Source organism: Nocardia alba NBRC 108234, from assembly GCF_001612665.1.
GTDB classification, from domain to species: domain Bacteria; phylum Actinomycetota; class Actinomycetes; order Mycobacteriales; family Mycobacteriaceae; genus Nocardia; species Nocardia alba.
This window is the reverse complement of the sequence record NZ_BDAX01000023.1, coordinates 1-57,178: the sequence shown is the minus strand read 5'-3', so window position 1 is coordinate 57,178 and position 57,178 is coordinate 1. Positions and strand designations below refer to the sequence as shown.

At 67.6% G+C, this 57,178-nt stretch carries 55 protein-coding genes, 1 tRNA gene and 1 pseudogene (1 of these 57 cut by a window edge); 33 read left to right on the top strand and 24 right to left on the bottom strand.

Annotated features, from left to right (window positions below):
• Positions 1-27, bottom strand: partial view of a prephenate dehydratase gene (pheA, locus tag NA12_RS24005; protein WP_067455605.1) — the beginning only. The gene continues 888 nt to the left of window position 1, outside the view; 27 of the gene's 915 nt are visible here — the first part of the coding sequence; it begins with the start codon at positions 25-27; the stop codon falls past the left edge of the window.
• Positions 28-139: 112 nt separating this feature from the next.
• Positions 140-562, bottom strand: a complete 423-nt coding sequence (locus tag NA12_RS24000) for a hypothetical protein (protein ID WP_067455603.1) — start codon at positions 560-562, stop codon at positions 140-142.
• Positions 563-664: 102 nt separating this feature from the next.
• Here NA12_RS24000 and NA12_RS23995 point away from each other — a divergent pair, with 102 nt between their 5' ends.
• The 5 genes from NA12_RS23995 (at position 665) to NA12_RS23975 (ending at position 5,046) form a co-directional block, all read left to right on the top strand.
• Positions 665-1,426, top strand: a complete 762-nt coding sequence (locus NA12_RS23995) for a DUF2470 domain-containing protein (protein ID WP_067455601.1) — start codon at positions 665-667, stop codon at positions 1,424-1,426.
• Between the two features lie 58 nt (positions 1,427-1,484).
• Positions 1,485-2,261 (top strand): CPBP family intramembrane glutamic endopeptidase, encoded by a 777-nt coding sequence (locus tag NA12_RS23990; RefSeq protein WP_067455598.1) that lies wholly within the window; start codon positions 1,485-1,487, stop codon positions 2,259-2,261.
• Between the two features lie 158 nt (positions 2,262-2,419).
• Positions 2,420-3,820 (top strand): LCP family protein, encoded by a 1,401-nt coding sequence (locus NA12_RS23985; protein WP_132369797.1) that lies wholly within the window; start codon positions 2,420-2,422, stop codon positions 3,818-3,820.
• Positions 3,821-3,829: 9 nt separating this feature from the next.
• Complete coding sequence (locus NA12_RS23980; protein WP_067455595.1) at positions 3,830-4,360, top strand: ferritin; 531 nt, start codon at positions 3,830-3,832, stop codon at positions 4,358-4,360.
• A gap of 137 nt (positions 4,361-4,497) precedes the next feature.
• Positions 4,498-5,046: a ferritin gene (locus NA12_RS23975; protein ID WP_067455972.1), complete on the top strand. Its 549-nt coding sequence runs from the start codon at positions 4,498-4,500 to the stop codon at positions 5,044-5,046.
• A 238-nt stretch (positions 5,047-5,284) separates the two neighbouring features.
• On the opposite strand, the gene NA12_RS23970 is transcribed toward NA12_RS23975, so the two are convergent.
• The 4 genes from NA12_RS23970 to NA12_RS23955 all read right to left on the bottom strand — a co-directional run bounded on the left by NA12_RS23970 (position 5,285) and on the right by NA12_RS23955 (position 8,461).
• The gene (locus NA12_RS23970) at positions 5,285-6,205 is read right to left on the bottom strand and encodes a DUF5926 family protein (protein ID WP_067455594.1); all 921 of its coding nucleotides are present in this window, start codon (positions 6,203-6,205) and stop codon (positions 5,285-5,287) included.
• A gap of 62 nt (positions 6,206-6,267) precedes the next feature.
• Entirely contained in the window at positions 6,268-7,035 is a 768-nt protein-coding gene (locus NA12_RS23965; protein WP_067455593.1) for a glycerophosphodiester phosphodiesterase, read from the bottom strand.
• Positions 7,032-7,991 carry a DUF4328 domain-containing protein gene (locus tag NA12_RS23960; protein ID WP_084473056.1) on the bottom strand — a complete coding sequence of 320 codons (960 nt, stop codon included), beginning with the start codon at positions 7,989-7,991 and terminating at the stop codon, positions 7,032-7,034. Before NA12_RS23960 ends, NA12_RS23965 begins: the two co-directional genes overlap by 4 nt.
• A gap of 110 nt (positions 7,992-8,101) precedes the next feature.
• A complete protein-coding gene (locus tag NA12_RS23955; RefSeq protein WP_084473055.1) occupies positions 8,102-8,461 on the bottom strand; it encodes a rhodanese-like domain-containing protein in 360 nt (119 codons plus the stop codon).
• Between the two features lie 336 nt (positions 8,462-8,797).
• Here NA12_RS23955 and NA12_RS23950 point away from each other — a divergent pair, with 336 nt between their 5' ends.
• The 4 genes from NA12_RS23950 (at position 8,798) to NA12_RS23935 (ending at position 11,991) form a co-directional block, all read left to right on the top strand.
• Positions 8,798-9,409, top strand: a complete 612-nt coding sequence (locus NA12_RS23950; protein ID WP_067455588.1) for a hypothetical protein — start codon at positions 8,798-8,800, stop codon at positions 9,407-9,409.
• Positions 9,410-9,586: 177 nt separating this feature from the next.
• Entirely contained in the window at positions 9,587-10,210 is a 624-nt protein-coding gene (locus tag NA12_RS23945; protein ID WP_067455585.1) for a superoxide dismutase, read from the top strand.
• A 199-nt stretch (positions 10,211-10,409) separates the two neighbouring features.
• A complete protein-coding gene (locus NA12_RS23940; RefSeq protein WP_067455583.1) occupies positions 10,410-10,937 on the top strand; it encodes a peptidase in 528 nt (175 codons plus the stop codon).
• A 349-nt stretch (positions 10,938-11,286) separates the two neighbouring features.
• On the top strand, positions 11,287-11,991 hold the full coding sequence (locus NA12_RS23935) for a TMEM165/GDT1 family protein (RefSeq protein WP_067455966.1): 705 nt from the start codon (positions 11,287-11,289) through the stop codon (positions 11,989-11,991).
• Between the two features lie 13 nt (positions 11,992-12,004).
• On the opposite strand, the gene NA12_RS23930 is transcribed toward NA12_RS23935, so the two are convergent.
• The gene (locus NA12_RS23930; protein WP_067455580.1) at positions 12,005-12,643 is read right to left on the bottom strand and encodes a TetR/AcrR family transcriptional regulator; all 639 of its coding nucleotides are present in this window, start codon (positions 12,641-12,643) and stop codon (positions 12,005-12,007) included.
• Positions 12,640-13,518 carry an SDR family NAD(P)-dependent oxidoreductase gene (locus NA12_RS23925; RefSeq protein WP_067455577.1) on the bottom strand — a complete coding sequence of 293 codons (879 nt, stop codon included), beginning with the start codon at positions 13,516-13,518 and terminating at the stop codon, positions 12,640-12,642. Before NA12_RS23925 ends, NA12_RS23930 begins: the two co-directional genes overlap by 4 nt.
• A 304-nt stretch (positions 13,519-13,822) precedes the next feature.
• Between NA12_RS23925 and NA12_RS23920 the strand changes: the two genes are divergently transcribed.
• Positions 13,823-14,590 (top strand): SDR family NAD(P)-dependent oxidoreductase, encoded by a 768-nt coding sequence (locus NA12_RS23920; RefSeq protein WP_067455575.1) that lies wholly within the window; start codon positions 13,823-13,825, stop codon positions 14,588-14,590.
• Between the two features lie 57 nt (positions 14,591-14,647).
• On the opposite strand, the gene NA12_RS23915 is transcribed toward NA12_RS23920, so the two are convergent.
• The 4 genes from NA12_RS23915 to NA12_RS23900 form a co-directional block, all read right to left on the bottom strand.
• Positions 14,648-15,454 (bottom strand): class I SAM-dependent methyltransferase, encoded by an 807-nt coding sequence (locus NA12_RS23915; protein ID WP_067455572.1) that lies wholly within the window; start codon positions 15,452-15,454, stop codon positions 14,648-14,650.
• An 8-nt stretch (positions 15,455-15,462) separates the two neighbouring features.
• Positions 15,463-15,912 carry a GNAT family N-acetyltransferase gene (locus NA12_RS23910; protein ID WP_067455569.1) on the bottom strand — a complete coding sequence of 150 codons (450 nt, stop codon included), beginning with the start codon at positions 15,910-15,912 and terminating at the stop codon, positions 15,463-15,465.
• A gap of 194 nt (positions 15,913-16,106) precedes the next feature.
• Positions 16,107-18,068: a molecular chaperone HtpG gene (gene htpG / locus NA12_RS23905; protein ID WP_084473054.1), complete on the bottom strand. Its 1,962-nt coding sequence runs from the start codon at positions 18,066-18,068 to the stop codon at positions 16,107-16,109.
• Positions 18,069-18,080: 12 nt separating this feature from the next.
• Entirely contained in the window at positions 18,081-19,733 is a 1,653-nt protein-coding gene (locus NA12_RS23900; protein ID WP_067455963.1) for a TM0106 family RecB-like putative nuclease, read from the bottom strand.
• A gap of 170 nt (positions 19,734-19,903) precedes the next feature.
• Here NA12_RS23900 and NA12_RS23895 point away from each other — a divergent pair, with 170 nt between their 5' ends.
• The 7 genes from NA12_RS23895 (at position 19,904) to rraA (ending at position 24,369) form a co-directional block, all read left to right on the top strand.
• Positions 19,904-20,578 carry a DUF6474 family protein gene (locus NA12_RS23895; RefSeq protein ID WP_067455558.1) on the top strand — a complete coding sequence of 225 codons (675 nt, stop codon included), beginning with the start codon at positions 19,904-19,906 and terminating at the stop codon, positions 20,576-20,578.
• Between the two features lie 7 nt (positions 20,579-20,585).
• On the top strand, positions 20,586-21,110 hold the full coding sequence (locus NA12_RS23890; protein ID WP_067455555.1) for a hypothetical protein: 525 nt from the start codon (positions 20,586-20,588) through the stop codon (positions 21,108-21,110).
• A gap of 41 nt (positions 21,111-21,151) precedes the next feature.
• Positions 21,152-21,805, top strand: a complete 654-nt coding sequence (locus NA12_RS23885; protein ID WP_067455553.1) for a YcnI family copper-binding membrane protein — start codon at positions 21,152-21,154, stop codon at positions 21,803-21,805.
• 8 nt (positions 21,806-21,813) lie between these two features.
• Positions 21,814-22,329 (top strand): copper resistance CopC family protein, encoded by a 516-nt coding sequence (locus NA12_RS23880; protein ID WP_067455957.1) that lies wholly within the window; start codon positions 21,814-21,816, stop codon positions 22,327-22,329.
• A 6-nt stretch (positions 22,330-22,335) separates the two neighbouring features.
• Positions 22,336-23,280 carry a CopD family protein gene (locus tag NA12_RS23875; protein ID WP_067455550.1) on the top strand — a complete coding sequence of 315 codons (945 nt, stop codon included), beginning with the start codon at positions 22,336-22,338 and terminating at the stop codon, positions 23,278-23,280.
• 41 nt (positions 23,281-23,321) lie between these two features.
• Positions 23,322-23,780, top strand: a complete 459-nt coding sequence (locus tag NA12_RS23870; protein ID WP_067455547.1) for an SRPBCC family protein — start codon at positions 23,322-23,324, stop codon at positions 23,778-23,780.
• Positions 23,781-23,880: 100 nt separating this feature from the next.
• Entirely contained in the window at positions 23,881-24,369 is a 489-nt protein-coding gene (rraA, locus tag NA12_RS23865; RefSeq protein WP_056822505.1) for a ribonuclease E activity regulator RraA, read from the top strand.
• A 322-nt stretch (positions 24,370-24,691) separates the two neighbouring features.
• On the opposite strand, the gene NA12_RS23860 is transcribed toward rraA, so the two are convergent.
• Positions 24,692-24,913, bottom strand: a complete 222-nt coding sequence (locus tag NA12_RS23860; RefSeq protein WP_067455545.1) for an RNA-binding S4 domain-containing protein — start codon at positions 24,911-24,913, stop codon at positions 24,692-24,694.
• Between the two features lie 151 nt (positions 24,914-25,064).
• Between NA12_RS23860 and lysX the strand changes: the two genes are divergently transcribed.
• The 5 genes from lysX (at position 25,065) to NA12_RS23835 (ending at position 30,106) form a co-directional block, all read left to right on the top strand.
• Positions 25,065-28,343, top strand: coding sequence for a bifunctional lysylphosphatidylglycerol synthetase/lysine--tRNA ligase LysX (gene lysX, locus NA12_RS23855; RefSeq protein ID WP_067455954.1), 3,279 nt, complete (start codon positions 25,065-25,067; stop codon positions 28,341-28,343).
• Positions 28,344-28,506: 163 nt separating this feature from the next.
• Positions 28,507-28,743 (top strand): hypothetical protein, encoded by a 237-nt coding sequence (locus NA12_RS23850; RefSeq protein ID WP_067455542.1) that lies wholly within the window; start codon positions 28,507-28,509, stop codon positions 28,741-28,743.
• A 113-nt stretch (positions 28,744-28,856) separates the two neighbouring features.
• Positions 28,857-29,090, top strand: coding sequence for a DUF433 domain-containing protein (locus NA12_RS23845; protein WP_084473051.1), 234 nt, complete (start codon positions 28,857-28,859; stop codon positions 29,088-29,090).
• Positions 29,087-29,467, top strand: coding sequence for a DUF5615 family PIN-like protein (locus NA12_RS23840; protein ID WP_067455538.1), 381 nt, complete (start codon positions 29,087-29,089; stop codon positions 29,465-29,467). The genes NA12_RS23845 and NA12_RS23840 overlap by 4 nt, the downstream gene beginning before the upstream one ends.
• An 18-nt stretch (positions 29,468-29,485) precedes the next feature.
• Positions 29,486-30,106 (top strand): histidine phosphatase family protein, encoded by a 621-nt coding sequence (locus tag NA12_RS23835; RefSeq protein ID WP_067455537.1) that lies wholly within the window; start codon positions 29,486-29,488, stop codon positions 30,104-30,106.
• A 478-nt stretch (positions 30,107-30,584) separates the two neighbouring features.
• Here the strand turns inward: NA12_RS23835 and NA12_RS23830 are convergent, their stop codons facing one another.
• Positions 30,585-31,439, bottom strand: a complete 855-nt coding sequence (locus NA12_RS23830; RefSeq protein WP_243654787.1) for a cutinase family protein — start codon at positions 31,437-31,439, stop codon at positions 30,585-30,587.
• Between NA12_RS23830 and NA12_RS34720 the strand changes: the two genes are divergently transcribed.
• The gene (locus NA12_RS34720; RefSeq protein ID WP_243654847.1) at positions 31,363-31,536 is read left to right on the top strand and encodes a hypothetical protein; all 174 of its coding nucleotides are present in this window, start codon (positions 31,363-31,365) and stop codon (positions 31,534-31,536) included. The genes NA12_RS23830 and NA12_RS34720 overlap by 77 nt on opposite strands.
• Positions 31,537-31,707: 171 nt before the next feature.
• Here NA12_RS34720 and NA12_RS23825 read toward each other — a convergent pair whose 3' ends face one another.
• The 7 genes from NA12_RS23825 to gltB all read right to left on the bottom strand — a co-directional run bounded on the left by NA12_RS23825 (position 31,708) and on the right by gltB (position 41,196).
• Positions 31,708-32,079: a hypothetical protein gene (locus tag NA12_RS23825; protein ID WP_067455531.1), complete on the bottom strand. Its 372-nt coding sequence runs from the start codon at positions 32,077-32,079 to the stop codon at positions 31,708-31,710.
• Positions 32,080-32,089: 10 nt separating this feature from the next.
• The gene (locus NA12_RS23820; RefSeq protein WP_243654786.1) at positions 32,090-32,566 is read right to left on the bottom strand and encodes a roadblock/LC7 domain-containing protein; all 477 of its coding nucleotides are present in this window, start codon (positions 32,564-32,566) and stop codon (positions 32,090-32,092) included.
• A complete protein-coding gene (locus NA12_RS23815; protein ID WP_067455529.1) occupies positions 32,563-33,495 on the bottom strand; it encodes a MarR family transcriptional regulator in 933 nt (310 codons plus the stop codon). Before NA12_RS23815 ends, NA12_RS23820 begins: the two co-directional genes overlap by 4 nt.
• Positions 33,492-33,839, bottom strand: a complete 348-nt coding sequence (locus NA12_RS23810) for a hypothetical protein (RefSeq protein WP_067455527.1) — start codon at positions 33,837-33,839, stop codon at positions 33,492-33,494. Before NA12_RS23810 ends, NA12_RS23815 begins: the two co-directional genes overlap by 4 nt.
• A gap of 340 nt (positions 33,840-34,179) precedes the next feature.
• Positions 34,180-34,806, bottom strand: coding sequence for a tetratricopeptide repeat protein (locus NA12_RS23805; protein WP_067455526.1), 627 nt, complete (start codon positions 34,804-34,806; stop codon positions 34,180-34,182).
• A 257-nt stretch (positions 34,807-35,063) separates the two neighbouring features.
• Positions 35,064-36,536 (bottom strand): glutamate synthase subunit beta, encoded by a 1,473-nt coding sequence (locus NA12_RS23800; protein WP_067455521.1) that lies wholly within the window; start codon positions 36,534-36,536, stop codon positions 35,064-35,066.
• Complete coding sequence (gene gltB, locus NA12_RS23795) at positions 36,529-41,196, bottom strand: glutamate synthase large subunit (protein WP_067455519.1); 4,668 nt, start codon at positions 41,194-41,196, stop codon at positions 36,529-36,531. The genes NA12_RS23800 and gltB overlap by 8 nt, the downstream gene beginning before the upstream one ends.
• A 930-nt stretch (positions 41,197-42,126) precedes the next feature.
• Between gltB and NA12_RS23790 the strand changes: the two genes are divergently transcribed.
• The 6 genes from NA12_RS23790 to NA12_RS23765 all read left to right on the top strand — a co-directional run bounded on the left by NA12_RS23790 (position 42,127) and on the right by NA12_RS23765 (position 50,271).
• Entirely contained in the window at positions 42,127-43,926 is a 1,800-nt protein-coding gene (locus tag NA12_RS23790; RefSeq protein ID WP_067455517.1) for a DUF4407 domain-containing protein, read from the top strand.
• Between the two features lie 289 nt (positions 43,927-44,215).
• Complete coding sequence (locus tag NA12_RS23785; protein WP_067455514.1) at positions 44,216-45,838, top strand: adenylate/guanylate cyclase domain-containing protein; 1,623 nt, start codon at positions 44,216-44,218, stop codon at positions 45,836-45,838.
• 240 nt (positions 45,839-46,078) lie between these two features.
• The gene (locus tag NA12_RS23780; RefSeq protein WP_084473048.1) at positions 46,079-46,960 is read left to right on the top strand and encodes a hypothetical protein; all 882 of its coding nucleotides are present in this window, start codon (positions 46,079-46,081) and stop codon (positions 46,958-46,960) included.
• Positions 46,957-47,988 (top strand): DUF4129 domain-containing protein, encoded by a 1,032-nt coding sequence (locus NA12_RS23775; protein WP_067455511.1) that lies wholly within the window; start codon positions 46,957-46,959, stop codon positions 47,986-47,988. The genes NA12_RS23780 and NA12_RS23775 overlap by 4 nt, the downstream gene beginning before the upstream one ends.
• A complete protein-coding gene (locus tag NA12_RS23770; RefSeq protein ID WP_067455509.1) occupies positions 47,985-48,980 on the top strand; it encodes an AAA family ATPase in 996 nt (331 codons plus the stop codon). Before NA12_RS23775 ends, NA12_RS23770 begins: the two co-directional genes overlap by 4 nt.
• Before the next feature lie 4 nt (positions 48,981-48,984).
• Positions 48,985-50,271, top strand: a complete 1,287-nt coding sequence (locus NA12_RS23765; RefSeq protein ID WP_067455506.1) for a DUF58 domain-containing protein — start codon at positions 48,985-48,987, stop codon at positions 50,269-50,271.
• A gap of 178 nt (positions 50,272-50,449) precedes the next feature.
• On the opposite strand, the gene NA12_RS23760 is transcribed toward NA12_RS23765, so the two are convergent.
• Entirely contained in the window at positions 50,450-51,196 is a 747-nt protein-coding gene (locus NA12_RS23760; protein WP_067455503.1) for an RDD family protein, read from the bottom strand.
• 18 nt (positions 51,197-51,214) lie between these two features.
• Here NA12_RS23760 and NA12_RS23755 point away from each other — a divergent pair, with 18 nt between their 5' ends.
• Entirely contained in the window at positions 51,215-52,252 is a 1,038-nt protein-coding gene (locus NA12_RS23755; RefSeq protein ID WP_067455500.1) for a stage II sporulation protein M, read from the top strand.
• 800 nt (positions 52,253-53,052) lie between these two features.
• Here the strand turns inward: NA12_RS23755 and NA12_RS23750 are convergent.
• Positions 53,053-54,477, bottom strand: a complete 1,425-nt coding sequence (locus tag NA12_RS23750; protein WP_243654839.1) for a hypothetical protein — start codon at positions 54,475-54,477, stop codon at positions 53,053-53,055.
• A 118-nt stretch (positions 54,478-54,595) separates the two neighbouring features.
• Here NA12_RS23750 and NA12_RS23745 point away from each other — a divergent pair, with 118 nt between their 5' ends.
• A complete protein-coding gene (locus NA12_RS23745) occupies positions 54,596-55,132 on the top strand; it encodes a TetR/AcrR family transcriptional regulator (protein WP_067455497.1) in 537 nt (178 codons plus the stop codon).
• 51 nt (positions 55,133-55,183) lie between these two features.
• Here the strand turns inward: NA12_RS23745 and NA12_RS23740 are convergent.
• A tRNA-Leu gene (locus NA12_RS23740) sits at positions 55,184-55,266 on the bottom strand.
• 219 nt (positions 55,267-55,485) lie between these two features.
• On the opposite strand from NA12_RS23740, the gene NA12_RS23735 reads away from it, so the two are divergent.
• Together NA12_RS23735 and NA12_RS33840 are read left to right on the top strand one after the other, a co-directional pair.
• The gene (locus NA12_RS23735) at positions 55,486-56,892 is read left to right on the top strand and encodes an FHA domain-containing protein (RefSeq protein ID WP_067455495.1); all 1,407 of its coding nucleotides are present in this window, start codon (positions 55,486-55,488) and stop codon (positions 56,890-56,892) included.
• A gap of 168 nt (positions 56,893-57,060) precedes the next feature.
• Positions 57,061-57,178, top strand: a pseudogene (locus NA12_RS33840) (FHA domain-containing protein FhaB/FipA); the annotation flags it as partial.

The window sequence follows — 57,178 nt, the reverse complement described above, 5'->3', positions numbered from 1 at the left end:
CGGTCCGAAATACGCAATACGCGGCACACCGCCAACTTTAGCGGCTGGGTTTTTGGAGCGCTGGCGCGCTCGAGCGGGGCCCTTTGGGTAGAGACATACAGGGGTTACCCGGCCCGGACTGGGGCGGATGGGGGTGGGGTCAGTGGTCCAGGATTTGTAAGGCTTCGGTGATTGCTTGTTCGTTGGGGGTTTCGATGGACAGGAGGACGGTGCGGGTGGCCTCGATGGCGGCGGGCTTGAGCGCCTTCAGGAAGGGGAGGTCGGGGGTGGTGAGGGCGGTGGGGATGTCTTCGCCGCAGAGGGCCGCTACGGTGCCTGCCAGTACGGCGAGGGCGCGGGGGCCGCTGGTGGTGCGGGCGACGAAGCCGTGGTCGGCGTGGGCGATGCCGGCCAGGAAGGCGGTGAGGTCGGGGTCGGGGATATCCACGTCCACGGGGGTGGGGGAACTGCCGTCGGGGCGGACCAGGTCTGCCACGAGGCTGCGGCGGGCGGGGGCCGACAGGTTGAGCAGGACGGGTTCGGCGGGGGCGGGATGGTCGTCGCCGTGGTCGTCGTGCGTCATCTGTCCACCGTATCGGCTCGATTCATCGGAGTGTCCCCTTGCGCGGTCAGCGTTTGTAACTTAGCTTAGGTTTACCTAATCAAACGTTTCGCGGAGGTTGTCATGTCGAGCCCCACCACGATCCTCGCGCCGACCACCGCCGAACGGGTGCGAAGCGCGTGCGCTCATGCCGAGACCGCGGTGCTCGCGCTCCCAGGGATCGACCCGGTTCCCACCACGCTGCACCACCTGCGCCGTTGCGGCGACGCGGTGATCGCGGTACCCGGGTCCTCGCTCGCGGCCGCGCTGGCCGCCACCGCCAACGAGACCTCCGCGGTGCTCGAACTCACCGATCACGCACCCCTGCCGCTGCGGGAACCGGTCAGGGCACTGGTGTGGCTGCGCGGATGGGTGCGCCAGGTACCGGAGCAGGCGCAGCGCGCGCTCGCCATCGAAATCGCCAAGGACTACCCGCATCCGGGTCTGCTCGATGTCGGACACGGCGTCACACTGCTGCGGATCGTGGTGAACTCGGCGGTGCTGGCCGACACCGCGGGCGCCGAGTCCGTCGACCACGCCGACCTGCGCGCCGCCACGGCCGATCCGTTCTGCGACATGGAAAGCGCCTGGCTGCAACACATGTCAGAGGATCACGCCGATGTGGTGGCCCAGCTGGCCCGCCACCTGCCGACCCGGCTGCGGGGCGGGTTGGTGCATCCGCTGGCCATCGACCGGTACGGGCTGACGCTGCGGGTCGAGAGCAATGACGGCGACCATGATGTGCGGCTGCCGTTCCCGACACCCGCCGACGACATCCAGTCGTTGAGTCGCGCGGTTCGAGTGTTGGCGGGGTGCCCGTTTTTGAATGGGTTGCGGCGTATTTGAGGTTTGACCGAGGCCCGGCGGGGGTGCCGCGGGGTGTTGGCTGCTTAGACTGCGCGGCATGCTTGTCGAACCTCCCCAGGACCCACTGAGCGAGCGGGACAGGTTCGGGCTGCGGGTCGAGATCGTGGTCGTGCTGCTCGTGACCTTCGGGTTGAGTGGGATCAGTGCGGGTCTGTCGCTGCTCGATTCGGCGTTGTCGCCGGGTGGGGTCGGTGGGCGCACAGTGGCGTTGAACGCGTCGCGGTCGAACAACTCGTTCCTCGATCTGCTGTTCCAGCTCGTCGGGATAACCCGGCTGCTCGCGTGGGCAGCGTTGGGTCTGTACCTGTTGTGGCGCAGCGGGATCGGGCCGAAGCTGATCGGGCTGGCCCGGATTCGGCGCGGCGATGTCGTGGCGGGTGCGGTGCTGGCGGCGGTGATCGGGGTGCCGGGGCTGGCGCTGTATCTGGTCGCGCACGCGATGGGGGTGAGCGTCACCATCGTGCCGAGCTCGCTGTCGGAGCACTGGTGGCGGCTGCCGGTGCTGATCCTGTCGGCGTGTGCGAATTCCGTCGCCGAGGAAGTGCTGGTGGTGGGGTATCTGATCACCCGGTTGCGCAGACTCGGCTGGTCGGAGAATTCGTCGCTGGCTGCGTCGGCGCTGTTGCGTGGCAGCTATCACCTGTACCAGGGGATCGGCGGCGGCCTCGGCAATATCGTGATGGGGGTGATCTTCGGCCGTTACTGGCAGCGCACCAACCGCCTGTGGCCACTGATCGTGGCGCACGCGACGATCGACGCGGTGGCCTACCTCGGCTACAACGTGCTGCGTGGGCGCGTCGGCTGGCTGCCGTGAGACGCCCGCCCGGTCAGTGATGTGAGCGGCGTGTCGCGGCGAGTTTCGCCACATCACCGCGTTTCGCGCTAACAGTGGCCCTCGCGCAAGGTATCCCAGTAGTACCGGAGCGCGCGCAACCGACTCACGCGCTCCACGATCAGTAGAGTTTGACGGTGATGAACGGCGACGATCCCCGCGAGGACCCCCGTAGACGCCGGGTGCCGCCGATGTCCGGCCGCCCCGGCGGCCCCGCGGTGCCCCGTCCCCAGCCGCCGCAGGGCCGCGCGACGCCGCCCGATCCGCGCTCCGCCCGCCCGCCCGGCAACGACCGGCGCCCCCAGCCCGAGGACGGGCCGACGGTTCGCTACAACCCGTCGCCCCCGCGCGGCGCCTCGCATGTCGAACCCACCCAGGTGATGCACCGCCGGAACTCCGGCGACCAGCCGTTGGCCTATTCGCAGCTGCCGTACGAGCGCGAGAAGCCGCGTCAGCCACCGCCACCGCGACCACCGCATCGTGAGCAGGTCAGGCACGCGCCGACCCAGCGGCCGGTCCCCCATCACGATTCCCTCCCGCCCCGGCGCACGCCCCCGCCGATCGACGGCGGAAGGCAGCCACAGCCGCCGCGGCGCAGGCGCAAACGTCATCCGTTCCGGTGGTTGTCGGTGATCATCGTGCTGTTGACCGTCGGCCTCATCGCCGCGGTCGTGAGCCTGGACGACTCGCTCACCCGCATCACCGCACTGCCCTCCTACAGCGACCGCGTGAGCAATACCCCCGGCACCAACTGGCTGCTCGTCGGCTCCGACGGGCGCGGCGGTCTCTCCTCGGAGCAGGAACAGGAGCTCGCCACCGGCGGCGACACCGGGCCCGAGCGCACCGACACGATCATGTTGGTGCACATCCCCGGCTCCGGTGCGACCACCATGGTCAGCCTCCCGCGCGACTCCTACGTGAACATCCCCGGCCACGGCAAGGACAAGCTGAACGCGTCGTTCGCGATCGGTGGCGCCTCGCTGCTGGTGCAGACGGTGGAGGAAGCGACCGGCGTGCGGATCGACCACTACGCGCAGATCGGTTTCAGTGGTTTCGCCAACGTGGTCGACGCGTTGGGCGGATTGGAGATGTGCCTGGACGAACCGATCGTCGACCCGCTGGCCGGGCTCGATCTGCCCGCGGGTTGCCAGGAACTCTCCGGTCCGCAAGCGCTCGGTTTCGTCCGCACCAGGGCCACCCCGCTCGCTGATGTCGACCGGATGAACCACCAGCGCGCGTTCATGGCCGCGCTGCTGAAGAAGGCGACGAGTGCGGGAACCCTCATGAATCCGTTCGCGTTGTGGCCCATGGCAACCGGGATCGCGGGTTCGCTGAAGGTCGACGACGGTGACCACATCTGGAACCTGGCCGCGCTCGGCTGGGCTATGCGGGGCGACACCGTCACCACCAGCGTCCCGATCGGCGGATTCGACGACACCGATGTGGGCAACGTGTTGCTCTGGGACAAGTCGAAGGCCTCTGGGTTCTTCGAGGCGCTCGCCACCGATCAGCCGATTCCGGAGGAACTGCTCACGCGGTAACGTCGAGGTATGTCCGAGTACCTGTCGTTCACCGAACTCCTGCGCGACCAGGTCGGCGCCGGTCTGACCGCAGCCCATCAGTATCTGGCCGCCGCCGTCTACTTCGACGCACAGGATTTACCCGAGTTGGCCCGGCAAACCTACGCGCGTTCCACCGCGAACCACGGACACGCGATGCGCATGGTGCAGTACCTGCTCGACCGTGATGTGCCGGTCGGGATCGGCGGGCTCGGCGAAGTACGTTCCGAGTTCGATTCCCCGCGCGCCGCGATCGCCTTTCTGCTCGATTGCGAACGGGTCACCACCGCGCAGATCAGCACCCTTGCCGCGGCGGCTCGTGACACGAACGACTTCCTCGGCGAACAATTCATGCAATGGTTCCTGGGTGAGCAAGTCGACGATGTCGCCGGAATGAACACGCTACTCACTGTGTTCGACCGCCGGGGCAACCTGTTCGACGTCGAGGAATTCATCCGCCGAGAGCTGCGCGACACGGTACCCGCCGATTCCACGGCACCCCGAATGGCAGGCGCGCGTTAGACGTACGTCCTCCTGCGCGCGACCGAGAAATGGCTGCGCATCGGCGTTTTTTAGGAAATACTTGGTTAGGGAATACTGTCCTCAATAAGGCTGCACTTGGATGACAACCCCCGATGACCAGCACTAATGTGGCGGTCATGTCGATTCATCCGGAAGCCCCGCGAAGCAAGTTCCATACTCTGCTCCAAGACCAGATCCGGCATGAGTTCAATGCCGAGCACCAGTACATCGCGATCGCTGTGTGGTTCGACAACAACGACCTGCCGCAGTTGGCCAAGCGCTTCTACGCGCAGTCGGTGGAAGAACGAAATCACGCGATGATGATCGTGCAGTATTTCGTGGACCGCGACATCTCCGTGGAGGTCTCGGGCATCGACGCGGCGAAGTCGAAGTTCGAGTCCGCCCGTGAGCCGATCGAGCTGGCGCTGACCCAGGAGAAGACGGTCACCGACCAGATCGTGCAGTTGGCGAGCACCGCCCGCGAAGAGGGCGACTACCTCGGCGAGCAGTTCATGCAGTGGTTCCTGAAGGAACAGGTCGAGGAAGTGGCGAGTATGACCACGCTGCTCAATATCGCCGATCGCGCCGGGTCGAACCTGTTCGATCTGGAGGAGTTTATGTGGCGCGAGTTGAGCAAGCCCAAGGACACGTCCGGCGCGCCATCGGTCGCCGGCGGCAGCGTCTAGCTTCGACGCGCAAGGATTCGGCTCGCGGGCAGCGAGCCGAATCCTTTGTGTGCGTTTACCAGCCGGAGCCGGAGCCCAACCCGAGGTTGGCCAGTACGGTGCCGATCACGATCTGAGCGAGACCGGCGATAGATCCGAGAAATTCCACGATGCCTCTTAACTTTGCTGTTCACCGATTGAACGGTTCAGTCGTGAACCTAACGGATCGAGTCTGTTAAAGAGACATGTTTCATTTATTTCAGCGCAGGGTGACCTGACGCGAACGCAAACCATCGCGCGAACGGCGTTCCTCGCTGGTCATCGGCTCGTCGGAGGCCAGCGCCCCGGCCAGGCGAGCACCGAATTCACGGGCCGGAGCCTCCCATTCGGTCGGGTGCAGCTCGGGATCGAGGTCGAACACCGGCACCAGCAGACCGTGTGTGCGGAACGAACCGGCGAAGCGCGAACCCTCACCCATGTGCAGACCACCGGTGGCGTGCACGCGCGCCAGCGCCAGCATCAGCGCGTCCTCGTCCTCGGGACGCACCCAGCGCACATGCGCCTTCTCGCCCGCGTCGACCCACCAGGCCGCGCCGACGGAATCCGGGCCGAGGTCCAGCCGCGCCGACGGCATGATGGCCTGCTTGGCCTGCTCGATCGTCGCCGCCACCTGCGGATCCGGGGTGACGCCCTCGGGCACCCACCAGTCGAAGTCCTGGTGCACGGTGAGCTCGAGGTCGGCGCCGGGATCGATGACATCGACCAGACGCGGACCACCGTCGGCGGCGTCGGCGGAGTTCAGCGACTCACCGGGCTCGGCCGACTGGGTCCACAGGATCGCCGCCGCGATATCTGCCGACGGATCGGCGCCACGGAACTGCATCTGCGTGCCGACGAAGCCGACCGGCTCGTCACCGGCGCGCACCAGCGCGGCCACCGCGCCGGGCAGCACCGTCGCCAGGGTGACCTCACGCTGCGCGGCCACACCGGGCACGAGCTTCAAGGTCGCGGTCGCCGACGGCACGAACTCCCGCAGCGCCACCAGATCACATTCGGCGGCAAGACCCTCGAACGGCCGTGTCACGGCCGCGGAGGTCTGCTCCTGCGCCGCACGCCGCTGCGCGAGACGCTGGGCCCGATTACTGTCGGGCTTCGGACTGTTCCGCTTGCTTTTACCCACGCGTGGAGTTTATGGCCGAGCGGCGAGTTCGTTCACCGCGCCCCCTGCCAGTCCGCGTCCGGTCAGACTCCGGCGAGGAGAGCCTTCGTGCGACCGGGGTGATTGGTCGCGACCCAGCTGACGCCCAGGTCGGCGCACAACGTCACGTCCTCGGGATCGTCGACGGTCCAGCAGTAGGTGGCCCGACCCGCCGCGGCGGCCTTGTCGACCAGTTCGGGGTGTTCGCGCAGGGTCTTCACCGAGGGGCCCACCGCGGTCGCGCCGACCGTGGTGGCCGCGCCGCCGCCGAGGAACCGCGAGGATTCGCCGAGCAGCACCGTCGGCAACAGCGGCGCGGCACGGCGAATCCGCCAGACCGCGGTCGCCGCGAACGACATCACCACCGCGCGGGAATGATCGGCCGACGCGGGCGTGGCGATGCCGAAGCGTTGCAGTTCGGCGAGCACCTTGTTCTCCACCAGGGCGCCGTAGCGCACCGGGTGTTTGGTCTCGATGAACAGCTTCGTCGGGCGGGTACGCCAGTCGAGAACCAGCCCGATCAGGTCGCTCAGCGCGAGTACGCCCTGCGGCGCTTCGCCGGTGCCGAAGTTCATGTCGCGCAGCTCGTCCAGCGTCAGTTCGCTGACCAGGCCGGTGGCGTCGGCGGTGCGGTCGACGGTGCGGTCGTGCACGCAGACCAGGTGGCCGTCGCGGGTGAGCCGAACGTCGCATTCCACCCCGTCGGCACCCTCCTGCAGGGCTAGCTCGTACGCGGCGAGGGTGTGCTCGGGTCGTGCCGCCGACGCGCCACGATGGGCCACCACGAAAGGTGGACGGTTGTTCTGGCTCACTTGGCCACGACCTCCTCCTGCGTATTCTCTCCTGTCCGGCCAGAATCCGCGCGTTCGACCTCATCGTGCCCGGCATCGTCGCGCACCACGACAGCGCCCGGCTCGACGGGCGCGATGACGATCTGCGCGGGGTCGGCCGCCATCACCCAGCGATGCGCGGACCTGATGTCCCCGCGCAGATCGCGACCTTCCAGCGCGTGCACCATCCACAGGGTGAGGATCGCGAACCCGGCCGCGCACAGGTTGGTGAAGCCGGTGAACGAGACACCGTCGGCCTCGGCCTGCAGGGTCGACGCGTCTCGCCACAGCGTTGCCGCGATCAGCAGCAGTCCGCTGAACACCCAGGCCGCCCACCAGATCCGCACAGCCCGCCGCGAACGCGGATCAGGGTCGGCGCCGAGCAGTTCGGTGAGGAATACGCCCGGCCAGATCAGGTTGACGCCCGGCACCAGGCAGCCCGCGATCAGCGACCATCGCTTGCGCGGGTCACGCCTGCCGTAGGCGGTGAACACGATCGTGCGCGCCTCGATCAGCCAGGCGACCAGCGATACCGCGGTCACCAACGCGTAGATCGGCGCGATGACGCCGAAAACCAATACTGTCGCGTCGGAGATCGACAGCAGCCAGCCGGGGATGAGCCTGGCGCGGTTCTGCAACAGGATCAGGTAGCGGCCGTACTCGGCCAGCCCGGCTACCAGGAAGACCATCGCGGTGCCGCGCAGCAGCCGGTCGCGATGGGCGGAGATACCGCGCAGTGGGCGTTCGGGCGTGGGGGCAGGCGACGGTGGTGGATCCAGCAGGCCCCAGCGCGGGGTCTCGGTGTAGCGCGGGGTCGGCCCGAGCGGAGCCGAGGTAGCGGCGCCCGCCCTGCGGGTACGGTGGTCGGGTCGGCGCGCGACCCAGCGATAGTTGCGCTGGGCGGCGGGCGCGTCGACCGTGCCGGGCGAGAGCAACACCCCTCGACAGCGCGGGCACCAGTGCATCGGAGCGCCCTGCACTGCCCACCGCGCACCACAGCGCGCACATGGTTGCACCACCGAACTCACCCGCGCACCCCGCTTCCGGACTAGTAGATCTTGGCTTCGTGGTCACCGTCGGCGACCACCGGGCGGCCGGTCTGCTGCCAGGCCACCATGCCCCCCACGACATTGACCGCTTCGTACCCGATGTGGGCGAGATACCGGACCACCTCGATGGACCGGCCGCCCTGTCGGCACACGACGTAGAGCTCGGCGTCGATATCGAGCTCGTCGAGGCGGGCGGGCACGTCGACCATCGGGATGTGGATCGCGCCCGGTGCGTGCCCGAGGTTCCATTCGTCGGGTTCGCGCACGTCGAGCAGCTGCGCGCCCGGCGCCGGGTCCGCGTGGTCGAACGCGGCGGGTACCGCACCCACCGGCACGGCGGGGACATCGGGGCTCGTCACGCCTCGATCCTGCCATGCCGCGCGAATTGCCGGGCGAGCCTGGGCGAGGACGAGGTGTCGGGTGGGGGCCAGCTATCGGCCAGCACACGAACAACGGGAACCGGCTGCCGACAACGCCGACAGCCGGGTGGAACCAGCCGGGAACGACCGATCCGGGACTCCCCTCCATGTCATCCCGGAGCGGTCGTTCGCCGCTGACGTCGGGATTCGTGGACTGAGTTCTGTCCCGACATCTACTTGGACGCAAGTGAGACCGAATCGGTTCCATAAATACGAGAACACTAGAGAAAATCCTAAATCCTGGGATCTGGGCGGTCTGATCGGTAACCTGGGCACATGAACGTGAGCAGGGGGCTACTCGACAGTTTCGACATCAACGGCTTGAATACCGCTTTGTCCGAATCCACATGTCTAGGGGTAGAAGTGGATGCCGCGGCGGGCCGACTGCAACTCGCGCTGGAGGTGCTGACGTTACCCACGGATGGATCCGCGCCGATCGACGCAAAAGTTCTGCTCACCTTCACCGGAGTCACCCGCGTCGCGGCCTCCCTGCGCATCCAGCGCTGGGACGATGTCGACGCCCGCGTGCTTCCCCTGAGCCTGGACCAGCTCGACGATGCCATCGAGAGCTTCGGCGGCGGCGGTCTGCACGGCTGGGAGTTCATCGACCTCGACGACAGCGGGTGGGCACTGTGGAGCGAGTTGCTGAGCTTCGACACGGTGCTCGATCAGCGCATCGCGGCGCATGTCATCGAGTTCTCTCAGGAAGAAGGCATCGACCCGCGCGAACTCGATGTTCGGGTGTGGTTCGACAAGATCTCCGTCACCGACACCGCGGGGCGTGAGATTCCGATGAAGGAGTTCATCGACGGTGGGCAGCGGTGGTGGGACGCGCATGCCACCGGGGACGCCCGGACCACGAAAGCCGATATCGCGCCGCCGCTGTAGCGAGACGTTCGGGGGTTACCGCGCTCGGGGTGGCGGGATGGTTCGCGGGTGGGGAAATTTCGGGGAAGGGGAATGCGGGGGCAAGGTGGTCGGGTTGCACGGGGCGGGTGTACGAATGATGGTTGGTGTTGTCGTCCGAACTGGGCGCGCACAGCCCGACATACGGAAAGGGACATCGTGGCCGTCTACACGCTGCCGGAACTGGATTACGATTTCGGCGCACTGGAGCCTCACATCTCCGGTCAGATCAACGAGATCCACTACACCAAGCACCACGCCGCTTACGTCGCAGGCGCGAACAAGGCGCTCGAGCAGCTCGAGGAAGCTCGTGAGTCCGGCGACCTGGCTGCCATCCTGCTGCTGGAGAAGAACCTGGCCTTCCACCTCGGTGGCCACTACAACCACTCCGTCTGGTGGAAGAACCTCTCCCCCAACGGCGGCGACCAGCCGGACGGCGACCTGGCAGCGGCCATCGCCGACCAGTTCGGTTCGTTCGACAAGTTCCGCGCGCAGTTCACCGCTGCCGCCAACGGTCTGCAGGGCTCGGGCTGGGCTGTCCTGGGTTACGACACCCTCGGCCAGAAGCTGCTGACCTTCCAGCTGTACGACCAGCAGGCCAACGTGCCCACCGGCATCATCCCGCTGCTGCAGGTCGACATGTGGGAGCACGCCTTCTACCTGCAGTACAAGAATGTCAAGGCCGATTACGTGACGGCGTTCTGGAACGTCGTCAACTGGGCCGACGTGCAGGACCGCTTCGCCCGGGCCGTCGGCCAGGGCAAGGGCCTGATCTTCGGGTAAGTAGCGAATTCACGAAAGAGGCTCCTCGACAGCGTGCTGTCGAGGAGCCTCTTTTCGTACCGCCAGGTTTCGCACCAACATGGGACCGGCATGAGGCCCGGAGAGGCGGACTGGCACTCACTGGTACTTGTGTGCCAGATGGGTTTGGGGTTATTCCTGTCATACGGGCACAGTCGCCCCCGTTAGTCGGGAGGCCATCATGAATACACAGGGTCCGATCGGGATCACGCCGTTTCAGGCGCGTGGGCGATTGAGCGGGTTCGTAGTGTCGGGGCGGTGGCCGGATACCACCAAGGAATGGGCACAGGTGCTGGTGCTCGCCGTGCGGGTGGCCTCGATGCCGGGCCTGCTGGTGACCAGCACGGTGTTCGGGGTACGCGAGGAGCTGCCCGACGACCCGGAACCGGGCACGGTGGGGCTGGTCATGGCCGAGGGACCGATCCTCGGCGATCAGGCGATCGAACCCGGCCGGTTCGCCGCGCACACCCCGCCCGCGCTGCTGATGCTGCATCCGCCGTCGGAGACGCGTCCCTCGCTGCCCGAGTGCGTGGGCGCGGCCTCGGGCTGCGTCCTGCTGCCCGGCGTGCCGCACCTCGGTTTGGAGCATCGCGCGGCGTGGGCCGAGGCGGAGCTCGACGGCACGATCACCTCGCTGGTGAGCCGGGTCGGGATGGATCTGATCAGCGATCCCGATACCGCGGTGCTCGCGATGCTGCTGGCGGCCTGAGTCTTTCGCTCGCGACGGGTTGGCGAACCACTGGCAACGGGTCTGCGTGGTGCGGAAATCAGGGCAACCGAACTATCGCCGCCGCATACCCAAACTTATTGTGCCCATTGAGATTTGGATTACCAGGTCTTGGCATACCGGGAGCTATCGGGCTAGAGTGGAGCACAGCGAAGGGGAGTAGCCCGCAATCGCACAGTCGACATACTGATCGCCGAGGCGGTCCGGCTGTGTGAACCGGTCAGCACCGGTGGGCGAGACCTTCGGCCACGAACCGATCCGTCGACCGGTGTGGCTGAAGGCGCACCCGTCTCTCAGCCACAGGCCGGAGTATTTCCTGGGAGCTGACTTCATGATCGCCACGATCCTGCTGAGTTTCGGCGTGCTCTTCCTCGCCGAACTCGGCGACAAATCGCAACTCATGGCGCTGACCTTCTCGCTGCGCTACCGCTGGTGGGTGGTGCTGGCCGGCATCAGCGTCGCCAGCGTGGCCGTGAACCTCATCGCCGCGGGCGTCGGCCATTTCCTCGGCACCGCGTTGCCGGCGGAGGCCATCGCCGTGATCACCGCGCTCACCCTGCTCGTGGTCGGCCTCTGGACCCTGCGTGATGCGCGCAGCGGCGACGACGACTCCGAAGACGCTCCTGAACCGCCGAGCACCCGCAACGCCTTCCTGGTGGTCATCTCCGCCTTCACCCTCGCCGAACTCGGTGACCGCACCATGTTCGCCGCCGCCGCCCTGGCCTCCAGTAACAACTGGGTCGCCGTCTGGATCGGCTCGGTCGCCGGCATGGTCGCCGCGGGCGGACTGGCGATCCTGGTCGGCAAGTTCGCGGGCAAGCACCTGCCCGAACGCGGGATCGCCTTCGCCTCGGGCCTGCTGTTCCTGTTCTTCGCGGCCAAAACCGTCCTCGACGCTTTCGTGCCCGCGCTGGGCGGTTGGGGTTCGGCGGGCCTGGCGCTGATCGTCCCCGCCCTGCTCGGCATCGGCGCCGTGGTGTGGCGGCGACGCGAGCCCGCGGGGCGCGAGAGCGGACTGGCCGAGATCGCGGACTGAGCGCGCGCGCCGATCAGGCGAAGGCGTTGCCGTAGAGGGTGCCGGAGCGGCGGGCCAGGGCTATCAGCTGGTCCTTGATGCCGCGCAGGCTTTCCGGATCGTCGGCGGCGATGCGGCCGGTGACCATGGCGCCGATGGCGGCGGCCAGGGTCGCGCAGGCGAAGCGCTGGTCCTCGGATTCGGCGCCGAGCATGGTGGAGACCACCTCCGCGAAGCGATGCTGCAGGTCCATCCGCGCCTGGATGGCCGACGGGCCGACCGCGTAGACCTCCACCAGGAACAGGCGCGCGGAGGCCGGGTCGTCGATCATGTGGTCGAAGTACGTGGTGAGAATGCGATCCATGCGGGTGAGCGCGTCGGTGTCGACGCAGTCGGCGATCACCGTCTGGAGTTTCTCGGCCAGCGCGCTCGACACCCGGTCGAAGGCCGCGTTGAAGCAGTCCTCTTTCGACCGGAACAACTCGTAGAACGTTTCCCGTGAAACCCCGGCGCGCTTGAGCACGGCCGCCACCGGCGTACCGACGTAGCCGCCGACGGTCATCGCCTCCCCCATCGCGACGAGAATGCGCTCACGCTGAGAGGCGACGACTTCCTCACGCGAGAGGTGGTGGCGTCCACGCGGAAGTTGTTGCCGCAGGGTCGAATCGTTCATGCTTGCCGTTCCATTCTGCGGGGTCGGGCGGGCTGTTCGGTTGTGAAGGGGACGTCCTCGGTGCGGGCGATGTCGATGGCACGAGCCAGTCGGTCGCCCTGCACCCGCTGCACGACCAGTTGGGCCAGCAGCCGGAACGGCCGGACCAACGCTACCCACCAGGGTGAGACAACGGTCTTGCGCCGTCGGGCTATAGCGCGTTCCAGCGCTTCGACCGCGGGCCCGACGGGCGAGCTCCCGGTGAGACTCGTCTCCTCCAGCACGGTGTGCGCGGCGACTGTACCGAATCCGCGCACCGTCATGTCGGTGTCGATCCCCGCGAAATAGCTGACCCCCACTTTCGCCCCGGTCGAGCGCAGTTCCGCCCGCAGGGTGGCGCCCAGCGAGGCGACCGCCGCGGCCGAGGCACTGTACGCCCCACCGAGCGGCAGCTGCACGGCGGCGGAGATCGACGACATCATCAGCACATACCCGCCCGGATGCGAAAGATGCGCGCCCGCCGCCGACACCGTGTAGGCGACCCCGAGCACGTTCACCGCGAGGGTTTCCTCCAGCACCGACGGGTCTCCGCCGATCATGGCCATCTGCTTGGCGACTCCCGCGTTGGCCACCAGCACATCGAGCCCGCCGAGTTCGCCGACCAGCGCCTCGACCACCCGCTCGACCTGTGCCCGATCGGCCACGTCGCAATACCGCCACGGCACATCGCCGCATTCCGCCGCCACTTCGGCCAGCAGTTCGGGCTCGAGGCCGAGCAGAGCGACGTGGGCCCCCCGCATCGCCAGCCTGCGGGCCAGCTCGGCACCGATCCCACGCGCGGCCCCGGTGATCAGGACCCTGCGCCCGGCCACCGAAGGACCGGCGAACGATCTCATGACGGCACGCTACCACCGGTAGACATCGGTGTTCACCATTATTTCCCCAGCGCTGCCGATGGGTGTTCCAGACCACACCCGGTTCACGCTAGGGTGCCACTATTGGCAAGCGGCACAATAAGCCGCGAGCCAAGGTTCTCGGGGCGACGACGAGCACGCTCTGGGCGCGCGCTGGACTGAGCCCAGGATGCTACAAAAGAGTGCCCGCCCACGGGCGGAGTCCAGCGCCGAGAACCGCGGCGGCAGCCGCGAATGAACACCGAGGACAGCGGCACCAGCCGCCAATAACACAGGAGGATTTGTCGTGGAGATTTCCGGTTCCGCCGCCATTGTGACCGGAGGCGCGTCCGGCCTCGGTGCCGCCACCGCCAAGCGTCTGGCCGACGCGGGGGCCACTGTGTTCGGGCTCGACATTCCCGCGTCCATCGAGCGCGCGGGCGACGACGTCCCCGCCGGCGTCACCTTGATCGCGGCGGACGTGACCAGCGGTGACGAGGTCGCCGCGGCGATCGCCCAGATCACCGAGGGCCCGGCACCGCTGCGCATCGTGGTGAACTGCGCCGGCGTCGGCTGGGCGGGTCGCATCCTGTCCAAGAACGGCCCGCACGACCTGGAGCTGTTCCGCACCGTCATCACCGTGAACCTGCTCGGCACGTTCAACGTGATGCGCCTGGCCGCCGATGCCATCGCCAAGACCGACCCGGTCGACGAGTACGGCCAGCGCGGCGTCGTCGTCAACACCGCCTCGGTCGCGGCCTTCGAGGGCCAGGTCGGCCAGATCGCCTACTCCGCGTCCAAGGGCGGCGTGCACGGCATGACCGTCCCCGCCGCGCGCGATCTCGCCCAGTTCGGCATCCGCGTGAACACCATCGCCCCCGGCATCATCGACACCCCGATGCTCGCCGGCGTCACCCCCGAGTACCGCGCGGGCCTGGAGGCGGGCGTCCCCTTCCCGTCCCGTCTCGGCCGCCCGGACGAGTACGCCCAGCTGGTGGAGTACATCGCGTCCCACGACTACCTCAACGGCGAGACCATCCGGATGGACGGCGCGCTGCGCATGGCCCCGCGCTAGTCACGCGGCCCAGCGATCCACGGCGCCCTGCCCACCCGGCAGGGCGCCGTCGGCGTCTCAGGGCGCGGTGCCGATGCCGAAGAGCGCGGTGGTGCGCAACGGGGTGTTCGGCCGGTAGGTCACCGTGAGATGGTCGATCGCCGCCGCGCTGCGACGCTGCCATTCCGGCTCGCCCACTTCGTCGCGCACGACGGCGAGCGCAGCACTGCTGCGGGTCAGCGCTTCCCAGAGGGCGGTCGCGTCCGGGAAGCGGACCTCGGCGGTGTACTGCTCGATCCGCACGTCGAGCAGGCCCGCCGCGCGCATCTCCGCGTCGAACACCCTGGGGTTCTCCAGGCTTCGCGAATCCGGTTGTGGGAGTGTGGCTGTGGGGTCGGCCGCGGTCAGCGCGCCGAACAGCGCTCGCATGAGCGAGGATTCGGCCGCGGGTGCCCAGGCGGCGACCACCGCGGTGCCGCCGGGGCGGAGCACGCGGCTCAATTCGGCGAAACCCTTGGCGCGGTCGGCGAAGAACATCAGGCCGAACAGGGACAGGCCCGCGTCGAATCGGTTGTCCTCGTAAGGCAGGTCCTGTCCGTCGCCGACCTGCGCGACGATCGTGGGGTGCGCGGCGGCCGCCGCGACCAACTGGTCGATCATCGACGGCGAGAGGTCGATGGCATGCACGCGGGCGCCGAGTTCGGCGGCGGCGATGCTCGACAACCCGGTACCCGCCGCCACGTCGACGATCTCCGATTCCGAGCCGATGGTGAGGTATTCGAGTGCGTGCGCCGCGAAGGGCGCGAGCACGGCCGCTCCGGTCTCGGCATACCCCTGCGCGACGAGGTCCCAGGGGCGAACAACGGACGACAACTGTTCTGACATAACAACCTTCATACCGGGCGCGTGAAGGTGACGAGGGCTCGGCCGGGCCCGTTGTAGTCGGGGACGGGGCCCGCGACGGTGAATCCGAGGCTGCGGTGGAAGTCGATCGAGGTGTAGTTGGCGGGTGAGGTTATCGCGGTGACGGTGGTGCGATTGTCGGAGCGCGCGATGCTGAAGAACGCTTCGTAGAGGGTCCTGCCGAGACCGCATTTGCGAGCGTCGGGGCGGACGGCCACGAAGTGGACGTAGGCGGCGTGTGGATCGGAGGGTGAGCCGAACCCGATGAGAAAGCCGGAGATTCCGCTGTCATCGGAGGTGACCAGGCTGGTCCGATGGAAGTGGTCGAGGAACATGCGGGGCAGATTGTGCACCGCCGCTCGACCCCACCAGTTGTCGACCACGCCGATGATGCTGTCGTAGTCATCGGGTCTCGCGCGACGAATCTCATGCCCCACCATCCTTCAATGGTCACCCGATCAAGGCGCCGAGGCACGAGAATTCCGATGAACAAATCCAACATCACAGAACAACTGATCTCGCACGAACATGGGTACCTCACCGGGCACGCCCGAAACGCCACCGACATCCCACCTCCGGCCCGGCGACTCACCCTCCAGCTCCCCGCGACCGGCAAAAGTCGCGGGGAGGCGGATCAGACGGTGCGGGTCAGGCGTTCGGTGAGGAGCTGGGCGAAGCGGGCCGGGTCCTTCAGTTCGCCGCCCTCGGCGAGAACCGCTGTGCCGTAGAGGAGCTCGGCGGTTTCGGCGAGTTCGGGAACCTTGCCCTCGTCGGCGTCGGACTTGCGGGCGTCGTAGGCGTCGCGCAGGCCCGTGACCAGCGGGTGGGTCGGGTTGAGCTCGAGGATGCGCTTGGACTCCGGCATCGCCTGGCCCGAGGCCCGGTACATGCGCTCGAGCATCGGGGTGAAGTCGTAGACGTCACCGACCAGGCAGGCGGGCGAGGTGGTGAGGCGGTTGGTGAGGCGAACTTCCTTGGCCACGTCGGTGAGCGTGGTGCCGAGCCAGGTGAGCAGGTCGCCGAAGTCCTTGTCCTGCTGTTCGCGCAGGGCTTCGGTTTCCTTCTTCTCGTCCTCGGTTTCGAGGTCGACCTCACCCTTGGCGATGGACTGGAAGGTCTTGCCCTGGAATTCCGGTACCGAACCGACCCACATCTCGTCGACCGGATCGGTGAGGATCAGCACCTCGCGCCCCTTGGCCGTGAAGGCTTCCAGGTGCGGCGAATTCTCCACCTGCGCACGGCTTTCGCCGGTCATGTAGTAGATCGAGTCCTGGCCGTCCTTGCACCGCTCCACATACTGCGCGAGCGTGGTGAGCTCGGAGTCGGAGGCGGTGGAGGCGAAAGACGAGACGGTGAGCAGGGTTTCGCGATTGTCGGTATCGGAGAGCAAGCCCTCCTTGAGCACGCGGCCGAACTGGCCCCAGAACGTCTGGTACCTGGTCTGGTCCTCGGCGCCCTGCATGTCCTTCACGGTGGACAGCACCTTCTTCACCAGGCGCTTGCGGATCATCTGGATCTGGCGGTCCTGCTGGAGGATCTCGCGCGAGACATTGAGCGAGAGGTCCTGGGCGTCGACGACACCCTTCACGAAGCGCAGGTACTCCGGCATCAGCTCTTCGCAGTTGTCCATGATGAACACGCGACGCACGTAGAGCTGCACCCCGCGCTTGTGCTCACGGGTGAACAGGTCGAACGGCGCGATCGACGGAATGAACAGCAGCGCCTGGTATTCGAAGGTGCCTTCGGCCTTCATCGGGATGATCTCGAGCGGCTCGTCCCAGGCGTGCGAGACGTGGTGGTAGAACTCCTTGTACTCCTCCTCGCTCACCTCGCTGCGCGGCCGCGTCCACAACGCCTTCTGCGAGTTGAGGACCTGATCCTCGACGATGGTCTTGTCGACCTTGTCCTCACCCTCGCCCTCGGTCACCGTGCGCTCGACCTGCATGCGGATCGGCCAGGCGATGAAGTCGGAGTACTTGCGGACGATCTCGCGCAGCTTCCATTCCTGCGTGTAGTCGAACAGGTGATCGTCTTCGTCGGCGGGCTTGAGCTCGAGGGTCACCGAGGTGCCCTGCGGCGCGTCGGCGACGGTGTCGATGGCGTAGGTGGAGCTGCCCGCGGCGGCTTCCCAGCGGGTGGCCTCGGTCTCGCCTGCCTTGCGGGTGGTGAGGACGACCTTGTCGGCGACCATGAAGGTGGAGTAGAAGCCGATGCCGAACTGGCCGATCAGTTCCTCGGCGGCGGCGTCGGACTTGGCCTCGGTCAGCTTGCGACGCAGGTCGGCGGTGCCGGACTTGGCGAGGGTACCGATCAGGTCGATCACCTCGGCGCGCGACATTCCGATGCCGTTGTCGCGGACGGTCAGGACCCGCTTGTCCTGGTCGACCTCGAGCTCGATGTGCAGATCCGAAGTGTCCGCGCCCAGGTCTTTGTCCTGGTAGGCGGCAAGCTTGAGCTTGTCCAGCGCATCGGAGGCGTTCGAGATCAGTTCCCGCAGGAAGGTGTCTTTGTTGGAGTAGACCGAGTGGATCATCAACTCGAGGAGCTGATGGGTTTCGGCCTGGAACTCGAGGGTTTCGACGCGCTGCTCAGTCACACCCCGATGGTATTACCGTCCGAAATCGGCCAGTGAGGGAACCTCGGCAACCGCGCGCGTGGACATCCAGTCGCGCAGCACCTGGGTGGCGCGGACGTCGTCTTCGTTGTAGACGAACAGCCGGGTGCGCTGGGACATATCGATAACGTCGTCGTATCCGACGGCGCGGCGGTACCAGCCCATCGAGGCCTCCCCGCCCGCTTCCGGATCACGCCAGCCGAATCCGGCGACGGGGGCGATCTTCTTGAGGCCCTTGCCGTTCGGGCAGATGAACTGCTCGGTGACGGCCTGGAACATGTCGACCCATTCCTTGGAGTCGACGAACGCGCGCACTTGCTCGTGCGTCGGAACACCGGGGCGGCCGGCGAATCGGCGGGCCGATTCGTAGAGCCACTTGTCCTCGGCGGTTCGCGAATAGCAATAGGCCGCAAAGGTTTTGCCTCGGGCGTGGGCGTCGGCGCGCCGTTCCATCAGCCAGGTCCAGAACTCGGCGAACGAGCGACCCTCGTCCTCGGTGGGCAGCGGATCCCAGGTGACGAACGGGCGGTAGACGTCGTCGAGCAGGGTGCCCCACAGGTAGGCGCCGTCCTCCTGGTAACTCTCCAGGTCGACGTCGATCTCCACATCGGCGCGACGCACGCTGACCCGCTCGAACCGGCGCACCAGCGGGGCGCCGTCGATCCAAGCGCGAGCGGTGACGACGGTTTCGGCGAACGGACCGTGCTGCCAGTCGTCGGGGTCCTCGCCCTCCCACGCGGCGAGTTCGTCGACCGTTTCGATCCCGTGCAGACGCAACACATCGGCGCGCGAACCCGGCGCGACCAGGCTCACGTCGCGCATCTGCGCGAGCGTCGCCTCGCAACTGGGCTCGGCGGTCTCGGATTGCCGCCCGGCGGGACCACGCACCCACCACGGGCACTGCCTGCACTCGGGCACCTTCGACGGCTGGGTCGGCAGTTCCCCGCGCACCACCGCGATGCGGTCGGCGTAGCGCAGGTCGTAGTCGGCCAGCACGTTCGTCAGGTCGTGCACCAGGATGCGGTCGCTGACCAGGCCGATCGCGCCGCCGATCAGGGCGGGGCTGGCCATTCCGTAGCGCTGCAACATGCGGTACAGGTGGGCGAGGCGCTGCTGGTCGCGCGGCTGCGGGCGCAGTTTCACGTGTTTGTCGCGGCGGGGCTGCCAGCGGAACAGATCCGAGGTCAGTGGGTGGAAATCGGCCGGGTCGGGTCTGCGCGGGTCGGTGACCTTGTGGTTGACCACGATGATCGGGATATAGCCGCCGCGATCGTCGTCGCGCAGCAGGATCTCGACCCCGCCGCGCCGACCGGTGTCGGCTTCGGCGGGCAGCAGACCGCCCCAGATGCGCGGGGCGCCCGCCTCGATGGCGGCCATCGTCGCCGCGGCCCTGGCCGCGCCACGCGACTGCGGGTCGATCACCACCCAGTCGGCGGGGGCGGCCGCGACCAGTTCGTCGCGGATTCTGATGCGGTGGGCGGTGGCGGCCTCACGCCGCTGCTGCACGCCTGGATCCTCACGGACCTCGGCGAGCACGCCGGGATTCTCGGCATCGAGGCGAAGGCGGTGCCTGCATCCGATCAGCGAGCGCGCGTCCAGAAAGGCGGTGCGGAAATCCGCAGCGGAAGCGGGGACCGGGCTACGCACCGGCCCGCCGTCGAAGTCGTCCTCGGCTGCACGCACGCAAGCAGTATGGGCCTTACCCCCGACACAATGCCCAATCGCTACCCTGATCCCACTACGCTACGAAGAACGGCAGGCCGCCTGGAGGCGGTGCTGCCTCATGACTTGGCGAGCATGACGGAGGGCCTGATTCCATGGGGTTGTTCAGCAAGCGGAAGCGGCGGCCCAGCCGACGCGCCGAGGCGAAAGCACTCAAGCACAAAGCCGCGGTGGAGGCGAAGCTGGGCGCCAAGAACGAGCGCAAGGCGGCCAAGGCGGGCGAGCGCGTGAACCGGCGCGCGGCCAAGGCACAGGCACGCACGGCCGAGAAAGTGGCCAAGGCTCAGATCGCGACCCTGCATGCCGAGGAGAAGGCCGCGCAGAAGGTCGCCGCGAAGGCCGATCGTGAACTGTTCAGCGCGAGCCAGGTCCGCAAATACATCGGTGTGGCCCGGGTACTGATCCCCGTGCTCGCCCCGCTGGCCTATCGCGGCGCGACGATGGTGCGCGGGCAGCTCGACGCGCGCAAGGCCCAGCAGCTCGGTATCGGCATGGACCAGCTGAGCGAGTTCAGTGGCCACGGTGCGCGCCTACAGGCCCGCATCACCAACACCGAGGAAGCCCTCGACAAGATCGCCGCCGACAAGGCGGGCGATGTCGACACCGCGAAGTTCATCGACGCGGCCCGCGCGCGCCTGGCCGACCTGACCGTGGCCGTGCGCACGTCCGAGCAGATGCCCGCGACGCGTCGCAAGGCCGTACACGCGTCGATCTCGGCCGAGTTGACCGTGCTCGAGACCGACGTGCTCGCCCGTCTCGGCGTTCGCTGATCCTGTCGTGACCACGCCGCAGCTCACCGCCCGCCTACGCGGTGGTGGCTGCGGCGTACTCGTGGGCGGGCTGGCGGTCGCCGCGCACGGGATCGGTGGCGGCCCGGTGCCGCGATCGGCGGAAATCGCGCTGCTGCTGATGGTTTCGCTGGCCGCCGGGATGTTCGCCCATGGCGCCGGGCCACGCGCGACCCCGCGTCGACCCCAGACACTGCGCACGGCCCTCGCGTTGATCGGTGGTCAGTGGGCCGGGCACTTTGCGCTGTCGGCGACACTGGACCATCACGGACTGCTGCATCTACCCGGTCCGGCGATGATCGCCGCGCACCTGGTTGCGGCATGCGCTTGCGCCGCACTGATTCTCGTCGCCGAGCGGCTGTATCTCGTTGCGTCGAGAGTGGTTCGGGCCGTGCTCGGCAAGCCCCGCGCTGTCGTTCACCGCGCCGCGCGGTGGTTCGTCACCGTCGCTGTCGTACGCGGCGCTCGTCCGAGGGGTGCGCGATGTCCGCGCGCGCCGCCGGTGTTCGCCTGATTCGCGACCACCTCAGATCTCTTCGGACGACAAGGCATTCCATGCACAACTTCATCACCCGTAGCACCGGCACCGCCGCCCTCACGGCAGGTCTGGTGCTCGCCGCCTGCGGTTCGGCCGCCGCGCACGTCACCGTCGACGCTCCGGGCGCCGCCCAGGGCAAGTACACCGTCGCCACCTTCAAGGTGCCGACCGAATCCGACACCGCGTCCACCACCGCGCTGCGCGTCACCGTGCCGAACCTGAAAAGTGTTCGGACCGAACCGATGCCGGGCTGGACATCGAAGGTCGAGCGCAACGACAAGGGCGAAACGGTCGCCGTGGCGTGGTCGGCCGATCCGGGTAACCCCGGCGTCGGTCCCGGCCAGTTCCAGCGCTTCGTGCTCTCACTCGGCCCGCTGCCGACGCAGGACACCGTGAACTTCCCGACCCAGCAGACCTACAGCGACGGCAAGGTCGTGGCCTGGGACCAGCCGAGCACCGGCGGCGCCGAACCCGAACATCCCGCGCCGACGATCACGCTGACCGCCAAGGGCGGCGCCGATGGCGGCGATCACCAGGTCGCCGCCGGTGCGTCGACCGAGTCGGAAACCGACGATGTCGCCCGCTGGATGGGTGGCATCGGCCTGGCGCTCGGCCTGTTCGCCGCCGCGCTCGGCCTCGGTCTCGTCTTCCGCTCGCGGCGGTCGTCGTGACGCGCAAGATGCTCGTCGGCCTGCTCGCCGCGCTGTTCGCGTGCGCTTTCGCGGCGGCGGGTACGGCAGCCGCGCATTCCGGCGCGGTGAGCAGCGTGCCAGAGAACGGTTCGACCGTCGAGGTCGGACCGGCGCGGGCCAGCGTCACGTTCAACGAGGAACTGCAGCAGAGCTTTCCGTCGCTGACGGTGGTCGGGCCGGACGGCAGGCTGTGGTCGAAGGGCAAGGCGCTGGTCGAAGGGCGCAGTGTCAGTGTGGAACTGGGCGAGCTGGGCCCGGTCGGCGAGTACACCATCGCGTTCCGGGTCACCTCGGCCGATGGTCACCCCGTGAGCGGAACCAGGACTTTCACGCTCAGCAAGGCGGGCACCGGCACGCCGGGCGCGCGTCCGGGTGACGACACGGCCGACGGCGACAGCGACGGCGGTGTGCCCGTGTGGGTGTTCATCGTGGGTGGCGTGGTGCTGTTCGGCGCCGGCCTCGCGGTGGCGTTGCTCGGTGGCCGGTCCGGCCGCAAGAAGTAGTCGACGATGACGACCGGTCGCCGGGGGTCCGCCGCCGCGCTGCGGCAGTGGCGTGTCCTGGCGCCGGTCGTTCTCGCCGCGCTGCTCGGAGTGGTGCTGGCCTGGATATTGCGCGGCTCCGGCGGGTTGGCCTTGGTGGCGATCGCGCGCGTGCTCGCCGATGGTGTCGGCGCGGTCGTGATCGGCCTCGCCGCGCTGCCCCGGCTCAACGACCGGCTCGCGGTCGGCTGGCGGCCGCTGACCGTGCTGGCCGGTCTCTGGTTCGCCGCCGAGTTCACCGTGCTGGTGTGCGAGGCAGCCGAGGTCGTCGGTGTCCCGGTGACCCGGCTCGGCGTGCACGATTTCATCACCTTCCTCGGCAGGCTCAGCGGCGGCCAGATCGGGATCGCGATCCTGTTCTGCACCGGCGCGATCGCCTGCTATTCGGCGCTGGCCTTCCGCGGACCCGACACCGCGTCGGCGGATCTGGTGCTCGTGTTCGCGGCGGTAGCGCTGTCGCTGCGCCCGATCACCGGGCACATGTCACAGCAGATGTTCGGTTCGGTGCTCGCCGCGGTCCACGCGCTGGCCGCCGCCCTGTGGCTCGGCCTGCTGCTCGCGATGGTCCTAGTCCTGCGCACCCGAGGCGAATGGGCCGCGACCCTGCCCCACTATTCGAAGCTCGCCGCGCCGCTGGTGTCGGTCGTCGCGCTCACCGGCCTGATCAACGGCCTGGTCCGCCTCGACGCCATCACCTCGCTGGTGACCAGCGGCTACGGACGAATCCTGCTCGCGAAGCTGGCGATTCTGTGCGTGCTCGTCGCGCTGGGCTGGTGGTGGCGTCGATCCTGGGTCCGCCAGGCCGCCGACCACCGCGTCACCGCCGAGGTCTCCCTGCGCAACGCGGCAACCGAGGTGCTGGTGATGGCAGTGGCGTTCGGTCTGGCAGCGACACTGGCAGTCACCGCGTAGTCGCCACGGCCCCAACCGAATAGCCCCCTAAACTCACCCCCATGACCGAAGTGAAGATTGTTGAAGACGGCGCGGCGCCCGCCGAGGCAGCGTTCGCGTTCATGAACGACTATCGCAATCTGCCGAAGTTCTGGTACGGCATCGAATCCTTCACTCCAGTCACCGCGCAGACCGACGGTGTCGGCGCGAAGTTCGACGGGAAGATGAAACTGGGCCCCGCCTCACTCACCTCCCGCATCGAGGTGGTTCGCTGGGAAGAGGGCCGGTTGATCGCCACCAGGTCGATCAAGGGCATCGAGATCGTCGCGACCTTCAATTTCATCCCGCGTACCGAGACCACCTGCACCGTCGACGCGGTGATCGACTTCAACGTGGGCGGTGGCATCGCGGGCAAGATGCTCGGCAAGACGATCGAACCGTTCGTGAAGATCGCGGTCAAGCACACCACCGACGCTCTCATCCACGAGATCGAGAAAACCTACCGCGAACAGCAAGGGTGAGCGTTCGACGACCGACGCGAGCGCTCGGCCCGACCCCCTGACCAGGGTCGACCGGACCTAGCGATCGCGAAACCGCGGGAACCTGACACAATCTCCAGCTATGACCGAATCAGCGAATGTTGTGGCCACCGCCGATCTGGCCGACGAGATCGGACCCGAGATCCGTAGCTGCGATACGCAGTTCATCCAGTTCGGCGGCCGCGCCGAATTCGCGGGCCGCATCACCACGATCCGCTGCTTCCAGGACAACCTGCTGGTCAAGCAGACGCTGAGCGAGCCGGGCGAGGGCAAGGTGCTGGTCGTCGACGGCGGCGCGAGCGTGCACACCGCGCTGGTGGGCGACATCATCGCCGGCCGCGGCGTGGACAACGGCTGGGCAGGCGTGATCGTCAACGGCGCCGTGCGCGACTCCGCCATCCTGCGCACCCTCGACATCGGAGTGAAGGCGCTGGGCACCAACCCCCGCAAGAGCACCCAGACCGGCAGCGGCGAGCAGGACGTGCCCGTAGAGTTCGGCGGCATCACCTTCGTCCCCGGCGAGATGCTCTACAGCGACTCCGACGGAGTAGTAGTCCGCGCGGAAGACTGACCCAAGGTTCACCACCACCCGGGCCGGGTAGGCCCTGGTAAGTCCCCTCGCCCAAGGCTCACAGCTGGGCCGGGTATGCCTGGTAAGTCCTTGCCCAAGGTTCACAGCCTAGGCCAGGTAACGCCCGTATGTCTCTACCCAAAGGGGCCCGCCCCGATCTGGACTGACCGAAGGGTGCGACGAAGGAGTACCCGTAGGGAGGGAAGATCGGGGCCCAAAGGGCCCCGCTCGAGCGCCAGCGCTCCAAAAAACACAGCAAGGTTCACCCCCCGGGCCCGGTAACCCCAGTAGGTCTCCTCAACCCACCCCCCGACACACCGAACTACCCCTCGGACACCCGCACCTTGTTACCAGCCAGCACAACAACATCCCCCACCTGCAATTGCCTCCCCCGACGTAACTCCACCTCATCGTTGACACGCACCAACCCCTGCGCGATCACCGTCTTGGCCTCGGAACCCGAATCGATCAGGTTCGCCAGTTTCAGGAATTGCCCGAGCCGGATGACAACGTCATCAATCGGCACATCAACTGGTTCCGACATGCGCTAATACTTACCCCGTCGCCCGAAACCGACCGCCACCGGCCCCGTCGTCGAGGGTCTCGACGAACACGCCGCGCCCTCCGCCACCCGGTTCGGGTGCGTTTGGACGCACACTGGATCGGTGACTTCCACGCAGGCCGAGCACCAACCCATCGTCGAGGACCGCACGCCGGTCCCCCACCGCGCGCACGGCAGGTTGTCCGAGGTGCCGCATATCGCCGGATTGATCCTCGGCGGGTTCGCGGTGCTGCTGTTCCTGTGGAGTCTGTCGCCCAGCCTGCGAATCCTCACGCAGGTGCCGCGGCACTACATCGACGCCTACTATTTCGACGCCCCCGACACCAGCCTCGTGTGGGCGTTGATCGTCGGTTTGCTCGCCGGGGCGACCGCCGCCCGCAAGCGGATCGCCTGGTGGCTGTTGGTGGTGTACCTGCTGCTGTACGCGGTGGCGAACATCCTGGACTTCTTCGTCGACGACGATGTGGACGCGCTGGTCGCCTTCATCGTGCACGCGGTGGTCATCGCGATCCTGGTGGCCGCGCGCAAGGAGTTCTACACCCGGGTCAGGCCCGGCGCGCTGTGGAAGGCGCTCGGCGTGCTGGTATCCGGGCTCGCGCTCGGCTGCCTGCTCGGCTGGGGCTTGGTGGAACTGTTCCCGGGTTCGCTGCCCGCGGGTGTGCAGCGTCCGCTGTGGGCGGTGTATCGGGTCACCGCAGCCGTGCTGGTGAACAACGAACATTTCGACGGGCATCCGCGAGCCTGGGTGAACTTCCTGCTCGGTCTGTTCGGCGCGATCGCACTGCTGGCCGCGGTGGTCGTGCTGCTGCGCTCGCAGCGCGCCGACAACGCGATGACCGCGCTGGACGAGTCGGCGATCCGGGGGTTGCTCGCGAGCAGTGATGTCGAGGACTCGCTCGGCTACTTCGCGACGCGGCGCGACAAGGCGGCGGTGTTCGCGCCGAACGGCAAGGCGGCGATCACCTATCGCGTCGAGTTGGGTGTGTGCCTGGCCAGTGGCGATCCCATCGGGCCGAAACAGGCATGGCCGCAGGCGATTCAGGCCTGGCTGGAGCAGGCCGACAGGTTCGGCTGGCAACCCGCGGTGATGGGCGCGAGCGAACTCGGCGCCACCGCGTACCGCAAGGCGGGCCTGTCGGCGCTGCGGCTGGGCGACGAGGCGATCCTCGACACCCGCACGTTCTCACTGGCGGGCCCGGAGATGAAGCAGGTGCGTCAGGCCGCGAACCGGTTGCGCAAGAACGGCCTGGAGGTGCGGGTGCGCAGGCATCGCGACATCCCCGCCGCCGAGTTCGCCGAGGTCGTCGCCAGGGCGGACGCGTGGCGCGATACCGAGACCGAGCGCGGCTTCTCGATGGCGCTCGGCCGCCTCGGTGACCCCCTCGACGGTGACTGCCTGCTGGTCGAGGCCGTCGATCACGACAACCGGGTGCACGGCATGCTCTCGCTCGTCCCGTGGGGGCGCACCGGCGTCTCACTGGAACTGATGCGCCGCGACCCGCGCAGCCCCAACGGCGTGATGGAGCTGATGATCTCGCAGCTCGCCCTGAACTCCGATCAGTACGGCATCACCAAGGTGTCGCTGAACTTCGCGGTGTTCCGTTCGGTCTTCGAGGAGGGCGGCCGGATCGGCGCCGGTCCGATCCTGCGGGCCTGGCGCGGAGTGCTGTTGTTCTTCTCGCGCTGGTGGCAGCTGGAGGCGCTGTACCGGTCGAATGTGAAATACCACCCGCGCTGGGTGCCCCGGTTCTTCCTGTTCGAGGAACGCAGACAGCTGCCACGGGTGGCCACGGCGAGCGGGCTGGCCGAAGGGTTCCTGCCGCGCCTTGGCAAGGCGCCCGACGCGGGCGTGCACACCGGTACGAAGGCGGCGGTCCCCGCGACGGTCACCGGCCTGCACGCCGACGGCAGCGCGCCGGACGCGCCGGCGGGCGCCGACACCGAACAGGGTCCACGCAGGCCCGAGCAGGTGCGGGTGCGCCTGGACAAACTCGACCGGCTCACCGCGTCCGGCATCGACGCCTATCCGGTGTCCTACCCGCCGACCCACGACATCGCCCAGGCCAGACGCTGCCCCAAGGGCACCACCGTGCGGATCGCGGGCAGGCTGCTGCGGATTCGCGACTACGGCGGCGTGATCTTCGCGCTGGTCCGCGATTGGACCGGCGAGATCCAGCTGGTGATCGATCGCGACCGGGTCGGCGCCGATCGCAGCAACGCGTTCACCGAGTTCTTCGACCTCGGCGATCTCATCGAGGTGAGCGGGCAGATCGGCACCAGCCGCAACGGCGAGCTGTCGCTGCTCGCGCAGGACTGGCGGATGAACGGCAAATGCCTGCATCCACTGCCCGACAAGTGGCGTGGGCTGGCCGATCAGGAGGCCAAGGTCCGGCAGCGCTATGTGGACATGGCGATCAACCCCGAGACCCGCGAGGTGATGGCCAAGCGCAGCGCGGTACTGCATTCGCTACGCGATTCCCTGCACGTCTGGGGCTTCCTCGAGGTGGAGACGCCGATCCTGCAACAGGTGCACGGCGGCGCCAACGCCACCCCGTTCCGCACCCACATCAACGCCTACGATCTCGACCTGTACCTGCGTATCGCCCCCGAGCTCTATCTCAAGCGACTGTGCGTCGGCGGCATGGAGAAGGTGTTCGAGATCGGCCGGACCTTCCGTAACGAAGGCGTGGACTTCAGCCACAATCCCGAGTTCACGATCCTGGAAGCCTATGAGGCGCACAGCGATTACGAGCAGATGATGCACCTGTGCCGTCGGCTGATCCAGCACGCGGCGATGGCCGCCAACGGTGCCGAGGTGGCGCTGCGGCCCAACGACGACGGCGGCTTCGACACCGTCGACATCTCCGGCGAGTGGCGGGTGAAGACCGTGCACGGCGCGGTCTCCGAGGCGATCGGCGCCGAGGTGACCGCGCGGACCGAACTGGACCGGTTGCGCGAACTGTGTGACGACGCGGGTGTGGCCTACCAACACGGTTGGGACGCGGGGCAGGTGGTGCTGGAGATGTACGAGCACCTCGTGGAGTCGCAGACCACCTACCCCACCTTCTATCTGGACTTCCCCACTTCGGTCTCCCCGCTCACCCGCTCGCACCGCAGCATCGAAGGGGTGACCGAGCGCTGGGACCTGGTGGCCTGGGGCGTCGAATTGGGCACGGCCTACAGCGAACTCACCGACCCGGTGGAACAGCGGCGCAGGCTCACCGAGCAGTCGATGCTGGCCGCGGGCGGCGATCCGGAGGCGATGGAACTCGACGAGGATTTCCTGACCGCGCTCGAACACGCGATGCCACCCACCGGCGGGCTCGGCATGGGCGTCGACCGGGTGGTCATGTTGATCACCGGGCGTAGCATCCGGGAGACACTGCCGTTCCCGCTCGTGAAACCACGGTGAGATCGGGTGCGGGTGTAAACGGATCGCGACACGTTCGCGATCAACAATGGCTCGGGGTGACGCTTGCGAGGCTTTCGGACCGAAAGCCACAGTGAGACCGTTACTCTCGAAGTTCCGGCATCGGGAGGATGTCCGGTCACCAACACATCGGGATGGGATTTTCATGTATCTGGACTTGCTGACCACAGCCGCGCTCGTCGATCCGCACGTGCTCACCAGCAGCTTCGACACCCTGGCGAGTTCGGATGCTGTCAACACCGCGCTGGAGCTCGCGGCGAAGAAGAAAAAGAAGAACAGCTCCGCCCTGATCATCGGCGGCATCTGCTGCCTGATCATCGTGGTACTCATCGTCGGCGGCATCTTCCTGCTGAAGAACAAGAAGAAGAACGACCAGCCCTGACCTGACGCAGGACTCGCGGCGCCACCCTCGGTCGTCCCCGAGACGTCCCGCGAGTCCGCGAAAGAGCGATCATTACCGGCAGTGGTCTCAGCACCACGGCTACGATGGTTCCTATGTCCCGCCTCGGTCGCATCACCTCCGATCCACAGATCTGCCATGGTCAGCCGGTCGTGCGGGGACTACGGATGCCTGTGCAGAACATTCTCGAGATGATGGCTTCGGGCATGAGCTCCGAGGAAATTCTCGACGACTACCCGGACCTGGAATCCGACGATCTGCTCGCCGCGCTGGAGTTCGGCGCCCTTGCGGCAGGCGGACACACCGTCGTCGCCGTCAGCGCAGCGTGAATTTCCTCGTCGACGCGCAACTGCCGACAAGGCTAGCGCGATTCCTGCACAGCGCTGGGCACGATGCGCGGCACACCACACAGTTGCCCGAAGGAAATCGCACCACCGACGACCATGTGGCAAAGGTGGCCGACGACGAGGACCGAATAGTGGTGTCCAAGGACGCCGACTTCCGGATCTCACACCAGTTACATGGTCGGCCACGCCGTCTCCTGGTCGTCGCGATGGGAAACATCAGCAATAACGATCTCTTGACCGTGTTCGAAACACACTTGGACGCCATCGTTACGGCGTTCGGCTCAGCCGACCGAGTCGAGGTCCGGCCGACTCAGATTGTGGCCTGGGCGAGAAGGACACCTGACCAAGCCCAGACCTAGTAGGGCAGAGTGTTGAGCGTGCAGCTGATATTCGTGCGTCATGCCCAGCCCGAACGTGTGGTCGGCGACACCGCCGCCGCCGACCCCGGTCTCACCGACATCGGCAAGCTCCAAGCCGACCGCGTCCCCGCCGTGCTCGCGCCCCACGACATCGCTCGCATCGTCAGCAGCCCCCAGCGCCGCGCCCGCGACACCGCGCTCCCCACCGCGACCGCACGCGACCTGCCGGTCGACGTCATCGACGACCTCGCCGAGTACGACCGCGACCTGCCCGCCTACATTCCGATCGAAGACGCGAAAACCGAATTCGCCGACGCCTACGCCCGCATCAAAGCCGGCCACCTCCCCGACCAGATCGACGGCCCCGCCTTCACCGCCAGGGTCCTGACCGCCGTCGAAAACCTGGTCGCCACGACCGCGCCCGGCGACACCGTCGTAGCGTTCGCCCACGGCGGCGTCATCAACGTCCTACTGGCCGACATCCTCGCCCTCTCCCGCCCCCTCACCTTCCCGATCGACTACTGCTCGATCACCCGAATCCTCTACTCCCGCACCGGCACCCGCACCGCGGCCACCATCAACGAAAACGCCCACGTCTGGAACCTGCTCCCCCGAGCCCTATCCCGAACCACCCCCTGACCACAAACCCAGCTACACCCCACCACCCCAGACCCACCACAACCGCACTCCCCACCACACCCCCACCAACTCCACCCCCGCCACAACCTCACTCCCCACAACCGCACTCCCAACCACCACACCAACCCCAGATCCGCCACAACCGCACCCCCCACCACCACACCAACCCCAGGTCCGCCATGACCGCACTCCCCACCACCGCACTCCCGACCCTTAGGGAGGGACGGCCACGAAGTGGCCGGTCCGCGGCCGGCCCGCCGGTTAGCCGCCGGGGCGCACGCGACGAAGGAGCAAGCCCCGGCGGCTAACCGGCGGGCCATTCAGGGCCGCGGACACGCGCGCGCCAGCGCGCCAATAAACACAGCCCCAAACCTCCTGGGACTACTCAAACCCCGAAGCTCTGCCAACCCCCAAACCTGACCCCACAATACGAAAAAGCCCGGCACCACCGAAGCGATACCGGGCTCAGCCGAACAAATCAGGACGCCTGAGCAATCCAGTTGTGCATCCAACTGATGGCAGTCTGCCCGCCACCCACCGAGTAACTGCCGTACAACGTATGCGCCTGCGAACGGTAGAACTGTTCCAGATCCTTGGCCCGCTTCTGGTTGGCGGCGTCGGTCAGCTGCGCCCCCAGAGTCGGGAACCCACCGGACGACATCAGATCGGTCATGATCGCCCCCGCCTCCAACTGGTAGCGCCACAGGTTCGCCGGGTTCGCGTCGGAGCTCTGCGCGAGGAATCCCGCGAACCGCGTCACGAAGTCATCGTTGGCAGTAGCGCAGTACAGATCGTCGACCGCGCAGATCGTGCGCGTGCGGTCACTCAGCCAACCGAACCCACCCGGCCGAGCGCCACCCGCACCCGCGCCGGGGGCGTGCGGGCCGACCTGGATATCGGTCGGCGAACGACGCGGATCGGAGATGAGGCCGACAGCGGCGACCCGGTCCTGTGGGATCGGGCTGATGCCGGTGCCGATCTCTGCGGCCAGATCGCCCGCGGCGTCGGCGCCTTGGCTGTATCCGACGATCGCGGCCTTGGTGTTGCCGCAGGCGGCCAGCTTCTCGCTGATCAGCCCGCGGGCGGCGTCGACCGCCTGCTTCTTGGAGTTGCCGTAGACGTCGCCTTCCCAGGGGAACGCGGTCGCGGCGTAGGTGACGTAGTCGACGTCGGTGTTTCTCGGCAGGCCGTTCGTGACGCCGGCGAGCATGCCGGGGCCGGGGGCCTTCTCGTGGCCGGTTTCCCAGGTGCCGGGAATGGCGACCACATACAGACTCGGGCAGGCGGGCGCCGCGCTCGCGCTCGTGCTGCAGACAACAATTCCGGACATCATCGCGGCAGACGCTCCCAGAGCCGCCATAACCTTCTTCAACCGCATTCCGCTCCAGTTCACCCTTGCTCGTGGATGTGCGAGCAACCCCGACTACTGACGTTGTGGCCCCAGACCTCGCCGCGCATCACAATAGGCGTACGAGCCATCCCATGCCACTGGACCTCTCGATCTCGCGGCGGGTCGCACCGTCGAATCACGAAAGATTCACACCCGCGGTGTCGGGAGGTCGGCGGCACGTCACCGCCGACACACCCCCCGTTGGAGAAACTCACACCTCCAGGTCTTCTTCGATGCCCTTGAGCTTGTGCCGCGCCAACGCCAGGTTGGCCCTGGCGCGATCGACCGCGAGGTAGAGGAACAGCCCCTTGGACTTGCGACCGGTCATCGGGCGGATGAGGTGGTACTGCGTGCCCAGGGTGATGAGGATGTCCTCGATCTGCTCGTTGAGGCCGAGCTGCTCGATGGTGCGCATCTTCGCCCGCACCACCTCGGTGTTGCCCGCCGCGGCGACCTGGAGGTCGAGCGCCTTGGTGCTGCTGAGCATTCCGAGGGCCATGCCACTGCTGTAGTCGACGATCGCGGCGCCGATCGCGCCGTCGATCACCATCATGTCCTTCAGAGCCAGATCCATGTTCGACATGTTGTGCCTTTCAATCGTTGTGCGCCGCGGCCAGATGACCGGCGATCGCGCGAGCTACCGGTCGCGACTCCAGATGGAGCCGACCGACATTCACTTCGGGTCCGGCGAGCACGGTCAGCGAGGTTCGACCGGCGGCGTAGATCACCACCTGCCCCTCGGTGCCGTGCACGACGACCTCGCTGAACCCACCGCCGTGCGCGGTGTTCGCCAATCGATACGACAGCGACAACTGCGCGGCCGACAGCGCGGCCATGCCCGCGGGTTCGAGATGGTCGGGGAGGTCGTGTTCGATGAGCAGTCCGTCACTGGATGCCACCAGCGACCCGGTGAGCTGCGGTAGCCGCTCGCGCAACGACTGCAGTTCGGCCTGGACGGCCGGATAGTGCTCGGGCGCTGCGTATTCGGGCGCCCTGGGTTCGGGAGTGGTCATCGCCACCTTGGTCAACCTTCCCCTCCATTCACCGAGCAGTTTCTTCCGCGCGGTCACGCAAGCTCCTCCAACGCCGCCCTGAGCCGGATGAGTATTTCGCGGTCGACCTGTTGCCAGCGTTCGGGTTCCGCCGCACAGGAGGGCTTTCCGCGGTGTCGGGCGGTCGCGGTCGCTTCCTCGTCGACCGCGTGCCTGCCTCGTCGTACACCCGTCTCCTGCTGGTGGCGGGTCGGTCCCGCGCTGCCGGGTACGCGTCGGGGCAGCGCGGGCACGGATGGTGTCGACCGAATCGAGGGCCGGTGGTCGGCCGGGTCCGGCGCGAGGGCCAGGTGGCGCCCGCGCGGTGGTTGTTCGGGCGAAAGGGTTTGCGGCTCCTCGATCAGGCCCGCCGTGGTGAGGTCACGGACTGCGACGAGGCAGCCATAGGTGGTGCGGCCGAGGGCGCGGGCGATGTCGGCGACGCTGCGGCGGGTGTCCGCGGCGGCGAGTACTTCGGCCTGGCTTCCGGTGAGTACCAACTGGTTTCGATCGACCCGGGGCACGGGAACCACCGGGACCGCCGTGACGAGGTCGGCGGTCCACGGACCGTTCTCGTTGTCGGTGCGGCGTTCGCATTCGTGAACAAGCGCGCGAGGCTCGATCTGGCAGACCGGGGCGAGCCAATGTTCGGGTGTCGGAAGGAATTCCGGCTCGCATGCCGAGGCCAGCAAAAAGTAGGCGGCGTCGAAGACCGACAGCAGCGCGAGGGTTTCCAGTCGCGGCTGATCCAGCAGCGGACCCGGGTCGCCCGCACCGGCGCGCAGCCAATCCTCCGCGGTTGCTACACCCGCTTCGACCACCAATCGGTCGAGTCCGATAGTGCGCCCGCAACCGACCGAGGCGATAGTCCCACGGACCAGGTGGAATTCACCGTCACCTGCGCGTAATACGCCGGTCGAGCCCTCCTCACCGAGCCGATGCAATTCATCGGCGAGCGCGACGCTCATCGTTTTCCGCCTGCCAGGTCCGCCAGTGCCGACCGGAGCTGGAACCGGGCCATCCCGAGATTGCCGATGTCGCCGTCGAAGGCGACATGCATGAACAACCTGCCGTCGAAGTCACCGTCGATCAGGTGCAGAAGGTGAAAACCCCTGGTACGGCACACCACGATCTCGGTGAGGGCGTCGTCGGCACTGGCGAGAGCGCGGCATCCGAGCGCTACCCGCACCACGTCGGTGGTCCCCGCCGCGTCCTCGTGCTCGTCGAGGTTCTGCCGGTTTCCGGCGCCCGCGACAGCCAACCCGCTGGCCCCGTCCACCAGCGTCGCGCTCCGCGCTCCGGGAATATCCATGATGCGTTTCAGACACCCATCAAGCGAATTCACCGAGCCCCCGAATCGTCATCGAATGTTGATCGAGACGAGACGTTATACCGCTCCGCTATTCCTCGCATCTCGAACGCCGGAAAATTGCTGCCGCACCATATGTTTGCTGATGGTTGCTGGAAAACCGGTCGGTATCAATACTTTTGAGTAACTTCGATGCTCATTCGCTGCCGACCGGCATAGCCGGTGATCACTCCCCTATTCGACCAGTCAGCGATCATCGCGTAAACATCGAAAAACATGCCTTCGCAGACCTCGCCGACCTCGGCGCACAGCGGTCCCCCACCGATGTGCTCGGAGTGTGCGGTCAGCCGGCGGCGCGGCGGTACCAGGCCTCCGCTTCGCGGTGGGCGCCTTGGGATTCCAGCAGAGCGGCGAGATTGGACATGGCTCTCGGATGACCCAGATCGGCCGCGCGACGGAAGCACCGGCGAGCCTCGGTGGTGGCGCCGCGACGGCGCAGCAGGATGCCGAGGTTGTTCACGGCGTCGATGTCGCCGTGGTCGGCGGCTTCGCCGAACCAGGCTTCGGCGGCGTCGAGACGACCCTGATCCTCGAAGAGTCGGGCGAGGTTGTACATCGCGTCGACATGGCCGGCCATCGCGGCGTGGTGGTACCAGTTCTCGGCATCCCGGCGGTCACCGCATTGGTAGAGCATGGTGGCCAGATTGAACATGGCGTTGGCGTTGCCCGCGACAGCCGCACGGCGGTACCAGGATTCGGCCTCGTCGAGTTCGCCGAACTGGTCGAGCAACACGGCGAGGTTGTTCATCGAGCGCGTATGACCCGCGGCCGCGGCGCGCCGGAACCAGTGCTCGGCTGCTTCGAAATCGCTGTGGTTGTGGTAGAAGTGGGCGAGATTGTGCATGGCGGTACCGTCACCACGCTCCGCGGCGCGACGAAGGTTCGCCAACGCTTCCGGCGGCAACGGCACAGCTCCCCCTCGGATCTCCCGTACACCTCGACATGGAAAGTCTATGTGCTGCAGGGAAGATCAGCCACGTCGTTTGCCGACGTAAGCGAACCCCGTGCACCCCTTTTCCGTTCATCCCCCGCGCACATTTCCCGCAAACCCGCAGGTATCGGCCCAACGCGTCCGCAACAGCCGGGGCACCCGCCGCGTGTGGGGGGAATGACAAAAAAAGACGCCCGCGGGCTCGGAAGCCTGCGGGCGTCTTGTATGTTTAGCGGTTACCGCTGGGCGACAGCCGTCGGCGGGATCGGCGCGGGCAGCGCGGTCTCGCCCTCGAGGAACTTGTCCACCGCCGACGCGGCGGCGCGGCCCTCGGCGATGGCCCAGACGATCAGCGACTGGCCACGGCCCATGTCACCGGCCACGAAGACGCCGGGGATGTTGGTGGCCCAGCTCTTGTCACGCTGGACGTTTCCGCGACCGTCGTAGCCGACGCCGAGATCGGTGAGCAGGCCCGGCTTCTGCGGACCGACGAAGCCCATGGCCAGCAGCACCAGGTCGGCTTCGAGGGTGAAGTCGGTACCCTCGACCTTCTCGAAACGGCCGTTGACCATCTTGACCTCGTGCGCCTCGAGGCCGGTGACCTTGCCGTCGGCGCCGACGAAACGCTCGGTGTTCACCGAGAACAGCCGTTCGCCGCCCTCTTCGTGCGCCGAGGCGACCCGGTACATGAGGGGGTAGGTCGGCCACGGGGTCGAGCCCGCGCGCTCCTCGGGGGGACGCGGCATGATCTCGAACTGGTGCACCGACTCGGCACCGTGGCGGTGCGAGGTGCCGAGGCAGTCGGCGCCGGTGTCGCCACCGCCGATGATGATGACCTTCTTGCCCTTGGCGTGGATGGGCGGCAGGCCATCGGCGTCGGCGATGTCGTCACCGAGCTGCACCCGGTTGGACAGCGGCAGGAACTCCATCGCCTGGTGGATGCCGTCGAGCTCGCGGCCCGGGATCGGCAGGTCGCGGGCGATGGTGGCGCCACCGGCCAGCACGATCGCGTCGAAACGCTCACGCAGCTGCTCGGCGGTGATGTCGACACCCACGTTGACGCCGGCCTTGAAGATGGTGCCTTCGGCTTCCATCTGCGCCAGACGACGGTCGATGACCGACTTCTCCATCTTGAATTCCGGGATGCCGTAGCGCATCAGGCCGCCGATGCGGTCGTCACGCTCGAACACGGTCACGGTGTGACCGGCGCGAGTGAGCTGCTGGGCGGCGGCCAGACCGGCCGGGCCCGAGCCGACGACGGCGATCTTCTTGCCGGTGAGGCGGGTCGGGTACACCGGGGTGACCCAGCCCTCGTCGAAGGCGTTCTCGATGAGCTCGACCTCGACCTGCTTGATCGTGACCGGCTGCTGGTTGATGCCGAGCACGCAGGACGCCTCACACGGAGCCGGGCACAGGCGGCCGGTGAACTCCGGGAAGTTGTTGGTGGCGTGCAGGCGGTCGATGCCCTCGCGCCACGCGCCCTTGTAGACCAGGTCGTTCCATTCGGGAATCAGGTTCCCGAGCGGACAACCGTTGTGACAGAAGGGAATACCGCAGTCCATACAGCGGCTGGCCTGGGTCTTCAAGGTGTCCTGGGAGAACTTCTTCTCCTCGTAGACCTCTTTCCAGTCGAGCAGACGCAGCTCGACCGGACGACGGGCCGGGGTTTCCCGCGAGGTGTGCTTCAAAAATCCCTGTGGGTCAGCCACGAGCCGCCTCCATGATCGCGGTGTCGACATCCTTGCCGGCCTTTTCGGCCTCGGAGATGGCGAGTAGAACCTTCTTGTATTCGCGGGGCATGACCTTCACGAAGTGGTTCACCTGCTGGGACCAGTCGCTCAGGATGCGTTCGGCCACAGCCGAACCCGATTCGTCACGGTGGGTCGTGATGATGTCGCGCAGCCAGGTGAAGTCGTCACCGGAGAGCTGCTCGATCGCGTCGACCTGATCCGGGTTGACCCGGCCGGGCAGTTTGCCCTCGGGGTCGTAGATGTAGGCCACACCGCCGGACATGCCCGCGCCGAGGTTGCGGCCGGTGTCGCCGAGGATGACCACGCGACCACCGGTCATGTACTCGAGCGCGTGGTCGCCCACACCCTCGACGACCGCGGTGGCGCCGGAGTTGCGCACGCCGAAGCGCTCGCCCGCGACACCGTTGATCAGGATGCGACCGCTGGTGGCGCCGAACATGATCACGTTGCCCGCGATGATGTTGTTCTCGGCGACGAAGGCTTCCGGTGCGGAAGCCGACGGACGGACCACGATGTGGCCACCCGACAGACCCTTGCCGACGTAGTCGTTGGCGTCGCCGAAGACCCGCAGCGTGATGCCGGCCGGGACGAACGCGCCGAAGCTGTTGCCCGCCGAACCGGTGAAGGTGATGTCGATGGTGTCGTCGGGCAGGCCCGCGCCACCGTAGAGCTTGGTCACCTCGTGGCCGAGCATGGTGCCGACCGTACGGTTCACGTTGGTGATCTTGGTTTCGATCTTGACCGCTTTGCCACGCTCGAGCGCGGGGGCGCTCTGCGCGATCAGCTCGTTGTCGAGAGCCTTGTCCAGACCGTGGTCCTGGGAACCGGTGCACCGGGTGTTCTGGTTCATGAACGCCGTTTCCGGCATGTCCAGGATCGGCGACAGGTCCAACTTGGCGGCCTTGTAGTGCTGCTTGGCCTTGGCGGTGTCGAGCAGGTCGACCCGGCCGACGGCCTCGTCGAGGGTGCGGAAGCCCAGCTCGGCGAGCAGCTCACGCACCTCCTCGGCGATGAACATCATGAAGTTCTCGACGAATTCCGGCTTGCCGGTGAAGCGCTCGCGCAGCACCGGGTTCTGGGTGGCGATGCCGACCGGACAGGTGTCGAGGTGACACACGCGCATCATGATGCAACCCGAGACCACCAGCGGCGCGGTCGCGAAACCGAACTCCTCGGCGCCGAGCAGGGCGGCGATCATCACGTCGCGGCCGGTCTTCATCTGACCGTCGACCTGCACGACGATGCGGTCACGCAGGCCGTTGAGCAGCAGGGTCTGCTGGGTCTCGGCCAGGCCGAGCTCCCACGGCCCACCCGCGTGCTTGAGCGAGGTCAGCGGCGATGCGCCGGTGCCGCCGTCGTGGCCCGAGATGAGCACCACGTCGGCGTGTGCCTTGGAGACACCCGTGGCGACGGTGCCGACGCCCGGTTCCGCGACAAGTTTCACGTGAATCCGAGCCTGCGGGTTCGCGTTCTTCAGATCGTGGATCAGCTGAGCGAGATCCTCGATCGAGTAGATGTCGTGGTGCGGCGGCGGCGAGATCAGGCCGACGCCCGGCGTGGAGTGACGCACCTCGGCGACCCACGGGTACACCTTGTGCGCGGGCAGCTGGCCGCCCTCGCCCGGCTTGGCGCCCTGGGCCATCTTGATCTGGATGTCGGTGGCGTTGGTCAGGTAGTGCGCGGTGACGCCGAAGCGACCCGACGCGACCTGCTTGATCGCCGAACGACGCCAGTCGCCGTTCTCCTCGACCTCGAAGCGAGCGGGGCTCTCGCCGCCCTCACCGGAGTTCGAGCGGGCGCCGATGCGGTTCATCGCGATGGCGAGGGTCTCGTGCGCCTCGGCGGAGATGGAGCCGTAGCTCATCGCGCCGGTCGAGAAACGCTTCACGATCTCGCTCGCGGGCTCGACCTCGTCGATGGAGATCGACGCGCGCTGGTTCGACTTGAACTTGAACAGGCCACGCAGCGCGGCGAGGCGCTCGGACTGATCGTCGACCAGCTTGGTGTACTCCTTGAAGATCGAGTACTGACCGCTGCGGGTCGCGTGCTGGAGCTTGAACACCGTGTCCGGGTTGAACAGGTGGTACTCGCCCTCACGACGCCACTGGTATTCGCCGCCGACCTCGAGCTCGCGGTGCGCGCGCTCGTTGCGGTTCTCCAGGAACGCGACGCGGTGGCGTACGGCCACCTCCTCGGCGATCTCGTCGAGGCCGATGCCGCTCAGCGGGGAGCGCAGGCCGGTGAAGTACTCGTCGACCAGGTCCTGGGCCAGGCCGATGACCTGGTACAGCTGGGCGCCGTTGTAGGAGGCGAGGGTGGAGATGCCCATCTTCGACATCACCTTGAGCACGCCGTTGCTGGCCGCGGTGCAGTAGTTCGCGACCGCCTTGCGGAAGTCGGCGCCCAGATCGCCGGTGCTGCCCGGAATCTGCAGGGAGCCGCGCTCGAGCATGTCCTCGATGGTCTCGAAGGCCATGTACGGGTTGATCGCGGCGGCGCCGAAACCGATCAGCAGGGCCATGTGGTGCACCTCGCGGGCGTCACCGGCCTCCACGACCAGGCCGACCATGGTGCGGGTCCGCTCGCGGACCAGGTGGTGGTGCACCGACGAGGTGAGCAGCAGCGACGGGATCGGCGCCAGCTTCTCGTTGGACTCGCGGTCGGACAGCACGATGATGCGCGCGCCGCCGTCGATGGCGGCCGAGACCTGGGTGTTGATGGCCTCGAGTGCCCTGCGCAGGCCCGCACCGCCCTCGGCGACCGGGTACAGACCGCGCACGACCACCGAGCGCAGGCCCGGCTGGCTGCCGTCGTCGTTGATGTGAACGAGCTTGGCCAGCTCGTCGTTGTCCAGAATGGGCTGTTCGAGCGCGATCATGCGACAGGAGTCGGGGCCCGGGTGCAGCAGGTCGGCCTCGGGGCCGAGGTTGCGCTTGAGGCTGGTGACGACCTTCTCGCGGATGGCGTCGAGCGGCGGGTTGGTGACCTGCGCGAACAGCTGCGAGAAGTAGTCGAACAGCAGCCGCGACCGGTTCGACAGCACCGCGATCGGCGTATCGGTACCCATCGAGCCCAGCGCCTCGCCACCGGTCTTGGCCATCGGCGTGATCAGCAGGTTCAGGTCCTCGGTGGTGTAGCCGAAGATCTGCTGCCGGATCAGCACCCGGTCGTGCGACATGTGCACGTGCGGGCGGTCGGGCAGATCGGCCAGGCGGCTGACGCCCTCGTCGAGCCACTGCTGGTACGGCTGCGCCGCGGCCAGCTCCGACTTGACCTCCTCGTCGGTGACGATACGGCCCTGCTCGGTGTCGACCAGGAACATCTTGCCCGGCTGCAGGCGGATCTTCTTGACCACGGTGGCGGGGTCGATGTCGAGCACGCCGACCTCGGACGCGAGCACGACCAGGCCGTCCTCGGTGACCCAGATGCGGCCGGGGCGCAGACCGTTGCGGTCGAGCACGGCGCCGATCTTGGTGCCGTCGGAGAAGCACACCGCCGCCGGGCCGTCCCACGGCTCCATCAGCATCGAGTGGTACTCGTAGAACGCGCGCCGGGCGGGGTCGAGGTTCTCGTTACGCTCCCACGCCTCGGGAATCATCATCATGATGGCGTGGTGCAGTTCGCGACCGCCCAGGTGCAGCAGTTCGAGCACCTCGTCGAAACGCGCGGTGTCGGAGGCGCCGGGGGTGCAGACGGGGAAGATCTTCTGCAGACGGTTCTTGCCCGCTTCGTCCTTGCCGAACACGTCGCTGCGCAGCAGCGCCTCACGGGCGCGCATCCAGTTCTCGTTACCGGTGACCGTGTTGATCTCACCGTTGTGGGCGACCCGGCGGAACGGGTGCGCCAGCGGCCACGAGGGGAAGGTGTTGGTGGAGAAGCGCGAGTGCACGATGCCGATGGCCGACTCGACGCGCTCGTCCTGCAGGTCCAGGTAGAACGCACGCAGCTGGGGCGTGGTGAACATGCCCTTGTAGATGAAGGTCTGGCCGGACAGGCTCGGGAAGTACACCGATTCCTTGCCGACGGTGCCCTCGCCGGGGCCTGCCTTACCGAGCTCGTGCTCGATCCGCTTGCGGATCACATAGGCGCGACGCTCCAGGTCCATGCCGGAGAGCTGCTCAGCGGAGTTCTTCGGCGAGCCGATGAAGATCTGCCGGAAGGTCGGCATGGCATCACGGGCCAGCGCGCCGAGCGAGGACTCGTCGATCGGCACCTCGCGCCAGCCGAGCACGGCCAGGCCCTCTTCGGTGACGATCTTCTCGACGCCGTAGGCGGCCCGCGCGGCTTCGCGGCGGGCCTGCGGCAGGAACGCGATACCGGAGGCGTAGGAGCCCTCGGGCGGCAACTCGAAGGGAGCGGCACTCTCGGCGATGATCGCGCGGAAGAACTTGTCCGGGAGCTGGATCAGGACGCCCGCGCCGTCGCCGGAGTTCGGCTCGGCACCCGCAGCACCGCGGTGCTCCAGGTTCAGCAGGGCCGTGATGGCCTTGTCGACGATGTCTCGACTGCGTCGTCCATGCATGTCGGCGACGAACGCGACGCCGCAGGCGTCGTGCTCGAATGCCGGATCGTAGAGCCCGGTGACTCCGGGTGACCTGTGGCCAGGAAGTTGCGTCATGCCTCTGCCTTCAAGAAAGTCGGCTGTCGATGTCGGCCACCCAGCAAGCTGAGCGTGGGCCCTTCGTCGTTTCGCCTCCGTCAAGACTGCGTCCGTACGACCCGAAACCAGCGACAGTGGTGGTTTGCGGCGTTGACGTAGTTGGGGTGCTCAGAGGTAACGGGATGCTTACTTCTCCCTTACCTCTGCGCGGGGTTTCACCCGCTACTCTTGGCCCGGTTTCACCGGGCCTCGAACAGGTGGTTGGCCGAACATGGGTGTGTTCGGCGTAAGAGCAAACGATAAGTCAGACCGCAGACCCAACCAACTAAGGTTGTGCTAAGTAACCCGTCTAGCTGGGGTTTGTAACGACTGCTTGCTTCGTCGCGCGCGTTGTCCAGTGTAAAGCAGACCGGGGACCGGATCGATCCCGGACAACCCCCGCCCACCTGCGTGAACACTGTCGGCGAACGGGCTCGAATCAGCCTCCGACCCCGGGCCGAAAGCTGAACTCACCTGCACCGCAGCAGATTTCCCTGTAGATGCCCTGGTCAAACCTCTCACCTCCGCTAACCGGGGGTACGGACTGTGAGATATTCCCGACACGGGCCCCCACAAGCGCGCCAGTCATCCGACCGTACGGTCTGTACTGCGAAATGTGCGCCACAGCACACCACTGGCTAACTTCTGGCAGTGTCTTTCGACACAAATCCGGCGCGGACAGCCGTGCGGCCCGGCTCGCCGCGCGCGACACGCCGACATCGGCGGAGGAATACCTCGGTCGCCGCGACGAGCCGACCCCTCAGTTGTGAGGCTGACCACAAGTAGCGCCCCGCCACTCGGTGTGTCGGAGTTCGGCCTGTCACGCTGGCACAACGAATCCATCCCAGTTTCGCCTCAGCCACCAGTTTCGCCATACCCAGTGGAGCGCACGACCCGGGGAGAACTCTCATGACCGGCTTACTCACCTGGCTCGGCGGAGGCCTCGCCTCGCCACGGCGCCGGGACCACGAATCGGGCGCTGAACTGGCTCTGCGCCATGAACAGGGCCGTTATCTCGTCACCGGTGCCGCCGTGACGTTGTTCGCGGTGATCGCCGGTCTGGTCGCGTTGTGCGCGCTGCTCACCGCGTCGGCGGGCGTCTTCGGCGCGACGCTGTTCGCCCTGGTCATCGTGGTTGCCGCGGGTGCGCTCGGCCGGGCGCTGGCGACCACGCCCGCCGCCGAGCGCGATCGGTTCGGCCTCGCGGCGAGGATCGGGGTGGGGGTGCTGGCGGGTGTCTTCGTCGCCGAACTCGCCGCCACCGTGCTGCTCGGCGGGACCGTCGACCGGGAACTGGATGTGCGCGCCCAGGCGAGCGCCGAGAACGCGCCCGCCGTGGTCGCCGCCCGCGCCTCGTTCGACCTGGCCACCGCGGACCGTGCCGCGCTCGATCTGAGCATCGCCAAATCGCAGGCCGATATCGACCGCGCGCTGGTGACCGCCCGATGCGAGTTCAATCCCACCCCGGAATGCCCGCGAACCAGGATCACCGGGGTACCGGGTCGCGGTCCGGAAGCCCAGACCGCCAACGACATGCTCGCCGACGCCCGCGCACAGCTCGCCACCGCGCAGGGCCGCGTCGATGGCGTCGACCAGCGGGTTCGGACCGAGTCGGCCACCCTGGCGGCCGCGCGGGCCACCGCGTTCGCCGAGGGCGACCGTGGCTTGGGCGCGCGCTGGCTGGCCATGAACAGCTACACCGCCGCGCACGCGGGCACGGCGGTGCTGCGCCTGCTCCTGCTCGTCGCGGGCGTCGTCGTTGCCCTGCTGCCGCTGCTGCTGCGCTGGTGGCGCGGCGAAACCTCGCTCGACCGCCGGGTCGACGCCGCGGACGTGGCCGATCGGGCCCAGCGCGAGGCCGACGCCGCCATCGCGGTGAAACGCGCCGAGGTGCGCGTGGAGACGGCCGCCCTGCGCGCCGAACACGAGCTCACGGCCGCGCAACTGGCCATCGAAGCCGATACCGTGATCGATCGAGAACGTCAGCGCACCAGGATCATCGCCGCGATCGGCGGTTTCGAGCTCGGTTTCGCCGAGCCGCATCGAAAGGACGACTCCGTGTCTCTGGAGCCGAACGTGACATCGCAGCTGCCCGCCGGGTACGTCCAGCACGCGCTGCCCGCCGGCGGGACTCTCGTCCCCGCGCACCACGCACCGACGCAGCAGCCACCCGCGCAGGCCCCGACCAGCGGCGGCGGGTTGGAGTTGCCGATCATCGGGACCGTGCCGTTCACCGACACCGCCGCCCGCTGGATCCGTCCGCTGGTACCGGCCTTCGTGGCCAATGCCTTCGACTCGGCCACCCACCCCCTGCGGACCGCGCGACAGGCATTCGAGGAGGTGGAGGAGGTGACGTTCACACTGCGCCGCACCCGCAAGGTCACCGTCGACACCCAGGATTCCGCGCAGCAACAGGTCCCCGCCGGATACCACCTACCGGGTCAGCCCGCGCAGGCCTTCCTACCGCCGAACGCCTACCCCCACCAGCAGTACCAGCCGTACGCCCAGCAGATCGCCTCGAACGTGGTCGACGCACCATCGAGCCGCTTTCACCCCGACCCCCGCCAATACCCCGTGGCCCCCACCTACACCGCCCTACCCGCCGGCGAGGGCAACGCCCTACCCGAGACGAACTCCCACGGCGAACTCCCCGCCGGCACCCCCAACCAGCTTCCCGGCACCCCCCGCCAACTGCCGCCCGCCCCCTGACAACACCGACCACCCACCTCCTCTGCCGCCCGGTACTGCCGAGTCGCCCGGTATAGCCCAGGCCGTGTCCCGACCCAACGTTCACCACCCAGGCCGGACAGCCCCCGAAGTTCACCGCACCACTCAGTGAACATTTGTACACCATAAGACTCAACACTCGACACCGCCGCCGGAAACCCCGTGCGCCATCACAAAACCGATCACGACCACTTGTTATAGCAAACCCACCCACACAGTGACCTGGGCAACTCTGTGGCCGACAGTAGCGCCATCGGTTTACAGTGCAGAGGTGATCAACCGCGATGGATCGGCAGGCGCGGCGGGATCAGCGCCATGGGGCTCTCCGCTACTCGGGCCGGTCGACGAGGCATCGAAGATCCGTCGCGTCCGAGTGCAGTTGTTGCTCACCGTTCCGCTGCTCATCGCCAATCTGATCGGCATCGTCATGGTGGTGGTGCTGGCGGGCTTCGTCCTGCCGGGCCCCACCGTGTTCACCCGACAACTCCTGCTGGTGAACAGCGTTTTCACCCCACTGTGCGCCGCGCTGGCGCTGGCCGGCGGCACCGTGTGGGGCACCGTGGCGGGGGTCCGCACGATGGGCTGGGCCACCGATCCCGAGCACGTGCCGACACCGGCCGAACAGCAGGTCACCGTGTCGGCGCCGCGCTGGATGGTGCTACAGCAGGCCCTTCTGTGGACGCTCACGTCGGCAGTGCTCACCATCGTCTACGGCGTGCTGGAGCCCGCGCTGATTCCCAAGGTCGTCCTCTCGACCGGAGCCGCCGCGATCGTCGTGTGCGCCAACAGCTACCTGATCATCGAGTTCGCGCTGCGCCCGGTGACCGCGCGCGTGCTGGCCGCCGACCCGCACCGCCGCCGCGGCATCGGTGTGTTCGGTCGGACCATGCTGTCGTGGTTCGTCGGGGTGGGGGTGCCGGTGACGCTGACGATGACAGTGGCGGTGTGGGCGCTGGCCGATCCCGCGGTGAGCAAGGCCAGGCTCGCGGTGTGCATGCTCAGCTTCGGCGGCTCGGCGCTGGTGTTCGGGTTGATCCTGATGGCCCAGGTCGTCGCGGCGACGGTGGCCCCGATCAAGGGTGTGCGACAGGCGCTGCGCCGCGTCGAGAACGGTGACCTCGACGCCGAGATCGCCCTCTACGACGGCACCGAACTGGGCGAGCTACAGAGCGGCTTCAACACGATGGTGCACGGCCTGCGCGAGCGGGCGATGATCGAGGACCTGTTCGGCAAGCACGTCGGCCACGATGTCGCGATGGCGGCCATCGCCTCCCAGCCGGTGCTCGGCGGCACCGAAACCGAAGCCGCGGCCCTGTTCATCGACATCATCGGCTCCACCACGATGGCGGCCACCCTGCCGGCACCCGAGATCGTCGGCATTCTCAACCGGTTCTTCGACATCGTCGTCGACGAGGTCGAGCGGCACGGCGGGCTGCTCAACAAGTTCGAGGGTGACGCCGCGCTCGCCGTGTTCGGCACCCCCGCTCCCCTCGACGACCCGGCCGGGTCGGCACTGTCGTGCGGTCGGGCGATCCAGCGCCGATTGCGCGATGCCTCCGACCTCGACGCGGGGATCGGCGTCGCGGCCGGACGGGTGGTGGCGGGCAATGTGGGGACGCACAATCGGTACGAGTTCACGGTGATCGGTGACGCGGTGAACGAGGCCGCCCGGCTGTGCGAGCTGTCCAAACAGCACGACGAGCGGTTGTTGACCTCGGCGACGACGCTCGCGGCGGCGGCCGACTCCGAATCCGCGCAGTGGGTGCTCGGGGAAACTGTCACGTTGCGCGGGCGGTTGAAGCCGACTCAGATCGCGCTGCCACGGGTCTCGGCGTTGGTCGATGAGGGGTCGGCTGTCGGGCAGCCGGTTTTCGGTAGGGATGACAACGGGTAGAACCGGGCCCTGTTTTTGGAGCGCTGGCGCGCTCGAGCGGGGCCCCTTGGGCCCCGGTCTTCCCTCCCTACGGGTACTCCTTCGTCGCACCCTTCGGTCAGTCCAGATCGGGGCGGGCCCCTTTGGGTAGAGACATACGGGGGTTACCCAGCCTGGGGGGGGTGGAGCGGGGGCGCGGTCGAGGCGGAGCCTTCGGAGGACACACCGGGCGGGACGGGCGGGAATGGCTAGACTCGGCCCGTGCGTCCTGCCGAAACGGTTGGCGCCGTCGGGGCGGGAGTCGATCCGGCACTGGTGCAGGCGCCGGTGCCGCCAATGCCGCCTACGGTGCCGATCCGTCCCTTGCGTTTCCGCGAATTGCTCGATGAGCCGTTCGCGCTGATCCAGGCCCATATCCGGACCTTCGCGGTGCTCGGCGGAAGTGCGCTCGCGCTCGGTGTGCTCGTCGCGCTCGGGGCGACAGGCTTGGTTTCCCACCTCACCGACGGCTCCGATGCGGGCACCGCCTGGGCCGCGATCCTGTCGACCGCGGTCTGTGTGTGGGTGATTCGCCTGGTGCTGCGTGGTGCGACCATCGCCATCGCGCTCGCCGATTTCCACGGGGTTCGCTACGGCCTGCTCGACGGGTTGCGGGCCGCGGGCCGACGGTCGACGCCGTTGGTGCTCGCCCAGATCGTGTTCACGCTCATCGGGATCGCAGTGCTGCTGGTGGGCAGCATTCTGGTGATCACCTATCCGCTCGCGCTGATCTGGCTTTCGTATGTGCGCGCGCGGCGGTTCGTCACCGAGCCGGCGATCGTCGCCGAGCACGCGGGTTTCGGTGTGGGCGTTGCCCGTTCGAAGGAGCTCGTGCACGGCGCCGACTGGCCGACCGCCGGTCTGTGGCTCACCCAGCGATGCATCTTCGCGGTTCTCGCGGTGCCCGCGTTCGGTATCCCGTTCTTCCTGTCCGACTTCTCCGGTACGCATCGCTGGGCCGTCATCGCCCTGCTCGTCGGCGGGTTGCTGCTGGTGGTGACCGTGAGCGAGATCGTCGAGGCGACCAGCCGCGTGCTCTGCTACATCAGCAGGCGGTGTGTGCGCGAAGGCATGGACATCCGGATTCCCGGTGATCGCCGGTGACCGAATTCCCCGATGGCGTTCCACCGCAACCTCGTCTCGGCGCCGCCGCCGAACATCGCGCCGCCGCCGAGAACGCCGCGGGGCGCCGCGATTACGACCGCGCGCTGCGCGAACGCTTCCGTGCCGTACTGCGCGGACTCGAACAGGACGGCAGCTTGCCGGTGCGCCGTTCGCGCACCGCGCAGGAGACCGCCGACGATGCGACCACGGCGCTGCCGCTGGAGCAGTCCACTGAATTACATCCGGCGGCACGAAGTTTCGACGAAGTCGTCTACGGCGGACGCACGGCCACCGAGGACGAGTACCGCCGCCTCGAATACGCCGACCGATACTCGCAGTCCGCGCCACCACCCGTCCTCGATCCGCTCGAGGTCGAGGTCGAGGTGGTCGAGCGAGAGTCGAGGCAGCGCAGGAAGCTTCCCCCGCTGCCCTCGTTCCTGCGCAACCCCCGCTTCTGGGCGGCGCTCGCGGCGGGACTCGCCATCGCGCTGCTGGTCTACGCCACCATGCAGTCGTGCGGCGCCCCCAACGCACCCCACCCGCCCGATCTGCCCAACCCGCCGGATCCACCGGACACCCCGCCCGACGACAGCGATCTCGATTTCGGCAGCGGCAAGGACTCGATCTTCACCCGCCTACCCGGCTGGTTGGCGTTCGGTGGGTTGCAGTTCCTGCTGGCCTTCGTGGCGCTGATCTGGTGGCGAGCGCGCAGGCGTGGCGCGCTGGTCGGCGAACCGCGTCCGGTCGAGGTCCCCGCGAACGAACTGCTCGCGGGGCAGGCCGGCCTCTACCGCCGCTCCGGCGACGTAGCCCATGTGGCCGAGATCCTGCGCGCCGCGACGCTGCGCCGGATCACCCCGCGCCTGCGCGGCGAGCTCACCAACGATCAACTGGTCATCGCCGTGGCGAACCGACTCGGCGTACCCGCTCAGCAGATCGGCACTGTCCTGTTCGGCGATGTTCCGGACGAGACGACCCTGAATTACATTGCCGCACACCTCGAATGGATCGAGACGGAGCTCGGATGACAAATATTTCCAAGGACGCCGCGCTGCTGGAGACGCCGAGCGCGCAAGAGGCGGCGGCGGCGCTGGCGGCGCTGCGCGCCGAGATCGGCAAGGCGGTGGTCGGCAACGATCAGGCCGTGCTGTATCTGGTGCTCGCCCTGCTGTGCCGCGGCCATGTGCTGTTGGAAGGTGTTCCGGGCGTGGCGAAGACACTGCTGGTACGCGCGCTGGCCACCTCGCTGGCGCTCGAGCACGCACGCGTGCAGTTCACCCCCGACCTGATGCCGGGCGATGTCACCGGATCCCAGATCTACGACCCGCATTCCGCCGAGTTCACCTTCCGCAAGGGCCCGGTCTTCACCAATTTGCTGCTGGCCGACGAGATCAACCGCACGCCACCGAAAACCCAGTCCTCACTGCTGGAATCGATGGAGGAGCGCCAGGTTTCGGTAGACGGTCAACCGCGTCCGCTGCCCGATCCGTTCGTCGTCGTCGCCACCCAGAACCCGATCGAGCAGGAGGGCACCTACCCGCTGCCCGAAGCGCAGCTGGACCGGTTCCTGTTCAAGGTCGATATCCGGCTGCCCGACCGCGACGACGAGTTCCGCATCCTGCAACGCCACGCCGGCGGCTTCGATCCCCGCGACCTCGGCGCCGCCGGACTGCGCCCGGTCGCCGGACCCGAGCACATCGCGGCCGCGCGCGCCGCGGTGGGCCAGGTGACCGTGAGCCCGGAGGTGCTGGCCTACATCGTCGATCTGTGCCGGGCCACCCGGTCCTCCCCCGCCGTCGCGCACGGCGCGTCCACCCGTGGCGCGACCGCGCTGCTGGCCGCCGCCCGCGCCTTCGCCTGGCTCAACGGCCGCGCGTACGTGACCCCCGATGACGTGAAAACCGTGGCGATGGCGGTACTTCGACATCGGCTGCAGTTGCGGCCGGAGGCCGAGCTGGACGGGGTGAGCGCCGAGGGTGTGCTCTCGTCGTTGCTGGTCTCGGTGCCGGTTCCGGTCTAGCGACGTGGTGGTCACAGGCCGGTTCGCGCTGCTCGCCACGATCGCGGCGGCGGTGGTGATGTTCGTGGTACCGACGTGGGTGGGCGTGCTCGGCGCCTGCGCGGTGCTGGCGGCGCTGCTACTGACCGATTTCGCGCTCACCGCGCGAACGGATTCGCTCGCGCTGACCCGCGCACCGTTGACGGTGGTTCGGCTCGGTCGCGGCACCGAGGTGGAGCTGGCTGTCACCAATATCGGCACGTCCGTCGTGCGCGGCCTGCTGTGGGACGCCTGGCCCGACAGCGCGCGCGCCGACGTCGGTGGTCACCGCATCGAGCTGGCCCCGCATACCCGAATTCGCTTGCGCACCAGCCTTACTCCTACCTACCGCGGTGATCGCGTGGCGGGCCCGGTGACGCTGCGGCTGCTCGGACCGCTCGGGCTGGCCGGACGGCAGAGCCGCGTCGAGGTACCTGCCCGGGTGCGCGCGCTGCCCGCGTTTCGCAGTGAGCGACTGCTGCGCTCGAAGGTGAAGCGGCTGCATCATCTCGAAGGACGCAATGTCGCGAATACGCGCGGACAGGGCACCGAGTTCGACTCGTTCCGCGAGTACGTGGCCGGCGATGACGTGCGCAGCATCGACTGGCGGGCCACCGCGCGCGCGAACGACGTCCTGGTGCGGACCTGGCGGCCCGAACGCAACCGGCACATGCTGATGGTCTTGGATACCGGGCGCGCCGGCGCGGGTCGGGTCGGCGAGGGCACGCGGCTCGACAGCGCGATCGAAGCGGCGCTGCTGCTCGGGAGCCTGGCCGCGGCCGCGGGCGACACGGTGGATCTGCTGGCCTACGACCGTCTGGTGCGCGCGGAAGTGAGCGGCGTCGGCGGCACTCAGCTGCCGGTGAAACTTATGCACACCCTCGCCGGGGTCGGTCCACAGCTGGTGGACACCGACACCGACGGGCTGGTGCGTACCGTGCTCTCGCGGGTTCGCCGTCGAGCGTTGATCGTGTGGTTCACCAGTCTGGACGGGCCGACCGTCACCGAGCACCTGTTGCCCGCGCTGCCGACGCTCACGCGGCGGCATCGGGTGCTGATCGTCTCGGTCACCGATCCCGATATCGCCGCGGCGGCGGGCGATCGCTCACAGGTCTATCTGGCGGCCGCCGCCGAAACCGTGCTGGCCGAACGCGCTCTCGTGCGGGAATCGCTGCGGCGGCGCGGTGTGGACGTGGTGTCCGCCGCCCCCGATCGCCTACCGGAGGCGCTGGCCGACGAATACCTCGAACTGAAGCAGTCCGGCTCGCTGTGATCGACGGACATCGCGAGTTGCGCACAATCGCACCTGGTTGTGGATAACCGCAGTTTCCACCGGTACTCACAGTTCATCCACCGACCCACCAACAGTTTCATCCACAGGTGTTCTGTGCACAGGTGGGCTGCCGCACAACCTGATTCATCCACAGCCGATTCATCCACAGGCTGTGGAGTTACACCCGTGAAAGCTGCTGTCGCCGAGCGAGAATCGCGCCGAGCACGTGATAGGGCGGGTAGCCGACGGGTGCCGGGCAGCGCAGCGCAGCGCACATGGCCTCGACGAGCCGCGTGCCCAGATAGTGCTGTGTGGGCGGCGTCAGCGTGGGCAGCCTGGTCAGATACCGGCGGGCCGCCGCGGCGAGTTCGTCGGAGATCCCGCTCGGATCCAGCTGTGCCGACCAACCGGCCAACCACGGGGGAGCCACCGCGAGCGACGGCACCGGCATTGTTGGGCGGGTGTGCACAACTACCGTTCCGGCGAGCACATCGCCCACCCGCCTGCCCTCGCGCGAGCACAGCGAGGTGACAACCGCGACCGCGCCGAACGCACCGAGCATCCAGAAATCCACAATCGCCCCCGCGAGGCCCCGGGTGAGCGCGTGCCGGAAGTCGATCGGCCCCGCGTCGGCCCGCACGACGCGCAAACCGAACGCCAGCTTGCCCAGCGACCGGCCACGCGAGACGGTTTCGCTGACCACCGGGTAGGCGATCAGCACGGCCACCAGCGTGATGACCGCCGTCACCGAGAACCAGGCGGAGTCGGCGTCGGTGGCCAACATCATGAGCACCAAGAGGTATCCCAGCGTCGCGGCGAGAGCGAGCTGGAGCATCAGGTCGAGCAGAAAAGCGCCGGCACGGCTGGGGATACGCGCGATGGGGAGCTCGAGCGCCACCGCTTCGCCGGTGGTGAATTCAGCCATGTGGCTAGCATTCCCGATATGGACACCGATGCCTACAGCTGGGCACGTCAACGGTCGTGGTATCGGCTCGATCAGCTGGTGCGCCAGCGCAAACTCTCCGGCGCGGAGGCCGACGAGTTGGTCCGGTTGTACCGGTCCACCTCGCAGCAGCTGGCCGGATTGCAGGGACACCAGCCGGATCCGGAGCTCGTCGGCCGGCTGAGCGCGCTGCTGGCGCGGGCCCGTGGGCGGGTACTGGCGGCGCGGTCGCAGCCATGGCGTGAAGTGGGCCGGTTCTTCACCCGGCACTTTCCCGCGGCTGTGTACAGAGCCTGGCCGTGGTGGCTGGGGACAACGGCGATCTGCCTGGCCGTGGCGGGCGTGATCGCCGTACTCGTGGATCGTTCGGCCGCGGCCCGCGACGCGCTGGGGATACCCGACGGAGATCTGTCGAATGTCACCGGACCTGGAGGTTCGTTCGAGTCGTACTACTCCGTGCACCCCAACGAGGCCTTCGCCGCCAAGGTGTGGACACACAATTCGCTGGTCTCGGCGATCGCGCTGTTCACCGGCGTCCTGATCCTGCCGGCTGTGTACGCACTGTTCATGAATGCGCTGAACCTGGGGATAACCGGTGGATTGATGGCCGAGGCGGGGCGGCTGGATTCGTTCTTCGGCTTCATCCTGCCGCACGGCACGCTGGAGCTCACCGCGCTGTTCGTCGCGGGTGGGGTGGGGTTGAAGCTCGGGTGGACGCTGGTCGACCCCGGCCATCGCAGCCGGGCCGCCGCGATGGCACGACAGGGGCGTGCGACCGCGACGGTGGCACTCGGGCTGGTGGGCGTGCTGTTGGTGTGCGGCCTGCTGGAGGGATTCGTGACACCGAGCACGCTGCCCGTGCCGGTGCGGATCGCGCTGGGGTTCGTGGCCGAGGGGGCGTTCCTCTACTACGTCTTCGGGATCGGCAGGCGAGTGGCCGAGGAACAAGATGCCACCGCCGTGGTGGTACCGGTCCAGTCGGCGGATCCGGCCGATCGGTGGCTGATGCCGCCCGCGAAGGCGCTCGACCGGGCGTGAGTTCGCAACTGTGCGTGCATTTGTGCGGCCGACAACTCCGAGCACACCGTGCGGTGACAGCACCGGATAATCGGCAGCTACGGAAGATTAAGAGACGGTGACGAACTCCCCCATTTGAGTTCCGCTGGCCGCAGCGAGTCGGGCTCGAACTGCGGCCAGCGTTACCGTCAACTGTACACAATCGTTATGCCCACGCAACCCCCAACGCGCAGGTCCGGGCGAAAATAACGAACCCGCAAAGGTCTGTGGACGCACCGATTTTCACACCTCCAGCAAACTTCTGGCGCGCCCCGGATCGAGCGATCGGCGGCATCGAGAATTCACTCCGAGCAAACCTTCGATAACGAATCGCGCACCCGCGAAGGGCTTCGCTCGCGAATGTTGAGCAAGGTTGATTCGGATCACGTTGAGCCCTTGTCATAGCTGTCACCTGGGGTTTCGGCAACGTAATTACGATCGGCGCCTACTTGAAACGCCAAAAGAAACCTCAAGTTTGTTAACTGCGCTGCAAACGAGATGTGTGCTCAGCAATCACCCTGAAACACTGAATTCATCACCTCTAACCGGACGAACGACCGGTTGCGAACGGTCCGCCGAACGGGCAGAAATCAGCAGAAGAACATCCGGAATACAAGGTTGCACGGGCAGTGTGACCTTCGCCTCACCTGCGAGTACCCAGCGGCTCGTGCGGGAATGAGGGCCCTCGCACACTCGGTCAGCGCAGCGGCCATACCGGCAGGCCACGGCGGTCGTCGGCCGCCGAAACAGGCGCGAGGTCGGGTTCAGTGCGCCGAAGCGGCTCAGCCGATCCGGACGACGCCGGTGATCGTTCCCTGCCAGAGCGCGCCACCCCTGGTGATGAGCGCGGCCATCTGCAGCGGATCTTCGGCGAGCGTGCCGGGCAGCGGAATCGAGGTCCGTACCGCCCCGGTCGCGGGGTCGAGAACGACATAGTCGAATCCGTCGAGGGGGGTTGTCGCGTCGGGCCCGACCCGCCGCATGGTGTGGATGCCCGCGTCGGCGAGCGACAGTCGTGGCACGGCCGCGCTGCGGACCTCACTGTCCCACACCGGGACACAGCCGTCAGCCGTGAGATCGACCCGGCTCAGACCGCCGCGGAACGGCGCGCTCGCAGGCACAGCCGGACCCGCCCCCTCGGGAACAGTGGGATACGGATAGCCGTAGGTACTCGCGACGAAGATCGACGCACCGATCCCGATCGGCGAATTCTCACTGCCGCCGACGGGAACCGGGAGGGAACAGACCTGCTCACCCGTACCCGAGCGCGCCACGATGAGGCGCACCAGATCGTCGGCGTTGTCGACAATGGCGAGATACTCGTCGCCGCGCACCGGCCCGAAATACGTTGGTGTGGAGCCGGTTCCCCAGCTGAGCTGACCCGGCTTCCGCGCGGACCCGCGATCGTAGGCCGATCGCCAAAGAATCTCGGGATCACCGGCTCGCGCGCGCAGTTCATAGAGCGCGTGCGTACTCGCCACGGCCACACCGCCGTTCGGCGCGGACGAAATACTGTTGGCGACCAGTTCCCCGGACGGCAGTGCGACCGTTCCGATACCGCCGTCGCGGCCCACGAACCCGACCACCCCGTGTCCGGTCGCGAACCAGACATTGCCCGACCAATCGGGAACCAGTCCGGTCACGTTGTCGCCCTGGGGAATCGCGCCACTCAGGTCGGCCTGCACGGTGGCGGTCAACCGCCACACACCGTCATCACCACGACCATGCGCCACCCGCAACAACCGTCGCCCGCCGTCGACGACCACCAGCCGATCCTCGTTGTCGAGATAGGCGTACACCCCGCCGAGCAAGCTCCCCTTGGTCAACGACAACGAAGCGAGCGCCCCACCGACCGGCCCCGGCGCACCCGAATCGAAGAGGAACACCGTCGGCGTCTGCCCCGCGATGGCGGTGCACAGCCCCACCACCAGGCCATCCGAGCCTTCGAGCAGCGTCGGGCACGCCGCCCCGAGCGGATACACCGTGACACCGGACCCGGGGGCGGGCCCGGCCAGCGGCGTCACATCCGAGGAGCCCGCGTCCCCGTGCATCGTCGCCGTCCCGAGCGGACCGAGGAAGGGGTTGGCCGCGAGCGGACCGGTCACCGGCGGGGCGGCCGACGCGGGGCCCGCCCACACGCACGCGAGCAGAAGGGCGCACGCGGCGGCATGGGTCGGCGCGAGAACACGGTGGCGGATCGCAGACAGCACGATCTGTATAGAACCCGACTTCGAGGTCGGAGAGAAGCATTCCGATCACCGAGGCGATGACGAAACCGTCCGGCCGTTCTCACGAGTTTCTCGACACCCGTGCTGGAATGCCCCCATGAGATCCGCCGAACCCGGGCGCCGCGCGCTGTTGAACGCGGGCAGGCAGCTACTGGCCACCGAGACGCTGAGCAAGCTCTCGGTCAACGCGATCGCGGCCGAGGCCAAGATGGCCAAGGGCAGCTTCTACCAGCACTGGCCCAGCCGGGAGTCCTACATCCTCGCCCTGCATCGTGCCTTCCACGACGATCTCGGCGACCAGGTCACCGTGGCGACCGCCGAGCTGCCGCCCGGCGAAGCGCGCCTCACGGCCGGGATCGACGCCTACCTCGACGGCTGCCTGGCCGCCCCCGCGACGAAGGGCCTCCTGGTACAGGCCAGAACCGACGCGGGCCTGGCCACCGAGGTGAGCGCCCGCAACAGCGCCGCCGCGGAGCTGCTCGCCGCGGACCTGGCGGCGATGGGTTGGTCCGAGGCGCTGCCCGTCGCTGTCCTCTTGGTAGCGGCCATAGCCGAAACCGCCCTACTCGAGTTGGACTCACAGTCCCCTCGGCCGGATCTGCGTGCCGCCCTGCTTCGCCTAGCCCGTCGTTGACCCCGGAAACGACAGAAGGCCCGATCCAATGGGATCGAGCCTTTAGTCTTGTGGGCGAAGGGGGACTTGAACCCCCACGTCCTTACGGACACTGGCACCTGAAGCCAGCGCGTCTGCCATTCCGCCACTCGCCCGAGCGACTGGAAAAATCTAACATGCCCCGCGGGCGAAAATAAAATCGATTACCTGACCTGCGGCGATGTGGCGCAAACCGGCGTGGGAACCGGGGGGCGCCGCCGGGAGTTACCCAGGTAGAGGATCGTGGATATCATGCAAGGAACGTGGTCGGGTCCGGACACGCCGTAACCAGCGTGTCGAGAATCGCGGACACGCGCACCGAAGGGAGGGCTGTGATGGGCATCGTATCGAGATTCGAACGTCGCTTGCAGGGCGCTGTCGGTGACGTGTTCGCGAGGGTGTTCGGCGGCAGTGTGGTTCCCCAGGAGGTGGAGGCCGCGCTGCAGCAGGAAGCCGCAGATCAGATCCAGGATCTGGAGGGCGGACACCGACTCGCGCCGAACAGTTACGTGATCACGATCAACGAAACCGATCACGGCAAGCTCGACGCCGATCACGACCTGACAACCAAAGCGTTCGCCAAACATCTGCAGGATTACATCCGCGAGCAGGGCTGGCAGACCTACGGCGAAGTACACGTGGCGTTCGAGGCATCACCTACGCTGCACACCGGAATGTTCAGAGCGAGCGGCCGCGTCGACCCCGATGCCGGCCGCGGGACGGCCCCACCTCGCCCCGGACCGCCACAACGACCCGCACACCCGCAACCAGGAGCTGGCCCCATGACGCATAACTCAGGCTACGAGCCAAGCCGAGAGCCCGCGGAGTCCGATCCACGCAACCGCGGGTACGCACCGCCGCCCGCCGGCGCGCAGGGGGCTCCCTACCCGGCCGACGATTACGGCCGTGGTGGTGGCTACGGCGCGCCCGAGGCGCAGCCCGGATACGGCGACGCCTACGGCCAGCAGGGTGGCGATTACCAGAACGGCTACGACCCCGCGCAGCAGGGCTACGGCCAGCAGGGCGGATACGGCCAACAGCCCGGCTACGACCAGCAGGGCGGCTACGGCCAACAGGCCTACAGCCAGCAGGGCGGGTACGGCGCACAGGGCGGCCAGTCCGGTTACGCCGATCCGGGCTACGACCAGCAGGGCGGCTACGGCCAGCAGGGCTACGCCGAACCCCAGCAGCAGGGCTACGGCCAGCAGGGTGGGTACGGCCAACAGGGCTACGCCGACCCGGGCTACGACCAGCAGGGCGGCTACGGCCAGCAGGGCTACGCCGAACCCCAGCAGCAGGGCTACGGCCAGCAGGCCTACGGCGCGCAGCCCGGTTACGCCGAGCCCGCCTACGGCCAGGAGGAACAGGGCGGCTACGGCCAGCCCGCCGCCGGTTACGGGCAGCAGCAGGGCTACGGCCAGCAGCAGGGCGCGGGCTACGCCGCCGCGCAATCGAGCTACTCGGCCACGCTCCAGCTCGACGACGGCAGCGGCCGCACCTACGCGCTGCGCGAGGGTTCCAACATCATCGGCCGCGGCCAGGACGCCCACTTCCGGCTGCCCGACACGGGAGTGTCGCGTCGCCATATCGAGGTGCGCTGGGACGGCCAGACGGCCATGCTCTCCGACCTGGGTTCGACCAACGGAACGCTCGTCAACGGCTCACCGGTACAGGATTGGCAGCTCGCCGACGGCGACGTGATCCGGGCCGGACATTCCGAGATCCTGATCCGGATCGTTTGATCCCGTAAGCTGCGCGGTGCACATCACGAGTCGACGCGGTCGGCTCTATGATGCTGCCATTACACGCACGGTCCCGACCTCGGGGCCCGCAAGCCAGCACGCTGGTGGGGGTGGTTCGTCCCGCACCTGCCGTACCGACGTACCCGGGCGAACAGGAGGTGGAACGCCGTGCAGGGACTGATCCTGCAATTGACCCGTGCGGGGTTCCTGCTGCTGCTCTGGTTGTTCGTCTGGGCCGTTCTGCGAACCTTGCGCAGCGATATCTACGCGGCATCCGGCATACGGA

Excerpts from the sequence above, each read along its gene's own strand:
- NA12_RS23845 (WP_084473051.1), top strand. The coding sequence starts at position 28,857 with ATGTCCCGCCTCGGTCGCATCACCTCCGATCCACAGATCTGCCATGGT.
- NA12_RS23755 (WP_067455500.1), top strand. The coding sequence starts at position 51,215 with ATGGACACCGATGCCTACAGCTGGGCACGTCAACGGTCGTGGTATCGG.
- NA12_RS23850 (WP_067455542.1), top strand. The coding sequence starts at position 28,507 with ATGTATCTGGACTTGCTGACCACAGCCGCGCTCGTCGATCCGCACGTG.
- NA12_RS24000 (WP_067455603.1), bottom strand. The coding sequence starts at position 562 with ATGACGCACGACGACCACGGCGACGACCATCCCGCCCCCGCCGAACCC.
- NA12_RS23790 (WP_067455517.1), top strand. The coding sequence starts at position 42,127 with ATGACCGGCTTACTCACCTGGCTCGGCGGAGGCCTCGCCTCGCCACGG.
- NA12_RS23885 (WP_067455553.1), top strand. The coding sequence starts at position 21,152 with ATGCACAACTTCATCACCCGTAGCACCGGCACCGCCGCCCTCACGGCA.
- NA12_RS23940 (WP_067455583.1), top strand. The coding sequence starts at position 10,410 with ATGAATACACAGGGTCCGATCGGGATCACGCCGTTTCAGGCGCGTGGG.
- NA12_RS34720 (WP_243654847.1), top strand. The coding sequence starts at position 31,363 with ATGGCGACCACATACAGACTCGGGCAGGCGGGCGCCGCGCTCGCGCTC.
- NA12_RS23995 (WP_067455601.1), top strand. The coding sequence starts at position 665 with ATGTCGAGCCCCACCACGATCCTCGCGCCGACCACCGCCGAACGGGTG.
- gltB (WP_067455519.1), bottom strand. The coding sequence starts at position 41,196 with ATGACGCAACTTCCTGGCCACAGGTCACCCGGAGTCACCGGGCTCTAC.
- NA12_RS23980 (WP_067455595.1), top strand. The coding sequence starts at position 3,830 with ATGTCCGAGTACCTGTCGTTCACCGAACTCCTGCGCGACCAGGTCGGC.
- NA12_RS23985 (WP_132369797.1), top strand. The coding sequence starts at position 2,420 with ATGAACGGCGACGATCCCCGCGAGGACCCCCGTAGACGCCGGGTGCCG.
- NA12_RS23950 (WP_067455588.1), top strand. The coding sequence starts at position 8,798 with ATGAACGTGAGCAGGGGGCTACTCGACAGTTTCGACATCAACGGCTTG.
- NA12_RS23990 (WP_067455598.1), top strand. The coding sequence starts at position 1,485 with ATGCTTGTCGAACCTCCCCAGGACCCACTGAGCGAGCGGGACAGGTTC.
- NA12_RS23975 (WP_067455972.1), top strand. The coding sequence starts at position 4,498 with ATGTCGATTCATCCGGAAGCCCCGCGAAGCAAGTTCCATACTCTGCTC.
- NA12_RS23760 (WP_067455503.1), bottom strand. The coding sequence starts at position 51,196 with ATGGCTGAATTCACCACCGGCGAAGCGGTGGCGCTCGAGCTCCCCATC.
- NA12_RS23925 (WP_067455577.1), bottom strand. The coding sequence starts at position 13,518 with ATGAGATCGTTCGCCGGTCCTTCGGTGGCCGGGCGCAGGGTCCTGATC.
- NA12_RS23810 (WP_067455527.1), bottom strand. The coding sequence starts at position 33,839 with ATGGATATTCCCGGAGCGCGGAGCGCGACGCTGGTGGACGGGGCCAGC.
- NA12_RS23860 (WP_067455545.1), bottom strand. The coding sequence starts at position 24,913 with ATGTCGGAACCAGTTGATGTGCCGATTGATGACGTTGTCATCCGGCTC.
- NA12_RS23815 (WP_067455529.1), bottom strand. The coding sequence starts at position 33,495 with ATGAGCGTCGCGCTCGCCGATGAATTGCATCGGCTCGGTGAGGAGGGC.
- NA12_RS23825 (WP_067455531.1), bottom strand. The coding sequence starts at position 32,079 with ATGTCGAACATGGATCTGGCTCTGAAGGACATGATGGTGATCGACGGC.
- NA12_RS23745 (WP_067455497.1), top strand. The coding sequence starts at position 54,596 with ATGAGATCCGCCGAACCCGGGCGCCGCGCGCTGTTGAACGCGGGCAGG.
- NA12_RS23830 (WP_243654787.1), bottom strand. The coding sequence starts at position 31,439 with ATGATGTCCGGAATTGTTGTCTGCAGCACGAGCGCGAGCGCGGCGCCC.
- NA12_RS23915 (WP_067455572.1), bottom strand. The coding sequence starts at position 15,454 with ATGTCAGAACAGTTGTCGTCCGTTGTTCGCCCCTGGGACCTCGTCGCG.
- NA12_RS23770 (WP_067455509.1), top strand. The coding sequence starts at position 47,985 with ATGACAAATATTTCCAAGGACGCCGCGCTGCTGGAGACGCCGAGCGCG.
- NA12_RS23875 (WP_067455550.1), top strand. The coding sequence starts at position 22,336 with ATGACGACCGGTCGCCGGGGGTCCGCCGCCGCGCTGCGGCAGTGGCGT.
- NA12_RS23895 (WP_067455558.1), top strand. The coding sequence starts at position 19,904 with ATGGGGTTGTTCAGCAAGCGGAAGCGGCGGCCCAGCCGACGCGCCGAG.
- rraA (WP_056822505.1), top strand. The coding sequence starts at position 23,881 with ATGACCGAATCAGCGAATGTTGTGGCCACCGCCGATCTGGCCGACGAG.
- NA12_RS23910 (WP_067455569.1), bottom strand. The coding sequence starts at position 15,912 with ATGGTGGGGCATGAGATTCGTCGCGCGAGACCCGATGACTACGACAGC.
- NA12_RS23870 (WP_067455547.1), top strand. The coding sequence starts at position 23,322 with ATGACCGAAGTGAAGATTGTTGAAGACGGCGCGGCGCCCGCCGAGGCA.
- NA12_RS23880 (WP_067455957.1), top strand. The coding sequence starts at position 21,814 with ATGCTCGTCGGCCTGCTCGCCGCGCTGTTCGCGTGCGCTTTCGCGGCG.
- NA12_RS23935 (WP_067455966.1), top strand. The coding sequence starts at position 11,287 with ATGATCGCCACGATCCTGCTGAGTTTCGGCGTGCTCTTCCTCGCCGAA.
- NA12_RS23930 (WP_067455580.1), bottom strand. The coding sequence starts at position 12,643 with ATGAACGATTCGACCCTGCGGCAACAACTTCCGCGTGGACGCCACCAC.
- NA12_RS23735 (WP_067455495.1), top strand. The coding sequence starts at position 55,486 with ATGGGCATCGTATCGAGATTCGAACGTCGCTTGCAGGGCGCTGTCGGT.